Origin of the sequence: Colwellia sp. TT2012, from assembly GCF_001440345.1 — a bacterium.
GTDB lineage: Bacteria > Pseudomonadota > Gammaproteobacteria > Enterobacterales > Alteromonadaceae > Colwellia.
The window spans coordinates 634,383-692,053 of sequence record NZ_LJYX01000021.1; the positions used below are offsets into that span (position 1 = coordinate 634,383).

General features: G+C 39.9%; 42 protein-coding genes, 5 tRNA genes and 1 pseudogene (2 of these 48 cut by a window edge). 16 read left to right on the plus strand and 32 right to left on the minus strand.

The window, feature by feature from the left end; genetic code table 11:
• From rplA to ASU03_RS16730, 3 genes are all read right to left on the minus strand, one after another.
• On the minus strand, nucleotides 1-17 hold the beginning of the coding sequence (gene rplA, locus ASU03_RS16720; RefSeq protein ID WP_057832895.1) for a 50S ribosomal protein L1. It extends 682 nt beyond the left edge of the window; only the first 17 of its 699 coding nucleotides appear in the window; it begins with the start codon at nucleotides 15-17; the stop codon falls past the left edge of the window.
• 3 nt (nucleotides 18-20) lie between these two features.
• A complete protein-coding gene (rplK, locus tag ASU03_RS16725; protein ID WP_057182988.1) occupies nucleotides 21-449 on the minus strand; it encodes a 50S ribosomal protein L11 in 429 nt (142 codons plus the stop codon).
• Between the two features lie 274 nt (nucleotides 450-723).
• Nucleotides 724-1,824: an OmpA family protein gene (locus tag ASU03_RS16730; protein WP_057832896.1), complete on the minus strand. Its 1,101-nt coding sequence runs from the start codon at nucleotides 1,822-1,824 to the stop codon at nucleotides 724-726.
• Nucleotides 1,825-2,289: 465 nt separating this feature from the next.
• Between ASU03_RS16730 and ASU03_RS16735 the strand changes: the two genes are divergently transcribed.
• Nucleotides 2,290-2,577 (plus strand): hypothetical protein, encoded by a 288-nt coding sequence (locus ASU03_RS16735; protein ID WP_057832897.1) that lies wholly within the window; start codon nucleotides 2,290-2,292, stop codon nucleotides 2,575-2,577.
• 131 nt (nucleotides 2,578-2,708) lie between these two features.
• On the opposite strand, the gene nusG is transcribed toward ASU03_RS16735, so the two are convergent.
• The 10 genes from nusG to ASU03_RS16785 all read right to left on the minus strand — a co-directional run bounded on the left by nusG (nucleotide 2,709) and on the right by ASU03_RS16785 (nucleotide 7,855).
• Nucleotides 2,709-3,329: a transcription termination/antitermination protein NusG gene (gene nusG, locus ASU03_RS16740; protein WP_231731618.1), complete on the minus strand. Its 621-nt coding sequence runs from the start codon at nucleotides 3,327-3,329 to the stop codon at nucleotides 2,709-2,711.
• A 2-nt stretch (nucleotides 3,330-3,331) separates the two neighbouring features.
• A complete protein-coding gene (gene secE / locus ASU03_RS16745) occupies nucleotides 3,332-3,712 on the minus strand; it encodes a preprotein translocase subunit SecE (protein WP_057832898.1) in 381 nt (126 codons plus the stop codon).
• 93 nt (nucleotides 3,713-3,805) lie between these two features.
• A tRNA-Trp gene (locus ASU03_RS16750) sits at nucleotides 3,806-3,882 on the minus strand.
• Nucleotides 3,883-4,270: 388 nt separating this feature from the next.
• On the minus strand, nucleotides 4,271-5,458 hold the full coding sequence (tuf, locus tag ASU03_RS16755) for an elongation factor Tu (RefSeq protein ID WP_057832899.1): 1,188 nt from the start codon (nucleotides 5,456-5,458) through the stop codon (nucleotides 4,271-4,273).
• A 76-nt stretch (nucleotides 5,459-5,534) separates the two neighbouring features.
• Nucleotides 5,535-5,610, minus strand: a tRNA-Thr gene (locus ASU03_RS16760).
• 16 nt (nucleotides 5,611-5,626) lie between these two features.
• A tRNA-Gly gene (locus ASU03_RS16765) sits at nucleotides 5,627-5,701 on the minus strand.
• 77 nt (nucleotides 5,702-5,778) lie between these two features.
• A tRNA-Tyr gene (locus ASU03_RS16770) sits at nucleotides 5,779-5,863 on the minus strand.
• A gap of 60 nt (nucleotides 5,864-5,923) precedes the next feature.
• A tRNA-Thr gene (locus ASU03_RS16775) sits at nucleotides 5,924-5,999 on the minus strand.
• 324 nt (nucleotides 6,000-6,323) lie between these two features.
• Complete coding sequence (locus ASU03_RS16780) at nucleotides 6,324-7,007, minus strand: DUF2726 domain-containing protein (protein WP_057832900.1); 684 nt, start codon at nucleotides 7,005-7,007, stop codon at nucleotides 6,324-6,326.
• A gap of 203 nt (nucleotides 7,008-7,210) precedes the next feature.
• Nucleotides 7,211-7,855, minus strand: coding sequence for a dUTP diphosphatase (locus ASU03_RS16785; protein ID WP_057832901.1), 645 nt, complete (start codon nucleotides 7,853-7,855; stop codon nucleotides 7,211-7,213).
• 196 nt (nucleotides 7,856-8,051) lie between these two features.
• Here ASU03_RS16785 and ASU03_RS21590 point away from each other — a divergent pair, with 196 nt between their 5' ends.
• Together ASU03_RS21590 and ASU03_RS21595 are read left to right on the plus strand one after the other, a co-directional pair.
• The gene (locus ASU03_RS21590) at nucleotides 8,052-8,285 is read left to right on the plus strand and encodes a PAS domain-containing protein (protein WP_057832902.1); all 234 of its coding nucleotides are present in this window, start codon (nucleotides 8,052-8,054) and stop codon (nucleotides 8,283-8,285) included.
• Nucleotides 8,286-8,401: 116 nt separating this feature from the next.
• Nucleotides 8,402-8,929, plus strand: a complete 528-nt coding sequence (locus ASU03_RS21595) for a GGDEF domain-containing protein (RefSeq protein WP_231731627.1) — start codon at nucleotides 8,402-8,404, stop codon at nucleotides 8,927-8,929.
• 50 nt (nucleotides 8,930-8,979) lie between these two features.
• On the opposite strand, the gene ASU03_RS16800 is transcribed toward ASU03_RS21595, so the two are convergent.
• On the minus strand, nucleotides 8,980-10,002 hold the full coding sequence (locus ASU03_RS16800; protein ID WP_057832904.1) for a GlxA family transcriptional regulator: 1,023 nt from the start codon (nucleotides 10,000-10,002) through the stop codon (nucleotides 8,980-8,982).
• 171 nt (nucleotides 10,003-10,173) lie between these two features.
• Between ASU03_RS16800 and ASU03_RS16805 the strand changes: the two genes are divergently transcribed.
• The 4 genes from ASU03_RS16805 to ASU03_RS16820 all read left to right on the plus strand — a co-directional run bounded on the left by ASU03_RS16805 (nucleotide 10,174) and on the right by ASU03_RS16820 (nucleotide 18,795).
• Nucleotides 10,174-12,069, plus strand: coding sequence for a beta-ketoacyl synthase (locus ASU03_RS16805; RefSeq protein ID WP_057832905.1), 1,896 nt, complete (start codon nucleotides 10,174-10,176; stop codon nucleotides 12,067-12,069).
• 162 nt (nucleotides 12,070-12,231) lie between these two features.
• A complete protein-coding gene (locus ASU03_RS16810) occupies nucleotides 12,232-13,095 on the plus strand; it encodes a DMT family transporter (protein WP_057832906.1) in 864 nt (287 codons plus the stop codon).
• A gap of 549 nt (nucleotides 13,096-13,644) precedes the next feature.
• Nucleotides 13,645-16,641 carry a TonB-dependent receptor gene (locus tag ASU03_RS16815; RefSeq protein ID WP_057832907.1) on the plus strand — a complete coding sequence of 999 codons (2,997 nt, stop codon included), beginning with the start codon at nucleotides 13,645-13,647 and terminating at the stop codon, nucleotides 16,639-16,641.
• A 198-nt stretch (nucleotides 16,642-16,839) separates the two neighbouring features.
• Nucleotides 16,840-18,795, plus strand: coding sequence for a DNA topoisomerase III (locus tag ASU03_RS16820; RefSeq protein WP_057832908.1), 1,956 nt, complete (start codon nucleotides 16,840-16,842; stop codon nucleotides 18,793-18,795).
• 12 nt (nucleotides 18,796-18,807) lie between these two features.
• Here the strand turns inward: ASU03_RS16820 and ASU03_RS16825 are convergent, their stop codons facing one another.
• Complete coding sequence (locus tag ASU03_RS16825) at nucleotides 18,808-19,230, minus strand: SRPBCC family protein (RefSeq protein ID WP_057832909.1); 423 nt, start codon at nucleotides 19,228-19,230, stop codon at nucleotides 18,808-18,810.
• 215 nt (nucleotides 19,231-19,445) lie between these two features.
• Between ASU03_RS16825 and ASU03_RS16830 the strand changes: the two genes are divergently transcribed.
• The 4 genes from ASU03_RS16830 (at nucleotide 19,446) to ASU03_RS16845 (ending at nucleotide 22,877) form a co-directional block, all read left to right on the plus strand.
• Nucleotides 19,446-19,922, plus strand: a complete 477-nt coding sequence (locus tag ASU03_RS16830; protein WP_057183019.1) for a potassium channel family protein — start codon at nucleotides 19,446-19,448, stop codon at nucleotides 19,920-19,922.
• Between the two features lie 71 nt (nucleotides 19,923-19,993).
• Nucleotides 19,994-20,740: a substrate-binding periplasmic protein gene (locus ASU03_RS16835; RefSeq protein WP_057832910.1), complete on the plus strand. Its 747-nt coding sequence runs from the start codon at nucleotides 19,994-19,996 to the stop codon at nucleotides 20,738-20,740.
• Nucleotides 20,741-20,753: 13 nt separating this feature from the next.
• Nucleotides 20,754-21,917, plus strand: coding sequence for a hypothetical protein (locus ASU03_RS16840; protein WP_057832911.1), 1,164 nt, complete (start codon nucleotides 20,754-20,756; stop codon nucleotides 21,915-21,917).
• 102 nt (nucleotides 21,918-22,019) lie between these two features.
• On the plus strand, nucleotides 22,020-22,877 hold the full coding sequence (locus ASU03_RS16845; RefSeq protein ID WP_057832912.1) for a PA4780 family RIO1-like protein kinase: 858 nt from the start codon (nucleotides 22,020-22,022) through the stop codon (nucleotides 22,875-22,877).
• 120 nt (nucleotides 22,878-22,997) lie between these two features.
• Here the strand turns inward: ASU03_RS16845 and ASU03_RS16850 are convergent, their stop codons facing one another.
• The 3 genes from ASU03_RS16850 to ASU03_RS21155 form a co-directional block, all read right to left on the minus strand.
• Nucleotides 22,998-25,091 (minus strand): S9 family peptidase, encoded by a 2,094-nt coding sequence (locus ASU03_RS16850; protein WP_057832993.1) that lies wholly within the window; start codon nucleotides 25,089-25,091, stop codon nucleotides 22,998-23,000.
• A gap of 228 nt (nucleotides 25,092-25,319) precedes the next feature.
• Nucleotides 25,320-26,351, minus strand: a complete 1,032-nt coding sequence (gene trhO, locus ASU03_RS16855) for an oxygen-dependent tRNA uridine(34) hydroxylase TrhO (RefSeq protein WP_082627318.1) — start codon at nucleotides 26,349-26,351, stop codon at nucleotides 25,320-25,322.
• A gap of 328 nt (nucleotides 26,352-26,679) precedes the next feature.
• On the minus strand, nucleotides 26,680-29,196 hold the full coding sequence (locus tag ASU03_RS21155; RefSeq protein ID WP_057832913.1) for a S8 family serine peptidase: 2,517 nt from the start codon (nucleotides 29,194-29,196) through the stop codon (nucleotides 26,680-26,682).
• A gap of 1,040 nt (nucleotides 29,197-30,236) precedes the next feature.
• Between ASU03_RS21155 and ASU03_RS16870 the strand changes: the two genes are divergently transcribed.
• The gene (locus tag ASU03_RS16870) at nucleotides 30,237-30,656 is read left to right on the plus strand and encodes a hypothetical protein (RefSeq protein ID WP_057832915.1); all 420 of its coding nucleotides are present in this window, start codon (nucleotides 30,237-30,239) and stop codon (nucleotides 30,654-30,656) included.
• 227 nt (nucleotides 30,657-30,883) lie between these two features.
• Here ASU03_RS16870 and ASU03_RS16875 read toward each other — a convergent pair whose 3' ends face one another.
• From ASU03_RS16875 to ASU03_RS21600, 6 genes and pseudogenes are all read right to left on the minus strand, one after another.
• On the minus strand, nucleotides 30,884-32,308 hold the full coding sequence (locus tag ASU03_RS16875; RefSeq protein WP_231731619.1) for a sensor histidine kinase: 1,425 nt from the start codon (nucleotides 32,306-32,308) through the stop codon (nucleotides 30,884-30,886).
• On the minus strand, nucleotides 32,305-33,741 hold the full coding sequence (locus tag ASU03_RS16880) for a sigma-54-dependent transcriptional regulator (RefSeq protein ID WP_057832917.1): 1,437 nt from the start codon (nucleotides 33,739-33,741) through the stop codon (nucleotides 32,305-32,307). Before ASU03_RS16880 ends, ASU03_RS16875 begins: the two co-directional genes overlap by 4 nt.
• A 122-nt stretch (nucleotides 33,742-33,863) precedes the next feature.
• The gene (locus ASU03_RS16885; RefSeq protein WP_057832918.1) at nucleotides 33,864-36,359 is read right to left on the minus strand and encodes an FtsX-like permease family protein; all 2,496 of its coding nucleotides are present in this window, start codon (nucleotides 36,357-36,359) and stop codon (nucleotides 33,864-33,866) included.
• 28 nt (nucleotides 36,360-36,387) lie between these two features.
• The gene (locus tag ASU03_RS16890) at nucleotides 36,388-37,155 is read right to left on the minus strand and encodes an ABC transporter ATP-binding protein (RefSeq protein ID WP_057832919.1); all 768 of its coding nucleotides are present in this window, start codon (nucleotides 37,153-37,155) and stop codon (nucleotides 36,388-36,390) included.
• A gap of 9 nt (nucleotides 37,156-37,164) precedes the next feature.
• Nucleotides 37,165-38,460, minus strand: a complete 1,296-nt coding sequence (locus ASU03_RS16895; RefSeq protein WP_231731620.1) for an efflux RND transporter periplasmic adaptor subunit — start codon at nucleotides 38,458-38,460, stop codon at nucleotides 37,165-37,167.
• Nucleotides 38,461-38,653: 193 nt separating this feature from the next.
• Nucleotides 38,654-38,764 (minus strand): annotated as a pseudogene (locus tag ASU03_RS21600) (fluoroquinolone resistance protein); the annotation flags it as partial.
• A 303-nt stretch (nucleotides 38,765-39,067) separates the two neighbouring features.
• On the opposite strand from ASU03_RS21600, the gene ASU03_RS16900 reads away from it, so the two are divergent.
• Nucleotides 39,068-41,878, plus strand: coding sequence for a bifunctional aconitate hydratase 2/2-methylisocitrate dehydratase (locus ASU03_RS16900; protein ID WP_057832920.1), 2,811 nt, complete (start codon nucleotides 39,068-39,070; stop codon nucleotides 41,876-41,878).
• 120 nt (nucleotides 41,879-41,998) lie between these two features.
• On the opposite strand, the gene ASU03_RS16905 is transcribed toward ASU03_RS16900, so the two are convergent.
• On the minus strand, nucleotides 41,999-42,376 hold the full coding sequence (locus ASU03_RS16905) for a hypothetical protein (protein WP_057832921.1): 378 nt from the start codon (nucleotides 42,374-42,376) through the stop codon (nucleotides 41,999-42,001).
• Between the two features lie 424 nt (nucleotides 42,377-42,800).
• Here ASU03_RS16905 and ASU03_RS16910 point away from each other — a divergent pair, with 424 nt between their 5' ends.
• Both ASU03_RS16910 and ASU03_RS16915 read left to right on the plus strand, forming a co-directional pair.
• Nucleotides 42,801-43,439, plus strand: a complete 639-nt coding sequence (locus ASU03_RS16910) for a DUF1326 domain-containing protein (RefSeq protein WP_057183061.1) — start codon at nucleotides 42,801-42,803, stop codon at nucleotides 43,437-43,439.
• 46 nt (nucleotides 43,440-43,485) lie between these two features.
• Entirely contained in the window at nucleotides 43,486-44,199 is a 714-nt protein-coding gene (locus tag ASU03_RS16915) for a DUF2182 domain-containing protein (protein ID WP_057832922.1), read from the plus strand.
• A gap of 40 nt (nucleotides 44,200-44,239) precedes the next feature.
• On the opposite strand, the gene ASU03_RS16920 is transcribed toward ASU03_RS16915, so the two are convergent.
• Both ASU03_RS16920 and ASU03_RS16925 read right to left on the minus strand, forming a co-directional pair.
• On the minus strand, nucleotides 44,240-45,061 hold the full coding sequence (locus ASU03_RS16920) for a substrate-binding periplasmic protein (protein WP_057832923.1): 822 nt from the start codon (nucleotides 45,059-45,061) through the stop codon (nucleotides 44,240-44,242).
• A 302-nt stretch (nucleotides 45,062-45,363) separates the two neighbouring features.
• The gene (locus ASU03_RS16925; RefSeq protein ID WP_057832924.1) at nucleotides 45,364-48,582 is read right to left on the minus strand and encodes a glycoside hydrolase family 2 TIM barrel-domain containing protein; all 3,219 of its coding nucleotides are present in this window, start codon (nucleotides 48,580-48,582) and stop codon (nucleotides 45,364-45,366) included.
• Between the two features lie 599 nt (nucleotides 48,583-49,181).
• On the opposite strand from ASU03_RS16925, the gene ASU03_RS16930 reads away from it, so the two are divergent.
• The gene (locus ASU03_RS16930; RefSeq protein WP_057832925.1) at nucleotides 49,182-49,793 is read left to right on the plus strand and encodes a hypothetical protein; all 612 of its coding nucleotides are present in this window, start codon (nucleotides 49,182-49,184) and stop codon (nucleotides 49,791-49,793) included.
• A gap of 85 nt (nucleotides 49,794-49,878) precedes the next feature.
• Here ASU03_RS16930 and lpdA read toward each other — a convergent pair whose 3' ends face one another.
• The 5 genes from lpdA to ampE all read right to left on the minus strand — a co-directional run.
• Nucleotides 49,879-51,312, minus strand: coding sequence for a dihydrolipoyl dehydrogenase (gene lpdA / locus ASU03_RS16935; RefSeq protein WP_057832926.1), 1,434 nt, complete (start codon nucleotides 51,310-51,312; stop codon nucleotides 49,879-49,881).
• Between the two features lie 169 nt (nucleotides 51,313-51,481).
• A complete protein-coding gene (gene aceF, locus ASU03_RS16940; RefSeq protein WP_057832927.1) occupies nucleotides 51,482-53,164 on the minus strand; it encodes a dihydrolipoyllysine-residue acetyltransferase in 1,683 nt (560 codons plus the stop codon).
• A 25-nt stretch (nucleotides 53,165-53,189) separates the two neighbouring features.
• On the minus strand, nucleotides 53,190-55,877 hold the full coding sequence (gene aceE, locus ASU03_RS16945; protein WP_057832928.1) for a pyruvate dehydrogenase (acetyl-transferring), homodimeric type: 2,688 nt from the start codon (nucleotides 55,875-55,877) through the stop codon (nucleotides 53,190-53,192).
• Between the two features lie 93 nt (nucleotides 55,878-55,970).
• The gene (gene pdhR, locus ASU03_RS16950; protein ID WP_057183077.1) at nucleotides 55,971-56,732 is read right to left on the minus strand and encodes a pyruvate dehydrogenase complex transcriptional repressor PdhR; all 762 of its coding nucleotides are present in this window, start codon (nucleotides 56,730-56,732) and stop codon (nucleotides 55,971-55,973) included.
• A gap of 291 nt (nucleotides 56,733-57,023) precedes the next feature.
• A protein-coding gene (ampE, locus tag ASU03_RS16955) for a beta-lactamase regulator AmpE (protein WP_057832929.1) crosses the window boundary here: on the minus strand, nucleotides 57,024-57,671 show its 3' portion. It continues 276 nt past the right edge of the window; the window shows 648 of its 924 coding nt (coding positions 277-924); its start codon lies off the right edge, out of view — the gene reads right to left on this strand; its stop codon occupies nucleotides 57,024-57,026.

The window sequence follows — 57,671 nt, forward strand, 5'->3', positions numbered from 1 at the left end:
TTTGATAATTTAGTCATTGATTAGTCCTCTACCACTAAACCCATTGAACGAGCAGAACCCGCAATGGTACGCACTGCAGCTTCCATAGAACCCGCAGTTAGGTCAACTTCTTTCATCTTAACAATTTCTTCAAGTTGAGCTGTAGTTACAGTGCCAACTTTTTCAGTGTTAGGACGACCAGAGCCGCTTTTTATGCCAGCTGCTTTTTTCAATAAGTAAGAAGCAGGTGGAGTTTTTGTTTCGAAAGTAAACGAACGGTCATTATAGACAGTAATTACTACTGGAACCGGAGCGCCTTTTTCTAAAGAATCTGTTTTCGCGTTGAACGCTTTACAGAATTCCATGATGTTAACACCGTGTTGTCCTAATGCAGGACCAACTGGTGGTGACGGGTTAGCTGCACCAGCAGCTACTTGTAGCTTGATTAGAGCTTGGACTTTTTTAGCCATTTTAAAATACCTTTAGTTTGGGTAATTAACGCTATTTATTTAACACTAAGTCGGCATTGGCCAACTCACATGCAAATATTAAGCTTCCCTGTTTACAAAATTCGCTTTATAAAACAGTTACTTTCATAACATTTACCAGCGTATTTAGTGCGCGCTAAAAATAAGCGGCAGCGGATTATATATTAAGCAGTAGTACCATTTCAAGTGCTTTTATTACTAGACCAGTAAAAATGACTATTTACTGGTCTAGGCTAATGTTAATTTCGCCTAATAATTAACGTTTTTCAGCCACTTGCTTGCTAATAGAAATACTTGCTTCAATTCTCCGATTATCATTATGTGCTACTGCCGTATCGGCTGGATTCATCAATTTTGTTTCACCGTAGCCAATAGAGTTTAAGCGACTCATATCAATATCAAAATCATTAATTAACACAGCAACAATTGCTTGTGCGCGTTTTTCTGATAACACTTGATTATATATTTCACTACCTAGTGCTGAAGTATGACCTTCAATGGTTAAATTTACATAAGGATAAGTATTCATAAACTCTGCAGCTTTTGCTACTTCACTTTTATACTCAGGGCGTACTTCACTTTTGTCATTCTCAAAGTTTACTAATAAGCGCATTGACTTTTGCTGCGCAGTAAAGATAGTGCAACCCTTAGCGTTTACTTTATCGATTATGGGTGTATTTGCACAATTATCTTGGTTATCAACTATGCCATCATTATCGCTATCTTTTATGGTACCAGCGGTAATTGCTGGCGCTGCAGGCTTTATTGTCATCACTTTAGTTGGCACCGTGCGCTTTATCTTTTGAGACTCGCGACCAAAGTAATAGATAAAACCGATTTTGCTAGAGAAATCGGTAAAATGCTCATCAAATTGATAGTGGCCTTTTCCTTCAAAATACACCGCCATATCTTTCGACAAATAATGACGGTAACCGGCACCTAAAGCAGCCGATAGATTTGATTTTTCAACCGTTAAAAAGTCAGCACCACCGACAAGATAAAAACTTTCTTTAAAAGGAAAATACAATAAATCTAAGGCAATACTTTTACCCGAAGATAAATCATAATTATGATGTTTAGCAACTGGGTTAAAATGTGTATACGATAGTCTAGTTTCGAAAAACTCAGATAAACGATACCCTGCTTCAACGCCTAAACCCGAGGCATGATCAATTGACGAATTAGCATGGCTATTATATAAACGATCTTCATCCGTTTTTAAATACATAGCGTGACCACCTAAGTATGCATGACCAACAAGTGATTCAGCTGTTGCTTGCTCTGTAGCAGCCAATGAAAATGAAAATACTGATAAAGCAATGAATTGGCATAATTTTGATAGTTTAAATGGGCGCATTGAATAGTTTCCTTATATAAATCGTCTTAAGAAGTATTTCTTGTGCGCATTCTAAACTTTTTGAGTAAATACTCCACACAACTTGTGAAAAAAATGTAAATTATAAGATAATATTGAGTAGTAGCAGCAATTATTACAGAACCAGCATGTAGATAATAAGTAATTCTCCGAGAGTTCAGGTTAACTCACCTTAACAATGGCAATAAATGCATCAGTTACCGCAATTAAGGTATTACCAAACATTCGTTATTAGGCTATGGTGAATGCTATAAAAATATAATTTTACGGAAATAACACCCTATTTACCACAGCCTACACTCATGTTGGCAAACTTATACTGCTGGCGATGTTAGTGCTAGTCTCTGCTTGTAGTAGTCAACCTCAGCCAAGTAACCCACCAAATTTAGCTAAAGCCAATATTTATATCACCAAGTAGCTTTCGATGAGCAAGCACCTAAGCAAGCGGTGGTTGCTTTACCCATAGGTGAAACAGCAAGTCGCTTCATCGTGTATCGAGTTTCAAACATTATTTTTCAAGGCCAACTTACCGCTCAACCAAGCTTTACCGAATGGGGACAAGGCACACACTATTACCTCGCTGACTTTTCTTCGCTAAAACGCCGAGGTAAAATCCATATTGTGGTGAATACCCAAAAACAACAATTGCCTTCCTCAACATTTATCATCAAACCTAATGCCTATTTTGCCCTAACAGCTAAATCAATCATTAACATGCCTATACAGATAACTTAATAACAAATTGTTTGGTAGAGCTTTGTAATTAAAATAAAGCCCTGAAACAAAAAACGCCTGCACAAGGCAAGCGTTTTTATATCAAATACTTTTTATATCAAATACTTTTTATATCAAGTAAGGCTAGCTAACTAGCTGCCCTTTTCAACTTGACCAAATTCTAAATCAACTGGCGTTGAACGACCAAAGATAAGAACTGATACCTTGATACGATTTTTCTCGTAATCAAGCTCTTCAACCACACCATTAAAGTCAGCAAATGGTCCGTCAATAACACGAACAACTTCACCCGGCTCAAATAATGTCTTAGGTTTAGGCTTGTCAGTTTCTGCAAGGCGCTGTAAAATACGATCCGCTTCTTTTTGAGTAATTGCCGCAGGACGTTCTTTAGTACCACCAATGAAACCAAGTACACGCGGTACACTTTTAACTAAATGCCAAGACTCATCATCAAGCTCCATCTGAACTAAAACATAACCTGGGAAGAATTTACGTGAACTTTTACGCTTTTGACCTGCGCGCATTTCAACGATCTGTTCAGTTGGTACTAAAATCTCACCAAACTTTTCTTCTAAGCCGTGAATGCCAATATGCTCAACCAATGTTTTTTGCACTCGACCTTCATAACCTGAAAAGGCTTGTACTACATACCAGCGCAACTTCGGGTTTCTATTTAATTGCTGTTCTGCACTCTCTGCAGCTGAAATTTCCTCTGGGACATTTTCTTCTTCAGACATATTTTCTTCAGTCATAACTAAACCTGCATACCCGTAACTAAACTAACTAACCAGAATAGAACAGAGTCTAATCCCCAAAGTAGTAATGACATCAATAAAGTCACTACTAAAACAATTCCTGTCGTTTGCACGGCTTCTTGACGTGTTGGCCAAACAACTTTACGTACTTCAGTACGCGCTTCTTTTGCAAATATAGCGGCATTACGACCCTTTTCAGTTTGTAATGCAATTAAGCCAGCAACCCCAACCATTACGACAACGGTAACGGCTCTAATCAACGCTGATTCTTCACCGTAAACGTAATTACCTGCAACAGCAGCAGCTAAAAGTAAGAAAATAACCCCCCACTTTAACGTATCGAAAGAACTGCTTGGTTGCTCTTCTGTACTTGCATTCATAATTCTATTCCGTATTTATCTACTTTTTTAATAACACGACTTGCTATCACAAGCCGATAAAACATAGGTAAGTTTACCTATATCTACACAAAGTGGCAGGGGTGGAGAGACTCGAACTCCCAACCATCGGTTTTGGAGACCGCTGTTCTACCAATTGGAACTACACCCCTACAGATCGCTTATAAAGCACTCGTTACACTTACCGGGTAATCTTAGTTTTTGGGAATTAAGAGATACTCAAGAAGTGAGGCGCCATTATACTCAGCCCAGTGTTTTACTCAAGAAGTATTTGTTATATTGAGTAAGATAGCACCTTACTGACCATTGTATCTGCCAATAATTAGTAAGTGATTATTTAAAAACAAGGTTTTGCCAATGAACAAGCCATGAAAGTGAGATATAGCTTTTAAAATGTCGAAGCAGAGCTGACAAAGTTCATCCGTTATAAAGGCTAAACTGTCTCTTATTGGTGAATTTTAGCAAAAAAAAAGGCCACGTTAGCGACCTTTTGAATTTATAGCATAAGCTTGTTATTCAATAAATAACAGCAAATAAATATTACTTGTCTAGGATTTTAGAAACAACACCAGCACCAACAGTACGACCACCTTCACGGATTGCGAAGCGTAAACCTTCGTCCATCGCTACTGGGTTGATTAGCTCAACAACAAACTTCAAGTTGTCACCAGGCATTACCATTTCAACACCTTCAGGAAGCTCTACAGCACCAGTGATATCCGTTGTACGGAAGTAAAACTGTGGACGGTAGCCTTTGAAGAATGGAGTATGACGGCCACCTTCATCTTTGCTTAAGATGTAAACTTCTGATTCGAATTTAGTATGAGGTAAGATTGAACCTGGAGCACAAAGTACTTGACCACGTTCAACGTCTTCACGTTTAAGACCACGAAGAAGAATACCACAGTTCTCGCCAGCACGACCTTCGTCAAGAAGCTTACGGAACATTTCAACACCAGTACACGTAGATTTTTGTGTATCACGGATACCAACAACTTCTACTTCATCACCAATTTTAACGATACCACACTCAACACGACCTGTTACTACAGTACCACGACCTGAGATTGAGAAAACGTCTTCAATTGGCATAATGAATGCAGCATCAATTGCACGCTCTGGCTCTGGAATGTAAGTATCTAAGTGATGAGCTAGCTCAAGTACTTTCTCTACCCATTTCTCTTCGCCGTTCAATGCACCTAAGGCTGAACCTTGAATTACTGGTAAATCATCACCTGGGAAGTCATATTCGCTAAGAAGTTCACGAACTTCCATTTCTACTAACTCTAATAACTCTTCGTCATCAACCATGTCACATTTGTTCATGAACACTATGATGTAAGGAACACCAACTTGACGAGATAATAAGATGTGCTCACGTGTTTGTGGCATAGGACCATCAGTAGCCGCAACTACTAAGATAGCGCCATCCATTTGTGCAGCACCCGTGATCATGTTTTTAATGTAATCAGCATGGCCTGGACAATCTACGTGGGCATAGTGACGAACTTCTGTATCATATTCGATGTGAGAAGTATTGATAGTAATACCACGTTCACGCTCTTCAGGAGCATTATCGATTTGAGCAAAATCTTTAACTTCGCCGCCGTATTTTTTAGCTAATACCGCAGAGATAGCGGCTGTTAATGTTGTTTTACCGTGATCTACGTGACCGATAGTACCAACGTTAACGTGCGGTTTGGTACGTTCAAATTTTTCTTTAGCCATTTTAAAATACCTCTGGGTATAGAATTAAGTTTAATTTTACAAGATTTGAAATATCTGGATAGTATTATCTAAGGAATGGTGCTGATAGGCAGATTCGAACTGCCGACCTCACCCTTACCAAGGGTGTGCTCTACCAACTGAGCCATATCAGCATACATATACAAAGATTGGAGCGGGTGGCGGGAATCGAACCCGCTTCATCAGCTTGGAAGGCTGAGGTAATAGCCAGTATACGACACCCGCTTACTCTATCTGATCATCTCTGTTTTTTGACCTACTCTTATGTTGCAAAATAAGCGCCATAAGCATAAGTCGAAATATGGTGGAGGGAGGTGGATTCGAACCACCGAAGGCTGAGCCGTCAGATTTACAGTCTGATCCCTTTGGCCACTCGGGAACCCCTCCACATTGAGCCGATACCTTTTCACGGGTACCTTATATAAGCAAAGCTTAAATAAGTATTAATGGTGCCGACTGCCGGAATCGAACTGGCGACCTACTGATTACAAGTCAGTTGCTCTACCAACTGAGCTAAGTCGGCACTACATTAAGTGGTGCGAATTCTAGTGTAATGTTTTGCCCCTGGCAATAGCTAAATTGAAATATTTTGAACTTTTTAGCTGTTTATTGTTTGTTTGCTGATTTTTTATTCAAGGTATGGTTACTTTAACGGCTTAGCTGCATATTGCCGATGGCTAAAGTAAAAAATCCGCCATTATATTATCTAACTATATAATGACGGATTTATTATTTTAGTGTGTTTTTCGCAGTTAAGCTATTTTAAGGCCCATTCTTCACTCTATTCTTTACACTATATAGTAGTGCTATTCTCTAATAAAAAAGTATAACTAAAAAGTATCAAAGCTTAATGCGATAATGACGTTGCTGGCATAGCGCCTAATTGTCCTGCAGACATTTGCGGTATCACAGGTGATTTTGGCTCAACTTGTGCTTTAGCCGCCGCTGAAGTTACTGCACCAACTGACTTATTTCTCGCTCTTATCATAGGAGCAGGAATGATACGCCCTTTTATTTTTGGCTGAGGGGCAAAGTTAGCCGCTGATTTACCTAACAAGCGGGTATGAATACATGTTCTAATTTCTTCTAGGGTATAATTCGCTTTTACTTTAATACGCAGATGTGGAATTGAAGCCGCGGCTAAACTACCACTGACAAACCAGTCTTTCTTTATTTTATAACCTCGCCCTTGCGTATCCACTAAATCAATGGCGCCCAGTAATTTCATGGTGCTGCGTTCACAAATGACAAAGTCTAAGTATTTTGCTTCAGCACTTTTAGCCGCACTTTGGCTAGCTCGACTTGAAACACCATTACGAATAGTTACCACATCACTTAATTTCACTCGGTTTAATACCCGGTATTTTGTCCCTAGGGCTTGCTCAACTAAGTTTTGAAAGTTCTTTTCTGCCGGGGTAAATATTGCTTTTTTACTATCAAAAGGAAAAGGAAAGCTATTATCATTTAAACGACTAGCTAACACGGCAACAATGACCACTAAGGTAATCAAGGCAAATAATATCAATTCCATATACTTCTCCGGGATTCAAATTCTTGACGCTTTTCCTGATTCCAGAGGATAAACGCACTACTTAAGCAGAATTAAGCAGAATGTGTGCCAAAGTTAAAGATATTATTATGGGTTGTTCGGGGACGGTTTATTGGCGTGTTGTTGCAGAGCTAGGTGCAGCATAAAATTACTGCACCTATATATAGGTGGATATAGCGAATTACTTAAGCGGGATATTTTTCTTCTAACGCTTTATATAACTGCTGTTGAAAATCATCGGCGCCAGCATCTAAAGTACTAACAAGTTTAGCTAACACCTCATTGTCTTCTTCACCGTGCCATTCTTTAATATAACTACCTTCTTTATAGCCGTGATCTTGACGGAAAAAGTTTAGTGTGTTTTTGCCAACATATTGTTTAAAGAGCTCATCTAAGTCCATATTCATTAAGGACATGCAGTCAGCAAGGGCCTTAGCATCAAAGGTTTTATCGGTCACTGCTGCTGATGCTAAGTTTTCAAGTACAACTTTAAAGTCACTTTCGCCTGTGCCTTGATGTAATTCTTTCGCTAGATCGCGAGCAATAAACTCGGCACTATCGTTTGACATCAAACGTAAACTTAAACCAAAATGAAAGATATCGACCAGCTCTAATTGCACTTGAGCGATATCAATTTTTTGGTGTTTCCACCACTTCCAACCATGATGATCTAACATCTCGGCACATTCCACCCAAATAGCACGATACCACTCGTAGCCATTTTCACGCCAGGTGTCACTAACACGACTGTTCATCGCATCTTGCATAGTTAGCATTTGACTAATTTGCTTCTCAGCTTTAGAAAGTGCGTTTGATAGTTGTTCGCTCATGTTTTTCTCAAGTTTTCTTAAATTATAAATTTAGTCGGCTATTCTGCCGTAGCTGATAGCCCATGACAAGTTTTTGCTCTTTGTTTTGCTTAAAGAGTAACTTTATGACTATATTAATGAGGTAAAAGTAAATTTCACCGGCTGCTATTTTGTGGTACTTTCACCAAAATATAAGCAGGTAGAAATAGGAGGATTTATGAAGTATTTAGAGAGAGACTTACTATTAAACTCCGTCATTAATTTAATTGATGATTTGATTTTCTATAAAGATAAAGACTTCAAATATATTGGCTGCAATACCGCCTTTCTCCACTTTATCAATATATCAGCTGATAAGTTAATCGGTAAAAATGATTTCGAAATATTTGATCATGACCTCGCTAGTCTATTTAGGCATCACGATAAACTCATGTTAGCCGAAGGTAAATAAGAACTAATGAAGAGTGGGTTACTTATCCTGATGGCAGTAGGGTTTACCTATTAACAAAAAAAATACCCTTCGAGTATGCTACTAACCATATTGGTATTTTAGGTATAAGCAGAGACATCACCTCATTAGAAGAAGCGCATCAACAATTAAAAGCGCAAACTTTACTCGATGAACTCACCAAGGTTAACAATAGAAAAGCCTACAATTTAAAGATAAAAGCATTGCTGGCGGGTTTTGAGCGCTATCAAACACCCTTTGCTATTATAAGCATCGATATAGATGATTTCAAAAAAATCAATGATAATTTTGGTCATGATATTGGCGATAAAGTATTACAAAGCTTCAGTGCGCTTATTGAAAATCATATTCGACAAACGGATCATCTATTTAGAGTCGGAGGTGAGGAATTTGTTATTTTATCGGAATCCAAAACAAAAATTGATACGATAAAATTAGCTGAAAAACTTCGTCAAACCGTGGCAAGTAAAACCTTAATGCCAGGTATTAACATCACCATTAGTTTAGGCATTTGTGCCGTGATAAAAGGTGACTGCGTAAACTCTATCGCTAAACGGGTTGATAGCCTACTTTATCAAGCGAAAGCAAATGGCAAGAACAACGTCGTTTTTAGCCCGGTAGAATAAACGTTAAGATAAACACCTGTAATTCATCACTAGTTTTTTACCCTTTCTACTTAACTAAACAACTTCTTCCTTACCATGGCACGATAAACTTTTGGCGTTAAACTTAAATTCTGCTTAAACAAGCGGGTTAAGTGTCCTTGATCTTGATAACCGACCTGATCTGCTATTTCTTGTATGGTTAAGTTACTTGACGCCAGTAACTCTTTTGCCGTTTCTATGCGTAATTGTTGCCAATATTGGGTGGCCCTAACACCCGTTGCAGCTTTGAATCGACGAGTGAATGAGCGTTGACTCATGCCAAATTGCTCTGAAATTTCAGTTAAGGTTAATTCAGTATTTAAATGTGTACGTAACCAAAATTGAATTTCGGCAATCAATTCATCGGCGTGTCTATCACCCGAACCTTCTAAATAACGCTGCTCTTCATAGGGCTTGCGTATTTCATGGGAAAAATTTCGTTCGACATTTTGTGCCGCGGCTTTACCATAATGCTGGGCAATTAAATGCACAATAATATCAGCCAAAGCATTTAAGCTCGCCGCACAATAAATGCCTTCTGACTGGGTAATAAAGAAATCCGGCTTTAAGTCTACTTGCGGATAATCACGTTTAAATTGCTCAACATAATGCCAATGGGTTGTCGCTGAGTGATTATCTAACAAGCCCGATTCTGCCAAAAAACACACACCAGTACCAACGCCAATTAATGTACTGCCCTGCTGCCAACAATGTTTTAGCCAAGCAATAAGTTTTTTATGCTTTTTAAGTACCGGCCGAGGATTACGCCACAAGCTCGGCACAATAATAATATCGGCTGGCACGGTGCTAACATCGGCTTCATGGTCAAGGGTGATATCAGCAATCATACTAATACCAGCACGTGACTTTATTTGTGCTGACGACTCACTCAAAAATTGTGTATTAAGTTTTAAAGCAGACTTATCATAACGTCGGGCAAAGGCCTCACCGGCAAGTAACATTTCAACAGGCAAGGTGACACCTGTCGCTAAAACGTGAGGATAAATCAGCAAATGAACCATAAGATTTTCTGATTTAATGAGTCTATTAGGCATTTTTTATCTCTCAACAACTTAATATGGCCATTATTACATATAATATGGCCATTATTACATATAATATGGCCATTTTAGCTTATTAAATTTTTAAGGAGTCATTAGAATAGTGAAGATATTAGGCATTATTATTCTTTTGCATTTATTCAAATTCTTTAAGTGGGTTATTAGATGGCACGTTTACCTTTAATTATTGGCATGGGCGGTATTAATGCCGCAGGACGCACCTCGTTTCATCAAGGCTTCCGTCGTATCGTCATCGATAAGTTAAATGCCCAAGCACGTCAAGAAACTTTTGTTGGCTTAGCAAGCTTAATGAATATCGTCAGCTATCAACAAGGCACTTTAGTGGATGTTGATGGTAATACAGTCGCTCCTAGTGAGATAGAAGCCAAATTCGGCCAACAAATTCTTGCCGGTACCTTAATTCGTAAAATTGAGAAAAATCATTTTGATCCCGATGCTACTCATTGGCATCAAAAGATGAATATCAGCCCTACTGATAAATATATTTCCTTTGAGTTGCTCAAAAAAGAGTTACCTAAACCCGTACCAAGTTCATGGTTGCTGACTGATATCGGCGAGGCTAGAGTTGCGGTTAAGATTCCTGAGCAATTAACCATTACTCATGATGCCTATCGTGATAACCCCATTAAAGCCGCAGGACAGTTTCCAACAGGCTTTGACCCGGCAAAACTATATAAGAGCCGTTATCAACCGCGTGGTTTACAAGCAACCATCTTCGCTGCTACTGATGCCATTCGTTCAACAGGAATTGAATGGGATGCTATTTTAGACAAGATCAGTCCTGATGAAGTAGGTGTTTATTCGGCCTCGATCGCCGGCCAACTAAATGATGAGGGCTTGGGCGGTTTGATTAAAAGTCGTTTAACCGGCTCTCGCGTCAGTACTAAACAATTAGCCCTAGGGTTAAATACCATGTCTACCGATTTTATTAATGCCTATGTTATTGGTAATATCGGTACCACCTTTACCAGCTCTGGTGCTTGTGCAACCTTTTTATATAACCTACGTGCGGCTGTTCATGACATGGCAGCTGGCCGTATACGCGTCGCTATTGTCGGTAGTAGTGAAGCGGCAATCACGCCAGAAGTCATTGAAGGCTTTGGCAATATGAGCGCACTAGCCAACGAAGAAGGCTTAAAGAGACTAGACGGTACCGACACCGCCGATCATCGCCGCACCAGTCGTCCTTTTGGTAAAAATTGTGGCTTTACTATAGGTGAAGGTGCACAATTTGTGATCTTGATGGATGATGCTCTGGCTTTGGCAATGGGCGCAAAAGTACTGGCCTCCGTTGCCGATGTATTTATTAATGCTGATGGTTATAAAAAATCTATCACGGCGCCAGGTCCAGGTAACTATATAACGATGGCAAAATCGGTTGCTTTAGCCGAGCAAGTTTTAGGTAAAGAAGCACTGCAACAACGTAGCTTTATTCTTGCGCATGGCTCAAGTACGCCACAAAACCGCGTCACTGAATCTTTGATTTACCATAGAGTTGCTGAATGTTTTAATATAGAAAATTGGCCAGTAGCGGCACCCAAAGCCTATGTCGGCCATACACTAGGCCCAGCTAGTGGCGATCAAATGGCCATGGCATTAGGTGTTTTCAGTGATAATATTATGCCTGGCATTACCACCATTGATAAAGTTGCTGACGATGTGCATGACCAACACCTAAATATTGCCACTGAGCATTGGCATTGTCATGACATGGACATCGCTTTTATTAACTCAAAAGGTTTTGGCGGCAATAACGCCACGGCAACCATATTCTCGCCAAAAGTGACCCTAGCCATGATGGAAAAACGCTATGGCGCTGAGGCTATGCAAGAATATCAACAAAAGCTAATTAGCGTCGAACAAGCACAGCAAGTGTATCGAGATAATGCCAATAACGGTCAATTTGATTTGATTTATAAATTTGGCGAAGGCCTGATTAATGAGGATGACATTGAGCTAACGACTGATAAGATAAAATTCGCGGAATTTAAAAACAGTATTGCCTTACCGACTAAAAACCCTTTTGATGATATGGTTTAATAGCCTTAGCGATGCAAGTGTTAGCTTGAAATTTGCTGAGCTAACACCTTAATTTTACTCTTTGCTATCGTGTTAACTATTTACTTAGCATCTAGTTAGAAATCTAGAGCCGAGTCGCTAACGCCTCGCCATCGTTGCCAAAACAAAGACCAGGACAAATATATGACTCGGCTTAAAATCATCCTAATCACCATACTATCACTATTAGCTTTTGCCGCTAATTCACTGATAACACGCTTTGCCTTAGAAAAAACCAGCATAGATGAAGCAAGTTTCATTATGCTTAGAGTCGTTTCTGGCGCACTGTTCTTATGGCTATTTGTCACGATAAAAAATCATAAGGCACCGCTTCAGTCAGGCAGCTGGCTCGCTGCTGCTGCCCTATTCATTTATGCGGTTAGTTTCACTTATGGTTACGGTTTAATCGCCGCGGGTACAGGCGCATTATTACTGTTTGGCTCAGTACAAATAACCATGACACTTGTTGGCTACCGTGAAGGCGAACGACTGAATAGAGTACAATTAATCGGTTTTGTACTCGCGCTTGCTGGCTTAGTGATATTAATGCTACCGGGTATACGGGCCCCTTCATTTATAGGTGCCTTATTAATGTGTATTTCTGGTATTGCTTGGGGTATTTATACACTGCAAGGTCGAGGGGCAAGTGATCCCGCAGCAGCAACTGCAGGCAACTTTATCAAAGCAGCGCCAATGGCGATACTCTTATGGTTTATTGTCAACTTAGTCGATCACGGCTCAATAAACTTAGATAGTACAGGAGCATTTTATGCGCTGTTCTCCGGCATTATTACCTCAGGCATGGGATACATTATTTGGTACAGTATATTGCCTGAGCTTAAGGCGATTCAAGCCGCTGTTGTGCAATTAAGTGTGCCTATATTGGTCACTCTCGCGGGGGCTATGTTACTTAATGAAGCTATTACTCTACGCGTAGTGCTCGCATCCTGCGCTATATTGTCCGGTACCATTTTGGTATTAACTTGCAAAAAATCAAGCACAGCCTAGTCAAAAAGTAACGCCTTTTCAAAATGCAAGTTAAAATTCATCAGAGATAAAATTCGTCTAATCATTATCTATTTAAGCTAATTTTAACGAGAATGAATAGTTGATTCCCCCGTTTTAATAAAGAGGTTACCAAACATCTTTATTAAACATAAGCTAGCCATCATTGCTGTATTAAATTTGGCATTAACCCAATAAACCAGCATTATATTCGAAATAATTCTAAGCTAAGAGTATTTTGTTCTTAGTACACTTTTTACACATGCAATTTATTCTCACCTTCCCTTGAGCAAGCAATTTTACTGAACTTTTGTTAATGCAAAGTAACTGCTAGTCCAATTGTTATGCAACTTGTAATAGTTTGCAATCATATACTTGTGGATAATATACAATATAACATATATAAGTGTAATTGTACTTCTGTGTTGTTCTATTAAAAGCACCTGCTACTGACGAGTAAAAAGTACAACGGGAGTTCGTCAGGTTAAGGACTAAAACAAAAATAATATATAAAAACAAAACAATAGATGAAATTAAAACAGGTATAACAAAATGAATAAATCAAATTTTAAGGCACGTAGAACATTAGCAGCTATCGCTGTTGGTACAGCATTAATGCTATCTATGCCAAGTGCTATGGCAGCAGATACAGGTGTGGTTAAAGGCCATATCATCAGTAATGCAGGCGATATTCTCAGCAATGCTACGATTACACTAAAACATAAAACTAAAGGATTAGTATTCACCGTTCAAACAAATGACAAAGGTAATTACTCATTACGTAATGTACCGGTTGGTCGATATGATATTACTATCACTAAAGATGGTTATACTGCTGCTATAGAATCAAATGTTAGCTTAAGAATCGGCCAACCAGTTATTATTGATAGCCAATTATTATCAGATTCAGCAAGTTCAGAAGAAATTGAACGTATTGCCATTACCGGCAGCAGCATTCGCCGTGTTGATTTATCTTCATCAACTGGTGGAGTCACTTTTAATCAAGAAGATCTGGACAGAATGCCCGTCGATAATGGTTTTGAAAATATTGCTATGCTAGCTCCAGGTACAGCAGCAGCCGGTGGTTCAAACTTTAAAGGTGCCTCAAGTTTTGGTGGTTCATCTTCAGCTGAAAATGCTTATTACTTAAATGGTCTTAATATTACTAATATTAAAACTGGTTTAGGTTCTTTATCAATACCATGGGAAGCGCTTGCTCAAACAGAAGTAAAAACCGGCGGCGTAAGTCCTGAATTTGGCGGCGCGTTAGGCGGCATTGTCAATGCGGTATCAAAGTCTGGTGATAACGAATTTAAATTTGGTGCTCAAGTACGTTATGACCCATCATCTCTGCGTTCAACCCAAGACACTATTTATCTCGCTGGTGGTGAAGTGTCAGATGAAGGTGCTACTCAACAGGATAGCTTAGATTTTACTGAAGCAAGAATTTGGGTAAGTGGTGCCTTAATCGAAGATACATTATTTGCCTATGCTTTATATGAACCACGTAAAGAAAAGCAGAGTTGGGCAGATCAAACCACTACCACAGATCGAGTTAGAGAATCAGATCGTTGGTTTATTAAAGCTGATTGGTTTGCTACTGAAGACCATTCTTTTGGTTTTATGGCAATGAACAACAAGCGTACTTGGACCAACAAAATTTACGCATACGATTCAGCAAATAATGTGGTCGGTGCTCGACGTGGCGTTGATTCACCAGGTGAGGATGGCGGTCAACTATATAGCGTTAACTATAATGGTTACCTTACTGATAACTTCAGTGTTAGTGCTGTAGTAGGTCGCGTAGTGGAAGAAGTGACAACCATCCCAGGTTCAACCGACCCGCTAGTTTGGGACTCAAGAGACGGCTGGAATAAACTAAGTGCTGAGACTGATGCCGAACTCACAGAGGAAGAATATACTCGTGACCAAGTACGTGTTGATTTTAATTTAGATCTAGAAGAACATGCTATTAGCTTTGGTGTTGATTATACCAATGTTGCCGTAGATTATTTAGCCTACCCAAATGGTGAAGGTGATGCTGCCGCTTGGTGGACAGTTCGTGTCGCTGGTGATGGTAGTATTTCAGGTGCGCCAGTAGGTGATGTTTATATTGAAAAACGGGTACGTAATCGCTTTACTGACTCAGATGTAAGTCAATTAGCTTTTTATGTAAATGATTCTTGGCAAGCTACTGATAACTTGGTATTAAATATGGGTGTACGTTATACCCAATCTAAAAATACCATGACCAGTGGCGAAGCGTATGTTGATTTTGATAATCAAATAGCACCACGTTTACAAGCAATATATGATTTAGCAGGTGATGGCACGTCAAAAGTATATGCTACATTCGGTCGTTATTTCCAACCTGTTTCTGCAAACATGAACATTACTCAAGGTGGTTCGGCTACAGATCTTCTTGATTATTATCGTACAGATCAACTAGATGCTGATGGTTATCACCCGGTTTTACTTGCTGATGGCTCACCAAGTCGTGGCGCAACATACCGTGATACCTATACCAGACAAGACAGTAGCAACTTAGCCGCTGGCGGCATTGCTTCTACGACATTAAAACCTATGTACTCTGATGAAATTACTATTGGTTACCAAAAAGAAGTATTTGATACTATGACTTTTGGTACCCGTGTTATCTGGCGTGAGCTAGGTCGCGGTGTAGAAGATAGTGATATCACTTCGCCACTTAATAAAAAGTTAGCTGAACTTGGTTTTGATGATGTTGGTGGTGTTTGGTTCTTACATAACCCTGGTGAGAGTTTAACCATAGAGCAAGACTTTGATGGCAATGCTGACAATGGTGTGGAATCAGTTACTTTATCAGCCGCTGAGATGATGTTACCTAAAATGGAACGTTATTATGGTGCATGGGAATTCACCCTTGATGGTTCAATCACGGATAGCTTCCGTATTAACTCTTCTTATACCTACTCTAAAAACTGGGGTAATACTGAAGGTTTAGTTAAAACAGATAACAACCAAGCTGATCCAGGTTGGACTACTTCATATGATTATGGCGATGTGATGGATCACGGTTATGGTTTATTACCAAATGATCATACTCATGTATTCAAACTAAATGGTAGTTACGATATTACTGAAGACTTAATTTTTGGTTTTGTTTCAAGCATTAGTTCAGGTCGCCCACAAAGTTACCTTGGCCGTCATCCATTAAATGTTGATAGCTGTACTGCAGGTAATGTATGGGACGCCTGTGAAGGTTATTACGGTCACTCAAGCTTTTATGATGAAAATGAACAACCCGCCAAGCGTGGTACAAAAGGTAATTTAGATTGGGTAACTAATATTGATTTATCATTGACTTATATGACTGAACTAATGGGTAGTGATTTATCATTTAAAGCAACTGTTTATAACGTACTTGATAGTGATTCAACAACGAACATTATTGAAACTAGAACACATGACGATGCAGATGGTAATTTTGGTCTTAACCCTGAATATGGTCGTGTTACTGACCGTCAAACAGAGCGTTATGTTTCTTTTGTTGCCCGTTACGAGTTTTAATAGTTAACGTTTAATAAAGATATTAGCTATCGCTAAAATAAAAACCGCTCTTCTGAGCGGTTTTTTTATGACTTAATTTTAATCACATATACTGTATTTTCCTTACCTAGGCAAAGCTCACCGATAAAGCTGTACATAAAACCAGTAAACGAATTATACTTAAGCAATTGTTGTTAATCACTAACTCTTGGATCGGGCTTGAAACTCTACATTGCCGAAAAACCTAGTTTAGGGCGCGCCATTGCCGCCGCCTTACAACTCTCTATTAAGGGAAGACATAAAAATCATAGAACCCATATCGAGCTCGGTAATGGAGATGTGGTTAGTTGGTGTATTGGTCATATTTTGGCGCAAGCCGATCCCGAAGATTATAATGCAGATTTAAAAAAATGGCGCATGGACACCTTGCCGATAGTGCCTGAGCAATGGCAATTAAAACCCATCAGCCGTACTCGCGCGCAACTGACTGTTTTACGTAAATTGGTAAAACAAGCCTCTGAGATTATTCACGCCGGCGATCCTGACCGAGAAGGACAATTACTGGTTGATGAAGTAATTGATTACTTTAAAGTATCAAAAAGCAAAAAGGCTAACATTAAACGCTTACTCATTAGCGATTTAAACTTACCGGCAGTTAAGCGAGCGCTTAACTCACTAAAACCTAACAGTGACTTTATGCCTTTATCTATTTCTGCTTTAGCGCGTTCTCGTGCTGATTGGCTTTATGGTATTAATCTAACGCGTGCTTATACCTTGCAAGGGCAAAAAACTGGTTATAACTCAGTATTGTCAGTGGGTCGTGTGCAAACACCTTTATTAGGTTTAGTGGTCAGGCGTGATCAAGAGATAGCCGCTTTTATTAGCAAACCTTTTTTTCAAGTACAAGCCCACATTGCTTTAGAGGAAAATGAAGCTATTGCTTTTACCGCGAAATGGCAACCCAGTGATAGCTGTCAACCTTATTGCGATGAAGAAGGCCGAGTCTTGGTTAAAACCTTAGCGGAAAATGTTGTTAAGCGTATTGATAACCAACCAGCAAAGGTTAGTAAGCTTGATAGTAATGAAAAACAGCAAGCAGCGCCGTTACCCTTTAATTTGTCACAATTACAAATCAGCGCGGCCAAGCAGTTTTCCATGAATGCTAAATTGGTGCTTGATGTCTGCCAGGCCTTGTATGAAAGACATAAATTGATCACCTACCCGCGCTCTGATTGTCGTTATTTGCCGAAAGAACAACTAAAACAAGCCAGAGGCATTGTTAATACTCTGGCGCAATCATCTTTACCTTGTAATAAACCCGCACAAGGGGCAAACACCGCTTTAGTAAGCAAAGCATGGAACGATAAAAAGATAACCGCCCATCATGCCATTATCCCTACCGAAAAATCACCGGAAAACATTAACTTAAATACCTTTGAAAAAAACATCTATTTGATGATTGTCCGCCAGTATTTAATACAGTTTTATCCTGCGTTTATCTACCAGCAAACCAAAGTTACTTTACTCATCGCTGGTGGAGTTTTTATTAGCCAAGCTAAAATAGAGAAACAACAAGGCTGGCAGGTACTTTTCCCGATAAGTAAAAAATCGCTGACTGCAGATGAACAGGAACAAACGCTGCCACCTTTAACAAAAGGGCAAATATTACATTGCCAACAAGGGGAGCTACTAGAGAAACACACTTCTCCACCACAATCGTTTACCGATGCAACCTTGCTTGCCGCCATGACAGGCATTGCGCGTTATGTCAGTGATCCGGCCATTAAAAAAGTATTAAAAGACACCGATGGCTTAGGTACAGATGCCACTCGCGCCGGCATTATTGATTTACTCTTTAAACGGGGATTTTTACAACGCCACGGCAAAGCTATTACCGCCACAGAAGTGGGCATAGCCTTAATTAACGCGCTACCTGAAATGGCTACCCTGCCCGATATGACAGCGCAATGGGAAGCTACACTCACCGCGATTAGTGAAAAAAATGCCAGCTACCTAAGCTTTATGCAGCCCTTAACCAATACGGTTACCGAGATGGTCTATGGCGCCAGTCAGCAATCTTTTGCCGGTTTACCCAAGGTGGCTTTTAAACCGAAGCGCGGTAAAGGTAACTTTAAGAAGAAAACGGCAAAGAAGCCCGCTAAAAAATCTGGTTAGCACTGAAAGTAACTAACTTAAGTTGCTTTTTAAAGCGCCAAGCAATGCGGTATAAATAGGGTCGCAAAACTCAATGACCTCGCCCTCATTAGATGAAGTAAAACTCGAGCTCCATTCAACTAAGGTACCAGTTGTACTTTCAGATAACTTCACCACACCTAAGTAATTATCTACTGCAGTCTTAGCTAATGGGCCGGGTCCATCATCAACAGAATAAGAAAAAGTATAATTATTGCCATCTAAGCATACTAAGGTTTCATGAAAGGCATCATTGAGAATTCTTTTAGCACCTAAGTCTGTGCCGCTAGTCTGACCCACTTTAACTAAGGAAGTGATCACGCCTTCCGCCCATGTCATATCATGAAAATCACGTATTTTTTGCCACACTGTGGCAACCGGTGTCGCAATTTCTATATTTTTATAACACTTACCCATGAGCCAACTCCTGTTAGTTTACCGCTTTAACGCTAAGTTTATGCGATAACAAAATAGTTGCCAGTAAGGGCAAGATAAAATAGTCAGATGATAGCTTTCATACTATGCACGTCCTTAAATATTACTTTAGCGAACACTAAGCCATAGCCAAGTCTTCTCTATCGTCTCAGATTGTAATATCATCAAAATATTCTGATTAACCCCTAGAGAACAAGATGATCATTTTGCAAAGTGCCATGGAAAAGAGCAACCTTTATAAAGTTGATGAGTTTGGCGTTAAAAACTATAACTATGGCGCCATAGGCATGCTGTCATTAACTTTGTTTGCTTTGCTTAATGCTGGCTTGGGTTATGTGACGTTTCTCGCTGAAACTAGCGTCGCCAACTCACCAGTGAAAAATTATGCGGACGCTCTTTGGTTAATGTTAATGTCATCAACGACCATAGGTTTTGGTGATGTTTATCCAATAACTTTTATTGGTAGAGCAGCTGTTTTTGTGATGTTTATTTTGGGTGTCGGCATTTTAGCTGGCGCTGGTGCAGTATTTGCCAATAAGATTTTTGGCTTTGCTGATACCAATATCAAAAATAGAGAGCTACGAAAGCAAAATGAACAAATTATGCAGCAGAATATGGCGATCCATGCCAAGCTAGAGCAGCTAGAAAAGAAGTTAGAATTTCTTAACAAATAGAGCCGCTGTTAACCCTATTCTATCTCAGCTACTAACATTTAACTATCATCACTTTTTTTGCTGAATTCGTTATGAAATACTATGTCGTTATATTCAGTTTTTTTTGCCCTTTAGTACTTGCCGACGTTAGTGAACTTAGCGGTGAACTCAGAATTGCCACCTACCTCGAACCTCCTTTTGTTGATTTAGTCGATAATCAATTGGTTGGTCCAAACATAGAAATAGTAAAGTTATTAGCCAAGGCTCTCACACTAAAAGCGGTATTCGTACGTTGTCCATTTGCTCGTTGTTTGTCTATGACGAAACGCGGTCAAACGGATATGATATTAGGTTTAAGAAACTTACCTGAACGACAAAAGGACCTAATATTTATTGAACCGCCTTTATTGGTACAACGGCAACCATTGCGTTTTTTTACCTTGGCAACTAAAGAAATCGTAATAAATAATTTCGAGGATTTAAAAGATTTAATTGTCGGTACAATTCGTGGCGCCACCTATTACCCCCAGTTTGATAACAACCAAACAATAAACAAAGTAGAAATAACCTCCAGAGAACAATTAGTCAAGATGCTACTGAAAGGTCACATTGATGTTATTTTAGAGCGAGAAGAGTCAATCGTACCGCTACTCCCTAAAACTGAATATCTACAAAAAATTGCTTTGGCAAATTACCAGTACGATAAAACCGTCAACAGCTATATTGCACTTTCAAGACATTCAGCCAATAGTCGCTATGCGGCTTTATTATCACAACATTTAGCGGTTGCGATAGAAAATGGTACCATTGACAGTATAAGAGCTAAATACTCTCACTAAAAAAGAGTCTAGGATGACACGCACCACTACTTTATTGATCAGCATAATTACCATTATCTGTATTAGCGCAGTGATATTTTTTATCCGCTTAGTACCAAGTGATAAATCATCAGACATAGCGGTTACTCTACCGATTAAGTTAACCAGTGAGTCTAATGAGATTGAACCAGTATCGGCTTACAAAGCTAATAACAAAGAGATAGCCAAAGAGATCAATGAAGTATCTTTGCCGAGTATAAGAGAGGATGAAAATTATATCCTTGCTTGTCAAACCAGCGTTGATTACGAAGAAATATATAAAAACAATATTACAAAAGAAAAGCTCGACTATTATTATGATTATCTTGAAAAATCTAATACACCTGAGCATCAGCTCGCTGCTATTTTATTTACTTCAGATACTCAACAAGATTCAAAGTTAAAATTGCTGCACGATTATCTTGAAGCGTATCCCAATAATAAATTAGCCTTAATCGATTTAATTGGCCTTTGCTCTAACAATGTAGAGCATAGTGTTTGCAGTAACGTCTTATTCAACAGAGCCAGTCAAGTAGACGGTAACAATGGCGCACTTTGGCTACAAATAGCCAACTTTCATGCTGCCAGTGGTAATAAACAAGCAACCTTGAACGCTATCAACAAGGTAAATAAAGCAAGTAACTTTAATGACTATTATTATCAACACCTTGCGCTCTTCATGCGTGCCTCAAAAGGTACTTTAGATATCAGTGATAATTTAAGAGCTATTGCAAGTCTTGGTTATCATGGAGCAATAGCTATACATATTAGCGACATCACAAAGTTCTGTACTTCAACTGATAACTTGGCCAATAACAGAAAACACACATGTTTGGTATTAGGGAAAACATTAGAAGAAAGCGGAACAAATCGAGTTCTCAATACCATAGGTCTAGCGATTCAAGAAGCAATTTATCAAACTGAAGGTAATGATGAGCTATCAACGAAAAGCAAAGCTAGAAAAGCAGCCTTTCATGACCCTATTGAATCAGTGCTTTTTAACAAAGCTGGAGAGTTGATGATTAGAGATCCGAAATTATTTCAATATTGGCTGAGTAATGCCGTTAATTATGGTGAGGTTAAAGCGGCTAATATGCTGATAGAAGAAGCTATTTCACTATCAAAAAATAGACATTATAACCCTTGCTCAATCGAATAAAATATTGTGATAACAACTGCCAAATCTCAGCTAACTTTCAGCATCCAGATCACAAATCAGGTTTTACTATCTTCCTTACACCATCTAAGGTATAACAGCGCAATGAAAATTCCAAAGCGACTATTACCTCTCGTAGAAGAAGGTATAATTGATGAAGTACTCAACCAATTAATGAGCGGTAAAGAAGCAACTGTTTACCGCGTTCGTTGCGGTGATGAAATTCGCTGCGCCAAAGTTTATAAAGAAGCCAACAAACGCAGCTTTAAAAAAGCATCGCAATATACCGAAGGTCGAAAAAGCCGCAGTAGCCGACGTGCTAGAGCCATGGAAAAAGGCTCTAAGTACGGTAAGAGCCAACAAGAAGAAGCTTGGCAAAATGCTGAAGTAGATGCCTTGTATACCCTTGCCGAACACGATGTGCGTGTACCACAACCTTATGGCTGTTTTGATGGTGTGTTATTGATGGAGCTTATCACCGATGAAGAAGGTGATGTCGCACCACGACTAAATGATGTTGTTATGCCCGCTGAGCAAGCCATTGAAGATCATGCACTGATGATGATTTACATCATGCGCATGCTTTGTGCTGGTATAGTGCATGGTGATTTATCAGAATTTAATGTTTTAGTTGATGCTTATGGCCCTGTCATTATCGACTTACCACAAGCGGTTGATGCCTCGGCGAATAACAATGCCAAAGCTATGTTACTGCGTGATGTCAACAATATCACCAGCTATTACGCCGAATTTGCCCCGACTCTAGCCTTAACTAAGTTTGCTGAAGAAATGTGGGCACTCTATGAAGCGGGTGAGTTAACGAATACCACCAAGTTAACCGGACAATTTGCCGAGGATACTCAAAACGCCGATGTTGAAACTGTGCTGGCAGAAATCCAAGCGGCTTTTGAGCAAGAGCAAGACCGACTGGCCTACCTTAAAGAAGCGGCGGAGCAAGAGTAGATAACCCTACCTTTAGCGGTTATCTTTAGAAAACATTAGCTATTTTTTAACTATGACTTCGAATGAAAAAGGCATATTAACCTAGGTTAATATGCCTTTTTTATTATGACTATTCAGCCATTATTTCTTGGTATATTTTTCTAACCAGTTAAATACTTCCTCGTACCAAACCACTAAGTTATCAGGATTACGAATATGATGATCTTCATCGGGGAACATCACTAAACGGCTATCAATACCTTTACGTTGCAAGGTAGTAAATGCCGCTAAACTTTGTGCGTAAGGTACGCGGTAATCTAATTCACCTTGAATGACTAACATAGGTGTTTGCCAGTTATTAACATAAGCAGCAGGATTGAATTTTGCATAATCAGGGCTTACCTTACCTTTATTACTACCCGTTTCTTTACCCCAAGAAGGGCCACCCATATCGTATTCTGGGAACCATAATTCTTCGGTAGTTTGATAAAAACTTGGCATATCGTATAAACCAGCGTGATTGATCAAACATTTAAAACCGGTAGGCCAGTTGCCGGCAATCCAGTTCATCATATAACCACCGTAAGATGCCCCTAACGCACACGCATTATCACCATCTAACCAAGGTTGGTCTTTAACGATAAATTCCAAACCTTTTTGTAAGTCTTCTAATGGCTTACCACCCCAATCACGACTGATTGAATGGGTAAACTCTTGGCCATAACCAGTTGAACCGTGGAAATCGACCATCACTACACCATAACCCTGAGCTGCCCATAATTGCGCATTCCAACGGAAATGGAACATATTACCAAAACTACCTTGTGGGCCGCCGTGGACTAAAAAAGCAATAGGGTATTTTTTACCTGCTTCAAAATTAGCGGGCTTTAACCAGTAACCATAGACAGTTTCATCATGCCAACCTTTAAAGTTAAACTGCTTATAATCAGCAAAATCAACACCAGCGAGTTTATCTTTATTAATAGCAGTGAGTTGTTTTAAATCATCACCATGATTATCAATGGTAAAAATATCTTTTGGTGAGTTTAAGGTATGACGAGTAAAGTAAAGTTTGCTGCCATGGCTCGATATATCACCATTACTGCCGACATTGTAAATTTTGCGCACTTCATCAAATTCAGGGGTAATAGAGAAAATACTCTTTTGACCAACATCCTGGGCCACCACATACAAGGTTTTATTATCGGGAGCAAAAGCTAAGCTACTAATTGAGCGATCCCAATCACTGGCAACAGCACGCGTTTTACCCGTTCTGTTATCACGAAGTTGTAAGGTAAATTTATCCGCTTCATAACCTGGTATTTTCATTGATTTATAAGCTAAGAAGCGGCCATTGGCCGAATAAACCGGATTGGCATCCCACGCTTTGTTTTGTTCAGTAATATTTTTTAAGTTAAAAGCCGCTTGGCCTTTCGATAGTGCCACTTCAAAAATATCAAAGTTAGTGGTCCAAGCATGATCTTTAGCCGCAGCTTTACTGGAAGAATCTTTCGCTGCAAAGGCTAACGAGCTAGCATTTGGGTGAATAGTTACTTGGCTGATACCAGCAAAATCACTTTGCCAGTTTGGCATTATATCTTGAGCGCTGTTAAGTTGACCGTCTTTACTTAGATGAGCAACAAATAAATGCTTTTTATATGCTGTTGTCCAAACATCCCAGTGACGCACCATTAATTGCTCATAGGTGCGGATATTATATTTCTTCTCTTTATCAGCTTTTTTAGCCTCTACTGTACAAACTAAGCTGTCACAACCTGGCTTCACGGTAAATGACAAAGCAAAGACTTGGCCATTTTTAGCTAACTTAAAGCCGTTAATAGCTAATGGAAAGTCAGAAATTTGCTTGGCTTTATTTTCGTTTATGCCCTGTTGCCAAATTTGGCTACTACCACTACGTGCAGAGAGGAAGTACACCGATTGACCGTCCTCAGCCCAAACCACATTACTTTCACTTTTCTCATGGTCGGTAAACTGGCTGACTTTGCCCGTTTTAACATCTTGTCGATAAAGATGATTGTCGCTAGCGCCTTTTTTCAACCCATAAATTAAGATATCTCCTTGAGGAGAAACACTAACATCATGTAATTTATTTAATTGATTTAGCTTTTCAACGGTAAAAACTTCGCTATTAGTGTGTGCAGTAGCGCTTACCGATATTGATAGCGATACAGATGCAGCGAAAGAAATTGCTGCCAGGGTAAAGTGTTTTTTCATTTTTAATCTCATGTAAAACAACCTAGATTGTGAGTGCAGCCAGAATATACAATCTACCTTTGTTAAGCAATATGGTCGGTGACGGTTAGCGGTTTAACTTTGTAAACTAAAACCACCAATGGCTGACACTAATTACAGCGCAGCTAATATTTAGACCATAAAAAACGCCAGCTTGGTAATCAAGCTGGCGTTGCTATTGTTTTGTATCTTTCTGCTGAAAGCTTGTTATTACTTAGCCGCTTGCTGCGCTTTTTTATTGCTTTTCTCTTGGCGACGTTCTTCAATAAGGTTTTGAATATCACCACCTATGTGTGATTCGCCACGTGCCTCAGCTAAAGAAATTTGACGCTGACGTTCCGCATAACGATTACGTTGCTGCTCAGTGACTTTGTCATGACAACGATGACAACTTACCCCTTTAACATAATGCTCACTGGATTTTTCTGCTTCAGTTAACGGAAAGCGACAAGCAAAACATTGGTCATACTGTCCTTGCTCTAGGTCATGATTAACCGCGACCCGACCATCAAAGACAAAACACTCACCTTGCCACAGTGTCTCGGTACTCGGCACTTCTTCAAGATACTTTAAGATGCCGCCTTCAAGATGATATACCTCGGCAAAACCTTGCTCTTTTAGGTAAGCGGTAGATTTCTCACAACGAATACCACCGGTACAATACATGGCTACTTTTTTGTGTTTGTTTTTATCTAAGTTGTTCTTCACATAGTCAGGAAACTCACGGAAAGTTTCGGTATTTGGGTTAATAGCATTTTTAAAAGCACCAATTTCGATTTCATAATCGTTACGGGTATCAACCAACAGCACATCTGGATCAGAAATTAAGGCATTCCAATCTTTTGGTTTTACGTAAGTACCGACCACGTGATTTGGATCAATACCCTCAACCCCCATGGTGACGATTTCTTTTTTCAACTTCACTTTAGTTCGGTGAAATGGGTTTTCTTCACTATACGATTCTTTATGAGAGATATTATCTAAACCTGGCTGCTTGCCTAAAAAATCCAGTACGGTATCAATACCCACTTGAGGGCCAGCAATCGTACCGTTGATGCCTTCGGCTGCTAATAACAAGGTACCTTTGACCTCAACACTGGCCATTTTATTGGCTAATGGTTCACGTAATGCCTCAAAGTCCGCTAAACGCACAAACTTGTATAGTGCACAAATAGTAAAGGCATCACTTTTTTCTGCGGTAGCTGTGGTAGCTGTCGATAAATGGTTTGCTGATGAACTCATGGTTTCTCCATTGAACTAGCTGGAACGTAAATCCAGTGCTGTAGATTAAATTTTTAACTCACTATTTTAAAATACTAATAAACGTAACAATGCTCACGTTTTTAGGGGGCGCATTCTAGCAGAATTCTTTGACAATGAACATAGCTCACTAATTAACCATTGTTATTAAGTGTGTGATCTTGTTGTGCTTAGGGAAAATTTTTTCAGGATATAGGTGCTCGATTGAGCAATAACCAACTATTGGGATTAAGAGCAATATAGTCTTGGCGGTTACCGCTATAAAAAAGCCCGGAAAAACCGGGCTTTCATAAACAACTATATTAAAACATTACTGAAGATCAAGCTGTAATGTTAAACCACTATGACTGCCATTAACCATAATGTAATTCCAACCACTGGTCAGATTGTTTATGGTAATAGTTTCGGTATTACCTGAAGTCGCTGATTTAGACGTGTAATTAGAGGTTGATGGCCAACCAGCATTACTGAAGTAAAGATCTGCATTTCCTGAGCCATGTTCAGTACGAATAGTCGCTGAAGATGAACCATTACTATCAAAGTAGAAATATAATGCACCACCCGTACCAGCACTAACACAAATAGGTGTACCGTTCTCAGCAGTCACGTAGTCTTGTGGTGCTTGAGCAGCACACGCATTTGTTAGTCCACTCGAACTACCACCTTCGATCACGGCAGATGTTGAAGTATAATTACTAGCGCCATCATTATCAGTAACGGTAAGTGTTACGTTATAGCTGCCACCATTAGTATAAGTATGCCTTGGATTTGTTTGACTACTGCTTGAACCATCACCAAAGTTCCAGCTGTGCGTGGTGATTTGACCATCTGGATCGTATGAGTTACTGCCGGTAAAGCTTACGCTAGTACCTGCCGTGCCCGTATAAGGTCCACCGGGATCAGCAACAGGCGTCTCGTTTGGCGTAGTTCCACTACCTGCTTGATAACTAGCCTGTAATGTTAATCCAGAGAAAGACGCATAAGCTTGCACACTTACATACCAAGTACCCGCTTGAGGATTAGTTTCAGTACAGCTTTCACTGTTACCGCCAGCATAGGGACGACAATCATATTGATTAGTCGTCGGTGCAGAAGCGTATCGAGTATATAGATCCGCGTCACCATTACCACCACTGATAGAAATAACTAAATCCGTTGCGTTAGCAGGCACTACAATAGTGTAATCAATGGACTGCCCAACATTTGCCGAAAGGCCATTAACCGCAACACCATTTTTCAGGGTGCCACCACCGCTGCCACCAACTGTGGCAGTAGTATCTACGGTTGTCGACAAACCTTGATTATCGGTAACCATTAAAGACACTGTATAACTCGTTTCAACTGAATAGCTATGTGATGGGTTCGCTTGATTACTGGTATATCCATCACCAAAATCCCAGCTATAGTAGCTAACGCTGCCGTCAGGATCGTAAGTGCCAGCGCTGCTGAAATTTATGGCTGAGTTTACCGAGCCTTGATATGGACCATTAACGTAAACTACTGGTGCCTTATTTTGACCTCCACCGCCGCCACCAACTGCTGCTGCTGCATCAGCAATACCGTAACCACAACCAGAACAACTTCCAGGGAAAGCTCTAGCCGTGTTTTTTAATTTAGTTTCTATAGCCGAAGGACTTGTTGCGGTACCTGATGCATAAATTAACGCGGCAACACCAGCAATGTGCGGAGCTGCCATACTTGTGCCCGACATGTAAGAGTACGAGTCACTGCTCGGAGAATAATAGCCGGTATTATGCGTTGATAAAATGTTAACACCTGGCGCCGCGATATCCACTAAAGCACCATAGTTAGAGAAGTATGCGCGACTACCCGAAGAATTTGTGGCGGCAACCACAATAACATTATTACAGTTTGCCGGGCTAGAACCCGAAACATTAACCGCGGAATTACCCGCAGCCACTACAATCGTGGTGCCTAAATTTACGGCTTGGTTAATTGCGTTTTGATAAGCAAAGCCACAAACACCACTACCACCTAAACTCATATTGATTATTTGTGCAGGATAGCTGTTATTTGGCACACCTGGAACATAGCCACCAGCGGCCCAGACAATCGCATCAGCGATATCAGAAGTATAACCGCCACCAGAGCCCAATACACGTACTGGTAAGATTCTCGCACCATAGGCAACACCGGCTACCCCATAGCTATTATTAGTTACAGCGGCTACTGTGCCAGCAACATGGGTACCATGCCAACTGCTGCCGCCACCATTGTAACTATCACCAGGATCAGAAGCATCTGAATCACGGCCATCACCATCTCGAGCCATTGTAGGGTCAGAAATAAAGTCATAACCGCCCACTAGGTTACCCGCTAAATCACTATGATAGACTACACCAGTATCTAAAACCGCAACAATTACCCCCGAACCGTCGGTAGTGTTCCATGCTTTATCAGCATTAATGCCACCCGTCGCATCAAAATAGTGCCATTGATCTGCATAGCGAGGATCATTGGGGGTAAGCGTTGGATACATCAAACGATCAATTTCCACTTCGTCAATGCCAATACCCAACTCCATTTCATTGATGATTTCTTGGAGTTCAGCTTCGCTAAAATTTTGCCCTAATTCAATAACACTTCGCCCATCCCACATGGTTTTCACTTCTTTTATCGACGTTTTATTCAGTCGGGTGATTGAGCTCATTAGCGTTTTCATAGAAGGTGCATTTGCTGATGCCATCATGACAGGGCTGCTTTTGACAATGAGCCTAGGCATTTCAGCAGAATATACCGTAGAGGCGCTTGCTAGGCAGGTAAGTGCTATCGCCGAATAAAGCAATTTATTTTTAAAACGTTCCATTTTATTTATGTCCTGTAGTTTTGTTTAGTTAAACAAGAAAGCTAATCAGGTTTTATAAAATTAGAGAAACGTGAGTAGCTGCCTTGTTTTATGTTTTTATTTTTATTTTTAACAACTACTATTATGGATTTGCTGTAAACCACTGTGACTCAAAGCACGAATTATTCGATAGCGTTAAGTTATTACAAGCTACTTCAATCTCATTCAGTAATGAATATTAAAAAGTACTGCAAGCATTAGATGCCAAATCCAACCCTAGCAAACCTGTTTGATAAAGTATAGCAAGTACACTCAAATAATTAACACCCCAGTAACCTTTTGTTAAAATCCAATTAACCTTATTGGTATTATCAATGATATTGCTGATAAACGACAAAATGCCTATATATTTAGGCATTTCAATGAGTATAAGTTAGCTAAGTTATACTTGAGGATTAACCTACTTTGCTTTTTGCATATACCCGTCACCATTCAAAGTGCTCGATTTCAGTGGGAATTAAAAGGGCTTTAGGCAAGGAAAATAATTGAAGCATAGTCATTCTATGGTTTAATTATTTAACGCGGTATAAAGTCATTTTAAACCCATCGAAGAAGCGTTTGAGCAACATCACTTCATCGTTGCTGTAACTCATAATGACGCTACATGGATGAAGCTTATTAGAGAATGCAGACGGTACAGGAAGTACCTTATACGGATAATGCAGGAGCAATTATCCTGAGCATATTCTCCTGAACAACCATTATTTCATCACAGCGCCTTGAATTGAAATTGCTCAATCACTCTGAAACATGCATCTTGAATGGTTACGGGTATATATCGCCAACTGAGCCAAAAAGCTATGCATGCTTTTAGACATTTTCATTGACAACAAGGGTTTCATTATCCGACCCATACACCACTAAGAGACATTGATAATTCAGAAGTGACAACCACTTGGTTATCGCTTTTTTGTTCAACCTTAATCGCATTTTGTAGGTTAGATAGAAATCCCGATAGTTTTTACAATGCCTTTAACAATAGGGAGGAACTGTTCGCCGAAGTGTTGGCAAAGTACAGCGAAAATAGTCCACAAAAAATGATGTTTAATCCTGTCAAAGATAAGAGTGTCAAGACAGCTATATCAGTAGAAATGCGTCGAATATGTAACTTAATGTTCAATGAGCAAAACGTTCGGGGTTGCTTAGCGTCTAACTCCATCAGTGAACTGATCAATAAAAACACCACACTCGAACCAGTTATCAAACAATACTTTGTTTCCAACATAGAGTACTTTGAAAATATACTGGCCATTGCCCTTGAGCAGGGCGAAATAGAAAATTGCGACCTACACCTCAAAGCACTAGCATTGCAAAACATGTTGATCGGATTAAGCGGCATGTCAAGAATTATTGACACTGAAGAAATGCTTTGGGATACCGCTAGACAAAGTTTAGTTTCCCTTGGTCTTTATCAGGATTAAGGTTAGCCCACTGAAAAAATTAAGAACTACAAGTAATATTCATGCAGTTAAATGGTAGATAATTCACTTCTACGTCTTTTATGTACGACAACGCCTGCAATGACATTCGCGATTAATGCACCGGGTATAAATGATACGCTGTTAGGCTAACCGTGTTTCACAGCAACTTAAGTTTTGTCGTCGCTTTAAGGCTATGCATCCCCGTCAGGCACAGCCAACGTCACGGTTTATGAAGCGTGAATAGGCAAGACGATATGAGCTACCGCACCTTGGTTATCTTTTCTATTGGCTAAAGTTAAACTACCACCATGGTTAACTAGTATTTGTCTACTAAACACTAGACCTATGCCGCAACCATCAACTTTGGTGGTATAAAAAGGTACAAAGATATTATCGCTATTACTAATACCGGCTCCTTGGTCACAAAGTTTAATCTCGACAATATCATCATTTTGTTGCCAATCAATGGTGATAAGCCCTTTGTTATTACCCAGCATTGCTTGCTGTGAATTTTTAATTAAATTTACCAATACTTGCTTTAGTTGTTTTTCATCGGCGTAAATTACTAACGACGGCCCTGAAAGACTAATTCTGTCGTCATCAAAAAGTAATAACATTGATTTTAACAAGTTAGCTAAATCAAACGGCGTTTTTTCGGGTTTGGGCAAGCAGCTAAACTCTTGATAGCGTAATAAGAACTCATTAAGGGATTGTGCTCGCTCAGCGATAACCGCTAAGCCCTCTTCTAAATCATCAAAGAGCTCAGTGTTGTTTACTGAGGTATTGATTGCTGTACTGTTGTTCTCTGTTACTGCTTGCTCTGTGATCACTTTTTTCTGATTCTCTATCAAACGTATTAGCGTATCGCTTAATGAAGCTATGGGTGTTAACGAGTTATTAATTTCATGACTCAATACCCGTAATAATTTTTGCCAAGCTTGCCGTTCTTCTTCATGTAATAACGTTTGGATATCGGTAATGAAGATGAGTTTGTTTCGCTCGCCTTGCTCTAAGTACTCATCGGTATGAATAAAAACTTTTTTCTTATGTGCTTTAACCTCAAACTCAGTGACTTGACGGCTTTCGTGCGTTAATACGTCTTGTAAACCTAAGGTACTAATAGGCCAACCAGCAACTTCATCAAAACGATAAGAAAAAAGTTTTTCGGCTGCTGGATTCATTAAGATGATATGACTATTTTTGTTCACAGCAATAATGGCAACATCTATTTGCTGGGTAATTTTATCTAATAATATTTGCCTTTCCCTACTGATCAGCTGCTGCTCAGCAAGTGCTAACGATAAACCATTAAAGACCTGATTAAATTCTTTTAACGCACCTTTACTTTCCAGGTGATTTGCTCTGATAGCATGGTCGCCTGCTTGCATCGCGGTAATTAAATTGGCAGAGGTTCTAAATTGAACAATTACTTTTTGCCGAATTAGAAATGCACCATAAAAAACCGTCACAAAGAGTAAAAATAACAGCATTATTTTTAAGAATATAGATAATTCATGGTGATACAAGGCATAAAATAAAAACGCCATAGGTAATAGCCCAATAAGTAAGGCTATACGTAACAGCTGATTTTCAAACGAGATATTAACTCGACCTTGCTTAATTTTCATCCGATAAGACCACCATTCGCTCATAGTTTATGTTTTTCTAAACGGCGATAATAAGAGCTGCGGCTTAACCCTAAAGATTCAGCGGTTTCATGGCCGTTATGATGAAACCGTGCCAGCCTATCGACTATGATTTGCCTTTCTATCACCTCGAGGGTGTCCTTGCTACAATCAAAACCACGGCTATCAATAGCGGCAACATCTCCGGTCGATTGTTGCGGCGCAAGTCCAAGATCTTCAGGGCTGATTAATTGATTCTGACTAAGAAAAATTGCCCGTTCGATCATATGGCTCAATTCTCGAATATTGCCTGGCCACTGATAATGCTCTAGTGCGGCCTCTGCTTCCTGGCAAAGCTGAGGCGTTGCTAGGGCATACTTTTTGGCAAACTGCGCTAAGAAGTACTGCGCTAACGGTAATATATCGGCAATACGTTCTCGTAAGGGTGGTATTTTTATTTCAATGGTATTAATACGATAGAGTAAGTCTTGTCGAAACTTACCTTGCGCGATGAGATCGTCTAATAAGGCATTAGTTGCCGAGACTAAACGCACATCTACTCGTTGGGTTTTAGCACTGCCGACTTTTTCAAATTGCTTTTCTTCCAACACCCTGAGTAATTTAGCTTGTTGAGATAAAGGAATATTGGCAATTTCATCGAGAAATATTGTACCGCCTTCAGCCAGTTCAAAACGACCAATACGGGTTTCTTTGGCATCGGTAAAGGCGCCTTTTACATGACCAAACATTTCACTTTCAAAGAGGTTATCGGTTATAGCGCCCATATTAACTGAGATTAAGCTTTGCTGATGACGCTGCGAACATTGATGCAAATAGCCAGCAAACATACTTTTTCCGGTACCATTTTCACCGGTAAATAGAATATTCATATCACTTTTAGCCAGCTTGGCTAATTGACTAAGCAGCTGTTTCATCACAGTAGATTGCGCCACTATATTTTGGCAATCAGTGCTGCTTTGTGATTTAAGTAAAGCATTTTCTTGTGCTAACTTCTGCCCTGCTTTTGCTATTTGTTGAATATGGACTTGAGCCTGTAAAATATTTAATAGCCGATCATTTTTCCACGGTTTTTGCACAAAATCAGCTGCCCCCTCTTTCATCACGTTCACCGCGATATCAACACTGCTGTACCCTGTCATGACAACAATAGGCATGTGTTCATCAAGGGCTTTCATTTTTGTTATTAATGCCAAACCTTCTTGCCCAGAGGTGGTGTCATTTTGATAATTTAAATCAATTAACGCCACTGAAAAACTACGTCTTGCCAACACGTTAAGTAATTCTGCTGGCGAACTCACCGCAACTACTTGATAGTTTTGTGACTTTAATAGTAGTTTTAAGGTGGTAAGAATACGCGGATCATCATCGGCAATTAATATTGAGGGAATAATTGAAGGTGCAGGTGTACTTGAAGCTGTAGCTGAGGTCATGTTATCCATTTCAGTCACGTGAGGTAAAGGCTTAAATATCAGGTAATACTTGGCAACTTTATCAAAGTATTAGCTGAGTTACTGCTAAAAGTGAATTTTACTTAGCAGTAACTCAATGCAGCCCGATTTAACTAATCATGATGCAGCGCATCACTAGGCTCCATTAGCACAATTTTACGTGTCGGAACATAAGTGGCAACCAGCACCATAATGATGATTAACAAAGGTATGACAATTAAACCGACCATATAACTGCCTTGATTTATTACCATGGTATCTGTCATGCGATTTACCACCCATAAAGACAAAGTAATGCCAATGCTCAAGCCAATAAGCAATTGCCAAACTGCCTTTCTCATAAACAATTGCATAATAATACTATCGCTGGCGCCAAGCGCTCGGCGTACGCCAATTTCTTGCGTACGTTGGCTAATGCTATTGGCGGCAACCGCATAAATACCACTAGCGGCTAAAAATATTGCGATAACACCACATAACAAAAATACTTTTGAAATAGCTGACACTAAAATCATCGGTTGTGAGATTAATTCATCATAACTTTGCATATGATAGGCAGTAGCGTTGCTATTCACTTGATTAATGGCTTGTTGCAGAGATTTTTCCGCTAGCGCTTGTGAACCATTATAATGAATGGCGATATCAATCCAGCTATAGCCAATATTGTCTAACATAAAATAAGAGCTATATTGCTCACTGGAGGTACGCATAGCTGAACCATGATAAGTATCAGAAACCACACCCACTATGGTTTGCCAGCCACCTTCTCTATCGCCATTTCTAAAAGCACGGCGAACACGTTGACCAACAGCATCACCATCAGGGAAAAAGTCATTAGCGATTGATTCATTAATAATAATAGTATCAATTTCTGCACTGATATCACTTTGATTAAAGTCTCGCCCTTGAATAACCCTCATACCTATGGCACTCCATGCATCGCGAGAAACCACCTCATTGTTTGAATAGGGGTTTTCATTGTAAACAGCGGCTACTCGCCCTTCTATTTCAAAAAAGCTTGCCCCTGCACCAGTGCCCGGAAAGTGACTCATAAAGGCCACGCCTTCAATGTTAGGCATCTGCTCTAAAGTATCTTTTAGATCATAATAAAAGGCGGTGCGTTTGAGGGTATCTGCTAATTCAAACTCTTCCTCTTGCCTAATGGGATAACTACCTTCAGGTAACTCTATTGTTGCAGTAATTCTATTGTTAGTCTCAACACCATAATCGGCTTGTCCGGCAAAATAGCTGCTTGATAATAAAATAGTGGCGATAACCAATACCACGCACGAGAGAAGTATTTCACTGATCACTAATAGTTGGCTTGCTCTGGCGAATTTTTTACCTTGTGAGCCACGAGTACCATCTCGAAGTACCGCATTAAAATCTCCAGAAAGTGCTCGCCACGCGGGTATAAAACCGGTAATGGCAATCATAGCGATAACAGACAAAATCAATAAAATAATAGCATCAGTGTCTAAACTCACCTGCCACCAAAATGGTTTATTTTCAGTAACCCTATACATTTGTTCAAAGACAGTATTACTTAACTCTAAACCCCAACCAGCAAAGAGTACCGCCAAGAAACCACCGACGGTGCAAATAAAAATACTTTCAAGCAACATTTGTAATATCAAACGCTTACGTGGCACACCCAAAGCAACACGTATGGCGACTTCTTTAAACCTTTCATTCACTCGGGCCAGTAATAAATTACCGACATTAATGCAGGCCAATAATAAAATAAGTACTACCACGACCGCCATGGTGATAAAAAGGGAGTAATAATGGGTGATATTGGCTATTTTATAAGGCACTGCTCTTAAATATCCTCCCTTTTCATTTATTCTCCAGCGCATATTATCGGGTATGTTATTAGCTATTCTTTTATTTAAAGCAGAAAGTTCTTGTTTAAAAATATTAAAAGACTGATCTTTTTTTAGCCTAGCATAAGCAAATAACCAACTGCGACTTCTCTCTGTGGGTGTTAACATGTTTTGTTCTATCGGCTTCCACAGCTGGGCGACTGTCGGAAAAGAAAAACCGGCCGGCATAATACCAACAACTCGGGTAGCAATGGCATTAACTAAGATAATGCTATCAACAATATCATCTTGTGCTAAAAAGTAATGCTGCCATATGTCGTAACCTAGTACGACCACAGGCTCAGCTCCGTCAAAATGATCTTCCGCCTTTAAAGCCCGGCCCATGATAGGTTTTACGCCAGAAAAATCAAAAACATTCCACTCAACGCGTACCGAATTATATTTACGGGTGCCTGAGTTTTGCTGAGATTTCCCAACCAGTGCTATACCCTCTTCATAAACGCCAAATTCATCAATGGAGTCCATTTCATTTCTTATCGTTAAAAAATCAAAAGCATCAACACTCCTTCGAGATAAATGACTATGATTAAATTCCGCTTCTATAGAAATTATTGGCGTGTCTTTATTCAGTAACAGTGGCTTAAACACCAAATTGCTCAGTAACGAGTAGGTATATAAAGTAAGCCCTAAACCAATGGCAACAATGAATACGGTAAGGGCAGTAAAAATTGGTTTTTTATAGAGCAGTCTAGCTGCATATTTTATATCAAGAGTTATAGACACCTGAAAATCCTCGTTTTATGTTAGCGATTTATACCGCAATGGCTGTAGGTGTTTCGGTGAGTTGATCAGCGACTATCTTGCCATCAAATACCTCGATCATACGTTCAGCTCTTGCTGCAGAACGCGGATCATGAGTAACCATGCATATCGTTGCCCCTTCTTGATGTAATTGATCCAATAACGCCATCACTATTTGGGCATTTTTCGAGTCTAAATTACCCGTTGGCTCATCGGCAAGAATAATAGAGGGTTTGGCAGAGATAGCGCGGGCGACAGCAACACGCTGCTGTTGACCTCCAGAAAGCTGTGAGGGGAAGTGATGGGCACGATGTAACATATCCACTTTCGCTAAGGCGGTATTCACCATAGCGGCACGCTGTTTGGTATTAATATCACTACGGTAAGTCAGCGGTAATTCAACATTTTCTGCCACGGTTAAATCACTAATTAAATTAAAGGCTTGAAAGATAAATCCTATTTCTTTATTTCTAATCGCTGCTCGTTCATCTCGATTTAAATCAGAGACATTATGCCCAGCTAAGGTATAACTACCGCTGCTGGAAGTATCTAATAAGCCTAATAGCGATAACAAGGTCGACTTACCACAGCCTGAAGGGCCGGTAATAGATAAGTATTCACCTTTATTGATCGTTAAATTGATATTATTGAGTGCGTGTGTTTCAACATCATCGGTATAAAAAATTTTCTTAATATCATGCAGCTTCACTAAAACTTGTGTCGCCTTTTCTGCATTACTTATATCCGTTGTGTTGTTGCTATTATTGTTGCTTTTCATCACCTGCTCCTAATTTACGCTAATAGTTTGTTGTTTTTCCCAAGCTGAAACATCAGAAATAATAATATTATCTCCGACCGCTAAGCCTGATGTTATTTGAATATATTGTGTAGATGTCTGGCCAAAGTGAATGCGTACTTTATCTGCTTGGCTACCGTCTTCTCTCAGTACATAAGCAAAATTCTCGCTATGCTCCTGAGCAAACATTGGCCGCTTAACAAAAAGCGTGTCTGCTATATTGGCAATGGTGATAACACCATTGACGGTCAAATCTGGACGAGCATCTTTTGGCATCTCACCAATAAGTTCTATGTCAACTTGCACTGAGCCATTATTAACAATGGGATCTATGCGTTGCACAATACCCACGATCTTACTATTGCGGGTATCGACTATGACTGCTTGACCAAGTTCGACATCTTTAATTTGTTTTTCTGGGATACGCAGCTCAGCAATAAATTCTTCGCTGCGTGCCAACCGAGCAAGGTTACTGCCCATTAAGACTCGCTGCCCTAATTCCATTGGCATCGCTTGCACAATACTGTCCATGGTCGCATGTACTTTTAAAGACTCAACTTGTTGCTGCGCTCTTTGATAAATTTTATGCATGCGGTTAAGTCTGGCTTGATAAGCCTTGGCTTGTGCCACTAAGCTTTCTTGCTTTTTATTTAGACGTTTTATTTCTAGCTGCCAGCGCTCCTTGTACTGAGCAACATCTATTTTTACTTCTTCATGAGCTATGTGTGAGACGGCGACTGTGCCTTGGTCTAACAATTTTTTCTGGGCGGTATAGGTAAGTAACGCTCGTTGATGATTCAATTTTTCATTAATGACCGCGGCTTCTTGATCTAATAACTCTGAGGCTAACGAGGCGTTGAGTGCATTCGTTTCGGCGACCATCTCTTCTAATTGCCACTTGGTTTCTTCTAGTTGCTGTACTAATTGTGGATTAGATAACTCCAGTAATAAATCACCTTTTTTTACCTTAGCGCCAGCCTTAATTAGAATGCGCTCAACCCGGCCATCAACATTGGTAGCCACCCAACGAATATCTTTCGGCACTAGCACGCCAACACCTCGGACGCTTATATTGAGTTGACCACGTTGTACTTGAGCAAGCAATAATTCCGATTTATCAACATGGTATGCCGATGAGTTTCCTGAGAGATTAACTATCAAGACGAAAGCAACAACGCAGATAGCAGTAATAGCGAGCCATTGTTTGTAGTTAATTTTTTTCTTCTGCTTCGAGCGAACAATATCCATAACTAAGCCAATTAATAATTCATGACTGTAATAGAGCAATCGTCATACCAATAATAACTTAGCTTTTAAATACAAACAGTTAATTACATTTCAGTTACAATTTCGTGTGTTTAATCTCGATATCGAGACGATTTTATTGACAGATAATTTCGATTTCGAAACTATTACTAAAAAAAATCAAATTAAATTAAATTAACTAGTGGTATTAATCAGGTAAAACAATAAGTCCAAGTTACTCAAGTGATTCGTCTTGCTGCCAGCTACTTATTTTCACGCCAGTTAAGTTCACTTTACCTGGATCTAGGATATTTATTTCAGCATGGCTCAAGTTACTGCCGAATAACAGAAAGTAATACCTGACTGCATTTCACCTTTAAAACGAACCAATGTTGATTCAGTTGCATAACACCTGTTGCTGCGACAAAAGCCACTATACTCGCACCTGCCAGAAAAAATATTTACTAGCAAAGTGGTATAACCACTATAACTATATCCACTACCAACTATAACCAACATGAATAGTGCTTATTTAAGCAAATGATTAGTAGTACATAGAAAATCAGGTAAAATAGAGATAAAATTTGTCCCTGCTAGTTACTATTAATTAGCAAATATTATTAGCATCTATTGCCTGAGAGAGTAGCGAATGAGTTTGTATATAGAGTACCTTAAAGAAATTGACAGTCGTAAAAAAGATCTAGCATTGGCTCCTTTGCCAATTGATGGCGCGGAGTTATTATCTGAGATTATTGCTCAAATTAAAGATTCAGCCAATGAGCATCGTGAAGATTCACTTAACTTCTTCATCTATAACACTTTACCAGGCACAACAAGTGCTGCAGGGGTAAAAGCGACTTTCCTAAAAGAAATCATCTTAGCTGAATTCGACCTAGCAGAAATTACCCCTACCTATGCTTTTGAATTGTTGTCTCACATGAAAGGCGGCCCTTCAATTGATGTACTTCTTGATTTAGCCTTATCTGATGACGCAGCAGTAGCAGCACCAGCAGCAGAAGTATTAAAAACTCAAGTATTTCTCTACGACGCTGATACCGCTCGTCTGGCAACAGCGTTTAAAGCAGGCAATGTTATTGCCAAAGATATTCTTGAAAGCTACGCGCAAGCTGAGTTTTTCACTAAGCTACCAGAAATAGCAGAAAAGATTGAAATCGTTACTTATATTGCCGGTGAAGGTGACATATCAACTGACTTACTTTCTCCTGGTCATCAAGCTCACTCTCGTGCTGACCGTGAATTACACGGCCAGTGTTTGATCACGCCAGAAGCGCAAGCAGAAATACAAGCATTACAAGTTAAGCACCCTAACGCTAAAGTGATGCTTATTGCAGAAAAAGGCACTATGGGTGTTGGTTCTTCTCGTATGTCTGGTGTTAACAACGTGGCACTGATCGCGGGTAAAAAAGCAAGCCCATACGTACCATTTATTAACATTGCCCCGGTTGTTGCAGGTACTAACGGCATCGCTCCTATCTTCCTGACTACTGTTGATGTAACTGGTGGTATTGGTCTTGACCTTAAAAACTGGGTTAAGAAAGTAGATGCCACTGGCAACAATGTTGTTGACGATAATGGCGATGCAGTGCTAGAAGAAGCTTACTCGGTAGCTACGGGTACTGTATTAACTATCGATACTAAAGCACAGAAGTTATATAACGGTGATAAAGAATTAGTTGACGTATCTTCAGCATTCACTCCACAAAAAGTGGAATTCATGAAAGCAGGTGGTTCTTACGCGGTTACATTCGGTAAGAAATTACAAACATTCTCGGCAGAAACTTTGGGCGTTGAAGCACCTGCTGTTTACGCAGCATCTAAAGAGATCTCACATGAAGGTCAAGGTTTAACTGCTGTTGAAAAAATATTTAACCGTAACGCAGTTGGTGTTGCTTCAGAAACTCCATTACATGCAGGCTCGAATGTTCGCGTGACAGTAAACATTATTGGCTCTCAAGATACTACCGGTCCAATGACATGCCAAGAGTTAGAAGCGATGGCTGCTTCTACTATTTCTCCACTCGTTGACGGTGCTTACCAGTCTGGTTGTCACACCGCATCGGTATGGGATGACAAAGCAAAAGCGAACATTCCTAAGCTTATGAGCTTTATGAATAAGTTTGGTCTTGTCACGGCTCGTGATCCTAAAGGCGCTTACCTGCCGATGACAGATGTTATTCATAAAGTATTGAATGATATTACTGTCGACGACCGCGCTATCATCATCGGTGGTGATTCGCATACTCGTATGTCTAAAGGCGTCGCGTTTGGTGCCGACTCAGGTACAGTGGCTATCGCATTAGCAACGGGTGAAGCGGCTATGCCAATCCCTGAATCAGTTAAAGTTACTTTTAAAGGTCACATGCAAGACCATGTCGATTTCCGTGATGTCGTGCACGCGACACAAATGCAAATGCTTAAGCAATTTGGTGGCGAGAATGTCTTCCAAGGTCGGGTGATTGAAGTACACATTGGTACTTTATTAGCTGACCAAGCATTCACTTTTACCGATTGGTCGGCAGAGATGAAAGCAAAAGCCTCTATCTGTATTTCTGAAGATGACACCTTAGTGCAATCACTTGAACTCGCTAAGAATCGTATTCAGATTATGATCAATAAAGGTATGGATAACCAAGCGAAAACACTTAACGGTTTAATTGCTATAGCTGACAAACGTATCGATGGCATCAAATCAGGCACTACTCCTGCATTAGCACCAGATGATACCGCTAAGTATTACGCAGAAGTGGTGGTTGATTTAGATGCTATTGACGAGCCTATGATTGCTGATCCTGACGTAAACAATGAAGATGTTTCAAAACGTTATACCCATGATGCCATTAGACCTGTTTCATACTATAAAGGCAGCAAAAAAGTAGATTTAGGTTTTGTTGGTTCTTGCATGGTTCATAAAGGTGACATGCAAATCATTGCCCAAATGTTGCGCAACATGGAGGCACAAGGTCAGAAGATTGAATTTAAAGCCCCCTTAGTGGTCGCGCCACCAACATACAACATTGTTGATGAACTCAAAGCTGAAGGTGACTGGGAAATTTTACAAAAGTATTCCGGTTTTGAATTCGATGATGCACATCCAAAAGGTGCGGCTCGTACTAAGTACGAAAACATCATGTACCTTGAACGCCCAGGTTGTAACTTATGTATGGGTAACCAAGAGAAAGCTGAACCAGGCGATACAGTAATTGCTACGTCGACACGTTTATTCCAAGGTCGTGTGGTAGCAGATACTGCAGAGAAAAAAGGTGAATCATTATTGGGTTCAACACCTCTCGTTGTGCTTGCAACTATGCTGGGTCGCTTCCCTACCCTTGCAGAGTATAAAAGTGCGGTAGAAGGTATTAACTTAACTAAGTTCACGCCACCGACACATGAGATGACCACTAAGTTCACCGGTGAAGCTGTGCCAATTAAACTAGTCTAGTTCCTTACTAGGAGCTAGCTAGCCGCTCTATTTTAATAGCTCAAAAGAATAAAGCAGGAGGGTTACTTATAGTAAGTAACCCTCCTTTTTTTGCCTAGATATTATTACCGCTTGGACGCATTAATTACTTAATGGACACTCAAGCTTAGCGGTTAAGTTAGGCATAATTAAATTGGGCGAAGCGCGCGAATAATCAAAGCTTTCCACCCCGGTAATTAACTCCAACTTGTAACCATAAGTACCACAAATTAAGTAACTACGGCGTAATAAAAAAGCAGATAAACGTTCAAAATTGCCTTTATTATTAGAAATCACCTCAAGCTGATAATTATTATCATCAAATTGAGTTTTTTTAAATTGTAGCTGGTGATCAAAATCCCACTGTGATTCGACTTGAGCTAAAACCGTTGTACTTGGGCCAGCGCAAGCCGATAAAAACAGTACAGATAGCAGCAGTAGCACACTTTTCCTGCTCAGTGTTATCGTTATAATTATCATAGTCATTCTCCTTATAACTCTTAGATTATAAGTTTAGCAAAGCTAAAGGGTATATATAGAACACTGTTGTCTATAATGTAACACACTGATTTAAAGGAAGGTGTTGCTGATGTGATAAGATCGAGCTTCACAAGCATGACGGTATATGGATATACCCTTATTAGACAGTGCAGGAGCACACTGTCCTGATGCTTATGTGGAGCCCCATGGAGGGGTATGCGTCTCGCTCGTTTACTCAACAACACCAAGCTACAACAGAGCCATATATATACCCATCACTAGCAATAGACCCCTTTATCATCCGACAGCTCTTTATGCTCCGTTCAGTGTGCTTGGTCACCTAGTTATTAGCGCTAATCTGCTTCAGTGGACAAAAAACAACCTATAATAACAACTTGTCTATTAACTTTTTACGGTGGTTCTCATGTCCAGTGAAAAATCTAATGAAAACGTTTGGTCGCTCGCTATGCACCAAATTGAATGCTGTAATTGTAGTCACGGCTGTGGTTGTCAGTTCTCCGGTTTTCCTGATAGTGAGTCCGGCAGTTGTGAAGCATTACTTGGTTTTTATGTTAAAAACGGTCATTTAGACAGTTTAGATCTGAGCGGAATAAAAGTTGTTTTTGCTGCGGCTTGGCCAAAAGCGATTCATCAAGGTGATGGTAAAGCTTTGTTATTTATCGACTCTGCCGCATCTACTGAACAAGTTGCGGCTATTGGTGGCATTTTTTCCGGTCAGTTTGGCGGCATGCCCTTTGAAGCGTTAGCGGGGACATTCTCGGAGATGGAAGGACCCATAGTAGTAAAAATCGACATGAAAACGGATGATAAACACGCCAGTTTTAGCATTGCTGACGTGCTTGCAGTAGAACAAACACCCTTGATAAATCCAATGAATGGCGAAGATCAAAATGTCCATATAACTTACCCTGATGGTGGTTTCTTTTGGAATGATGGCATCATAGGCACCAGTAAAACCATGTCAATCAAACATAATATGCTGTCGTTTGAGCATGTCGGTGGCTTTGCCGCCAAAGCCGAAGTGAATTGGGCTAATAGCTAGTATCGTGATAAGGGCAAGCTTGCACAGGTTCCGAGCCACTCATTTGATGAAACACTGGCCACTGTACACGGCTTTAAGCATTATTTTGGCGGCTTGGTATTACCTATTTTTTCTAATGACGATGAACATGACTCCTGTTGCCCAATGGAGTTACCTCGATATCATTGTGCTGTTTAGTATGTGGGCCATCATGATGGCGGGTATGATGTTACCTTCGGCCTTGCCCATAATGCATTTAATTGACAAAATTAATAATCAACGTAAGGCGCGCAATGCCCCTTACGCGGCAAGTTTTTATTTTATTGTTGGCTACTTACTCGCTTGGTTTGGCTATAGTTTAGCGATTACCTTGCTGCAATGGTGGTTACATCATCTAGCCTTATTAACTCCGATGATGAACAGCGCACAGCTTGAGTTTACCTGCTTAATACTCTTAATTACTGGAGTGTATCAATGGTTACCTATTAAACAGCGCTGCTTACATCATTGTCGCTCACCGTTGGGATTTTTAACCTCCTCTTGGCAAGAAGGAATTTATGGCGCCATTAACATGGGTTTTAGCCATGGTCAATACTGTCTTGGCTGTTGCTGGCTGTTAATGGCCTTGCTCTTGGTTTTTGGCGTGATGAGTTTACCCTGGATCATTGCCTTAACGCTGATAGTGGCCTTGGAAAAACTATTTTCATATGGCCTATTATTTAGCAAAATACTAGGCGCATTATTAGTGTTTTTGGCCTGCTATATGTGGCTTATGACTTAAATGTTGATAGTGATCTGGCACATGAAAGCTAAACTGACAACTAAGGACTCTCTTGCCAATCACTTAAACCATATTTAGCCAATATACGTGCTAACTCACCATTAGTGCGTAGTCGAACAATGCCCTTAGATAAGATATCTGCATACTCTGTTGATGCTTCAATAGCAGGAGAAAAAGCAATATAAGCAGGTTTAGCCGGAGCAAGAAGGCCAGCCATATTAAATTTTTCCTGCCGATTAGATTGCTTACTGGTATACCAAAATACGGCTTCTGTTTCGACCAGAACATCTATTAAGCCCTGTTCCAGTAGCGTTATGTTTTCAATTAATGGCTTATTGCCATAAGCGCTATAAATGCGCGTAGCATCGGCTTGATGTAATTTTATATAGCTATCTAGGCTTTCGGTATAGGCATAGCCATTGGCAACTGCTAGCAGCTGGTTATCCAAGGATGCCGGCCCTTGATAGCGCCAATGGCCTGGCTTTAAGCTAAAGAAACTAAAAGCAATCAAGCCCTGCTCATTCAATGGATAAATAAAATCTGGCGCATCGGATATATAACCACCAACCACTGCTGATATGATTCCTGCACGACAAAGTTGTAAGGCTCTTGACCAGGGAATGATTTGATAGTTAATTTTGATATTATGCTCAGCAAACACTTGCTGAGCAATTTCAATCATATAACCTGGATAATCTGAATTTGGCTGGCAATTAAATGGACACCAATTATCCGCAGCAATAGTAAGAGTTACCTTGCTTTGACTTGCGTTATCTTGGCCATTTGCTGCTATTGAATGGTTAGGTTTTATAGCAGCATAAAAAGTAACAACAATGATAAAAATAATGGCATATTTGTTCATGTAAAAACTAAAAAATAGCGTCACCTAATAGTTAGTTAAGCACAAATAATTTTAGAGTGTTAATGCTTTAACATTACTCGGCATAAAGCACAGCTAACCGCTTTAGCTAGCGAGTTTATGGCAAGTAAAGTTAAGACCAAAGTAAATAAGACCTAGTGGCGATAAACAAGGCTACTGACAAAATCGGTCAATAGCGATAAGTTTTTTTGTTAACGTTTTACCCTATACACCATCAAATACACCATCAAAAAATTTAGTGGTGACTACGGTGTTTTCTTAACTTTCTGCGGTTGCTTGCCGCATTATTTTTTTTCTACGCTACGAGCAAGCTTGGCTAAATCATTTTCATCAATAAAAGGCACTAGGGTAAAACCATACTGATAGCTTTTTGCAGGAATACGGTAGGCTGCATGTACTAGTCGCCCCCAAGAAGTATCACCTCCGACGCCCATTTGTTTATCATCAATATTGACAGTCACCAAGTCACGCATTATTAATTCTGCACCATGTTTACTGGTCACTGGCACTAGACCTGAAGCGGAAGCGCTGCCGTCCCTTCCGTCAACAAAGTCAATATCTTGTTGTAAATAAGGCCAAGCACTTACGCTCAGTGGCTTGTCACCTACCGCTAATAAACCAGCACCAGTAGGGCTTATCATTGCCAACCAACGTACGTCTGTTTTATTAGCATTTTCTTGGGGTCTAGCGTAATGGTGAATTTGCTCTTTCACTGCCGCTTGATATAAACCAATAGCGGCAGAGGTTTTTCTGTCAGCGTAGTTTTCGTGTGGCCCACGTCCAAACCAGCTAATAAATTGAAACTCCCCCGGCATAACCAACTGCATTCCCATGCGTGGTATATCAGCTAACTCTTGCTCATCGGCCAAATTTAGCTTGCTGGACACATGTATTCGTCCATTAGTTGATATTTGATAATTTACTTGGTAGCTACCAACAAATAAGTCACTCGAGTATATCGCTTTAACCAAGATACTTGCATTCTCTGTCATACTAGAAAGCTTAACTAACTGTAAACTATGCGCAGCCTGTTGCCATATTTTTGCTCTTTTTTGGAGACCATTACCTAGATCATTATCGGTTGGTGCCCGCCAAAAATTTACCATTAACGGTTGCTTAACCAATGGCGATATTAATGACTTTCCTTGATAGGTAAACGTGGTTAACCAGCCCGTTTTCTGACTGAATGCTACCGCTACGTTATCATTAAATAGTGTTAACTGACCGTTAGCCTCAATACGCTGTAATGCTTTATCTGCTCCGATCTGTACCTTATCTGCCTGATATTTCACTGGCATTTTAAATTGCTCAAAGGCAACTTCATGACCGCTATCTAATAATGGTTGCGGCTTATTTACCACCATTTTAACCGTTAAAAAGTACTCTTTATTACTACTCATAGGTAAATGGTTCAATACTTTTTTAAGCGTAATGACTTTAGTCTTACCGGCAGCAATATCAGCCATAGCGCGCTGACCTTGAGCAACCAATTCACCATCTGCCGTTAACAACCATTGCAAGTCATATTGGCTTAGGTTACTAAAAGCAAATTTGTTAGTGATAGTAAAGCTAGCTTTAGTTAAATCTTGGGCAGTAAATTTAACCGGCTGATAGACTTTCTTCACCTCGAATAAATGTGGATGTGGCTCTCTGTTAGGATTCACTAAGCCATTATTAAGAAAATTACCATCACTGGGTAAATTAGGATGAAAATCTTTACCGTAGGCCCAGTATTTCACGCCATTACTATTGGTGTATTCTAAAGATTGATCAACCCAGTCCCAAATAAAGCCACCTTGCAATACATCATACTTTTCAATAACATCCCAATAATCTTGTAAATTACCCACTGAATTACCCATGGCATGAGCATATTCAATCATTATGGCTGGACGATGGGGTTTTGATTTTGCGTATTTTTCTAAGCGCTCAATTGATGGATACATAGGCGCAAAAATATCGGTGTAGTGCTCTTCACCTGCTGGTTCATATTGCACCAGTCGGCTATCATCATGCTCTTTTAGCCACTGATAGGTCGCTGCAAAAACTTTACCCTCCCCCGCTTCATTACCCAAAGACCAGATAATAATAGACGGATGGTTTTTATCACGTTCAAACATGCGCTTGGTACGATCTAAATGGGCCGGTAACCAACTCATTTCATTACCCAGTTGCGTCTTTTCATTAATGGCTAATGGATGCGATTCTATATTGGCTTCATCGATAACATACAGGCCATATTTGTCGGTTAAATCATACCAATACGGGTCATTCGGATAGTGACTTGAACGGACAGCATTGATATTAAATTGCTTCATCAATTTAATATCCTGCTCCATTAAGGCTTTAGTTACCACATGACCATGTTTGGGTGAGGTCTCATGTCTATCAACACCACGAATATAAATAGCCTTGCCATTAACCGTTAGCTGACTATTTATAATTTCAATATGACGAAAGCCAATATCATCTTTAATCGCGGTGAGCACCCGACCATTTTCATCGGTTAAGGTGATTAATAAAGTATATAAATTAGGTGTTTCCGCATTCCATAACCTTGGCTTGGCAAAGGAGCCCGAAAAACTCACTTGTTGTTTACCCTCGCTGTTAATGTTAATTATTTTTTCCGCAGAAATAACTGCCTTTAAGTGATTACTGGGATCTAGCAATTGATAAGCCACCGTTAATTTTCCGCTGTTACTTTTCGCCAGGTTGTTAACATCGACAGTGACACTAAATTCTGCTTGGCTAAAATTTTTACTTAACTTGGGCTTGGCATAAAAATCAACAATATGCTGTTGCTCTCGGGCATACAGGTAAACATCACGTTCGATTCCTGATATACGCAACATATCTTGGCTTTCTAGGTAGCTGGCATCAGTCCAACGGCGTATTTGTAAGGCTAATACGTTTTCTCCCTCATCAAGATACGGTGTTAAATCAAATTCTGCTGGTGTTTTTGAGCCTTGACTAAAACCGACTTTTTTACCATTTAACCAGACATCTAAGGATGATTTAGCGGCACCTATATGTAAAATGACCTGCTTATTTTGCCAACTTTTAGGTAAGGTGAATGGTTTTCGGTAGGAACCAATAGGATTATAATCCTTTGGCACATCTGGCCATGTGGTGCTAAAAGGGAAACGTTCATCTAAATAGATCGGATAGCCAAAGCCTTCAACTTCCCAATTACCCGGCACAGGAATTTGTGACCAGTTAGCATCGTCAAAAACCTTTTGCTCGAAGCCCTGCGGTTTATCTTTAGGGGAGCGTTGCCAGTCAAATTGCCACAGGCCATTGAGTAGAATAAAGTTATCACTGTGCTCTTTATTGTCATCAAGTGCTGCATTGACTGTGCTAAAGGGGAAAAAGCTCGCATGAGGTGCCAACTTATTGATGGCAAATACTTGATGGTCTTGCCAAGGTTCGCGCACCTGTTTGGCGAAAACACTGGATGTAAAAAAAGTGACGCCAAGGATAACAAACAACAAACTAGCTTTCATTTAAAATACCATATTGTATACAATGTACTTGTATAATACGAATGACCTTAAACTAGTTCAAGTATTTTACCGTTATTTTCTCGTTAAAAATGACTTTATCGCGCTGGCAACTAAGGACGCTCACCGTAATAAGCCATGGATTCCGTTTTAGCTCAAATATATACCCGTTACCATTCAAAGTGCTCGATTTCAGTGGGAATTAAAATAGCTTTAGGCAAGGGAAACAATGGAAGCATAGTCATTCTATGGTTTAATTATTTAACGCGGTATAAAGTCATTTTAAACCCATCGAAGAAGGGTTTGAGCAACATCACTTCATCGTTGCTGTAACTCATAATGACGCTACATGGATGGAGCTGATTAGAGAATGCAGGAGCAATTATCCTGAGCATATTCTCCTGAACAACCATTATTTCATCACAGCGCCTTGAATTGAAATTGCTCAAGCACTCTGAAACATGCTTCTTGAATGGTAACGGGTATATGCCCTACCATGTTCTTTTAGCATGTGATCGAAGCTGTCATAATAAAAAGTAGGATAATCATTTAAAATAAATTAAGCTGTTGCTGGTAAACCAAACAATAAGAAGAAAAATAGTATGCAAACAAATAAAAATATTTACTGTCAGTATCTTCGCGCTTTAACGTTCACTGGAGTGAGCCTAGTAGCACTTTTTAGTTTTATGGCAAACGCTATGGCAATAACCACTGACATGAGTGCGGAAGTGGCCACTGAATTTAACAAACAGTTAAATTTACAGACCTGGCCAAAGATGCACACTAAATTAGCTTTAATGGATAACCCCTACTCGATATTTTACCAGGCCATCAAAAAGAACCTTACCGAAGAAGCAACGACTGGTCATCCGCGACGCTTAATGACACCTGAAGAAAGCCTATTAGCGGCTAAAAAGAAGCGTTTTGATTACTGCCAAGCATCCGTCAGCTTTTTTGTCGATTTTGCGCAAAGGGCAGATAATTTATCTACACTAGAGCGCAATCCGCTCACTAAAGATAAGCTTATGCAAGGCAATGGCGTTAAGTACCCCTTTACTGAAGAGCAAAGCAATAATGGCAATTTTAGACCCACGCAAATAGCGCTAACGCTAGGTTGGCAATACCAAGGTAAAGGAGAAACATATGCAGAAGAATTTCTTACCAGTTGTTTAGCTATACCTGTTAACTTGTATTATAAAGAAGATAAGTTTTAATAATAATTTAACCTAAAAAAAACCAGTTACTTTAGATAAGGAACTGGTTTTTTTAATCATTTATATCTTTATAAGCTAAACAATATTACTTTTTCTTTTTAGCTGCTTTAGCATTGGGTAAATCAGTGATTGAGCCTTCAAAGATTTCTGCCGCTAAGCCAATGGATTCATTTAACGTTGGGTGAGCATGGATAGTTAAGGCAAGATCTTCAGCATCAGCGCCCATTTCAATAGCTAAACAAATTTCACCAAGCATTTCGCCAGCATTGATACCAACAATAGCACCACCAAGAACACGACCAGTTTCTTTTTCAAAGATCATCTTAGTTTTACCTTCAGTACGTGCAGAAGCAATAGCACGACCAGAAGCAGCCCATGGGAAGTTAGCCACTTCGATGTTCAAACCTTGCTCTTTTGCTTCAGCTTCAGTAACGCCAACCCAAGCCATTTCTGGATCAGTATAAGCAATTGAAGGAATGCAACGTGGGTCAAATTCATGTTTCTTACCAGAAATAACTTCTGCAGCACAATGTGCTTCATGAACCGCTTTATGCGCAAGCATAGGTTGACCAACAACATCACCAATAGCGAAGATGTGCGGTACGTTAGTACGTAATTCTTTAGTAACGTTAATGAAACCACGTTCATCAACATTTACGCCAGCTTTGTCAGCAGCAACTAAGTGACCGTTTGGCTTACGGCCAACAGCAACTAAAATTTTGTCGTAACGTACTGGGTCGCTTGGTGCTTTTTTACCTTCAAAAGTAACGTATAAACCGTCATCTTTTGCTTCAACTGCGACAACTTTAGTAGACAACATAATGTTGAATTTTTTCTTGTTGTAGTTGGTATAAACTCGAACAATATCTTTATCAGCCGCTGGCACTAATTGGTCAGCAAACTCAACAACAGATACATTAGAACCTAAGGCCTTATATACAGTACCCATTTCTAGGCCAATGATTCCGCCACCCAATACTAACATTTCAGCTGGTACGTCTTTAAGCTCTAACGCGCCGGTAGAATCAATAACACGCGGGTCATCGGTTGGAATGAATGGTAAGTTAACCACTGATGAACCTGCCGCAATAATGGCATTATCAAAAGTAATAGTCGTTGTTTCGCCGTCATTACCTGCAACTTCGATAGTTTTATCAGAAGTAAATTTACCGTAACCATAAACTGTGGTTACTTTACGGCTTTTTGCCATACCCGATAAACCACCAGTAAGCTGTGCAGTTACACTATCTTTCCAGCTACGAATTTTGTCTAAATCGATTTCAGGCTTACCAAAAGTAACACCGTGAGATGCCATTGCTGCTGCATCATCAATAACTTTAGCTACGTGAAGTAAGGCTTTAGATGGGATACAACCCACATTTAAACAAACGCCACCTAATGTTTTACGGCTTTCTACTAGTACTACATCTAAGCCTAGATCTGCTGCGCGAAATGCTGCTGAATAGCCGCCTGGGCCCGCACCTAAGATTACTACTTGAGTTTTGATATCGTTACTCATAATTTTCCTCATTATTAGTTAAGAAAAACCCAATACTTTGTATTGAGGTTTTCTTGAATAGCTATTTTAAATTTTTATGGCGAAATTCTACGCTTATCCGTTGAATTTCGCTAATATTAATTGCTTTATATCGACTAAAGGATATATAGCCGCGCGAATAAATTCCCGCCTACAGTATCAATTTACGAATGTCAGACATTACAGCAGCAAGGTGTACTGTGAAGCGTGCGGCTAAGGCACCATCAATGACACGATGATCGTAAGACATTGATAGTGGTAGCATTAGCTTAGGTTCAAACTCTTTACCATTCCACTTAGGTTTCATTTCTGATTTAGAAACACCTAAAATAGCCACCTCTGGGGCATTAACAATTGGCGTAAACGCTGTACCACCAATACCGCCAAGACTAGAAATAGTAAAACAACCACCTTGCATATCAGTTGCCTTTAATTTTCCATCACGTGCTTTCATGCTGATTTCAAGTAATTCACGCGATAACTGGTGAATACCTTTTTGATCAACATCGCGCACTACCGGCACAACTAAACCGTTTGGTGTATCAACGGCAATACCAATGTGGATGTACTTTTTCAAAATTAAGCTTTCACCATCTTCACTCAAGCTTGAGTTAAACGTCGGGAAAGCGCGCAACGCATTTGCCGCCGCTTTTAAAACAAATACCAATGGCGTAATTTTAAAACCAAGCTTTTGTTTTTCACAAAGTACGTTTTGCTCTTTACGGAAAGCTTCAACGTTAGTGATATCTGCTTCATCAAATTGAGTAACATGTGGAATAGTTACCCAGTTACGATGTAAGAAGGGTCCAGAAATCTTCTGAATGCGTGATAATGGCTTAGTTTCAATGTTACCAAATTTAGAAAAATCTATCGTTCTGGCACTAACCACTTGCAAACCACCTTCACCAGCAGCAACTGAGCTACCCGCATTGGCTTTAGGACGAGATAATTCATATTTAACGTATGATTGCACATCGTCTTTTAAGATGCGGTTTTTACGACCTGTGCCTTTAACTAAGGTTAAATCTACGCCAAATTCGCGCGCCAAGCGGCGAATTGACGGTGAGGTGTAAATACTGCCTTTACTAACAGTACCTAGTTGTGGGTGATGTGGTACTGGCGCAGCCTTAGGCGCGGTTGTTGGGGTAACAGTTGGCGCGGCTACTGCTACTGCAGGTGCCGGAGCAGCTGCAACAGCGGGAGCCACAATAGCGGCGGCTTCACTGCCAGCAGTTTCAAGCTTGATTATTAATGAACCTTGCTTAACCTTGTCACCGTTACTAATAAATACTTCTTTAACCGTACCGGCATGGGTTGATGGCACATCCATAGTGGCTTTATCGGTTTCTAGCGTGATTAAGCCATCTTCTTCTTCAATGACATCACCAACGCTAACAAGTACATCGATAACTTCAACTTCACCGTCTTCACCAATATCAGGCACCGAAATTTCAATGATTTCAGCGGCGCTAGCAACTGCTGTAGCGACCGGTGCTGCTTCAACAACAGCTGCAGCGGGAGTTTCAACAACCGCAGGGGCTGCAACCGTTACTGGCGTAGCAGCGGGAGTCGCTTCAGGTTCAGCTGATGACTCAGCACCTGCAGCTTCCATCTCAGCAATAAGATCACCTTCTTTGATTTTATCACCAACACTTACCGATAAGCTCACTAGCTTACCGGTAAATGGTGCTGGAATATCCATAGAAGCCTTGTCAGTTTCTACGGTTATAATACCTTCATCGGCTTCTAAGCTATCACCAACAGCAAAACAAATTTCAATAATTTCAACTTCATCGCCACCAACATCAGGGACTAGGATTTTTTCAATAGACATTATATTTTCCTTATCTAGATGCTAATTATGCGTAAAGTGGGTTAAGTTTTTCAGTATCGATATTGAAGCGCTTAATTGCTTCAGTAACGACTGTACGTTTAATATCACCACGATTAGCCAATTCAAATAATGACGCCACAACAATATAGGCGGCATTCACTTCAAAGTGAGTACGTAAGTTAGCGCGACTATCACTACGACCAAAACCATCGGTACCTAAACAACGATATTCAGTGTTGATATATGCACGAACTTGCTCTGAATAGTTTTTGATGTAATCCGTAGCAGCAATCGCAGGACCTGCGTCTTTAGTAATAATTTTAGAGATATAAGCTACACGTTGCTCACTTTCTGGGTGCAGCATATTCCAACGCGATACATCTTGACCATCACGAGTCAGCTCATTAAATGAAGTTACTGAGTAAACATCACTAGACACATTATAATCGTTCGCTAAAATTTGCGCCGCTTCACGTACTTTTTCTAAAATGGTACCTGAACCCATCAACTGTACATTTGCTATAGCTTTACTCTTACCTTTGCTAGGTGCAACTTGCTCAAGTTGGTAAATACCTTTAATGATTTGATCAGTAACTTCTTTATTTTCTGGCAAGGCCGGATGTTTATAGTTTTCATTCATTAAAGTTAAGTAGAAGAAGATGTTTTCATTTTCTTCGTACATACGACGTAAACCTTCACGAATGATTACCGCAATTTCATAACCATAGGTTGGATCATAAGTGACACAGTTAGGAATTAAACCCGCTTGCACATGTGAATGACCATCTTGATGTTGGAGACCTTCACCGTTAAGTGTGGTACGACCCGCAGTAGCACCTAATAAGAAACCACGTGTTTGGCTATCGCCTGCGGCCCAGGCTAAATCACCAACACGTTGAAAACCAAACATTGAGTAGTAGATGTAGAACGGAATAGTGACGACATTACAAGTAGAATAAGAAGTACCTGCAGCGATCCAAGATGCCATAGCACCTAACTCGTTAATACCTTCTTGTAATACTTGGCCTTTTTTATCTTCACGATAATAAGCAACTTGATCCGCATCTTGAGGAATATATTTTTGCCCTTCGTTAGCGTAAATACCCACTTGACGGAATAGGCCTTCCATACCAAAGGTACGTGCTTCATCAGGAATGATTGGTACGATACGTTTACCAATTTTCTTATCTTTTAATAAGGCATTCAATACTCGCACAAAAGTCATAGTTGAAGAGACTTCACGCTCACCTGAGCCTTTTAAAATTGCATCAAATACTTTAAGCGATGGAATTTCTAAACTTTCTTCCGCTTGCTTACGACGCACTGGTAATGAACCACCTAAGGCTTCACGACGGGCTTTCATGTATTTATATTCTTCACTGTCTTCAGAAAATTTAAAGAACGGTAAATCGGCAATCTCTTCATCACTAACCGGAATATTAAAACGATCGCGATAATGTTTAATAGACTCTAGATCCATTTTCTTAACATTATGAGCGATATTTAATGCTTCACCCGAAGCGCCCAGACCAAAACCCTTCACCGTTTTCGCCAGAATAACCGTTGGACGACCTTTAGTGTCCATGGCTTTTTGATAAGCCGCATAAACTTTCACTGGGTCATGACCACCACGGTTTAAACGCCAGATATCGTCATCAGACATATTAGCAACCATAGCTTTAGTTTCAGGGTACTTATTAAAGAAATTTTCGCGGGTGTACTTACCACCTTTCGCTTTACAGTTTTGGTATTCACCATCAACGGTTTCGTTCATTAACTGCAATAATTTACCCGAAGTATCACGAGCAATAAGTGGATCCCAATATGAACCCCAAATAACTTTTATTACTTCCCAGCCTGCGCCACGGAATGTACCTTCAAGTTCTTGGATAATTTTACCATTACCACGTACCGGACCATCTAAACGCTGTAAGTTACAATTAACGATAAAGGTTAGGTTATCTAAACCTTCGCGCGATGCTAAACCAATAGCACCTAATGATTCTGGTTCATCTGTTTCTCCATCACCGAGGAAACAGTAAACACGTTGACCTGAACAATCTTTAATACCACGATCGGTTAAGTATTTTAAGAAACGAGCGGTGTAAATAGCTTGTAATGGACCTAAGCCCATAGAAACCGTTGGGAACTGCCAGAAGTCATCCATTAAATGCGGATGTGGATAAGAAGGTAAACCTTTACCATCACATTCTTGACGGAAATTGTTCATTTGCTCTTCAGTTAAACGGCCTTCCATAAAGGCACGTGCATAGATGCCGGGAGAAATATGACCTTGGGCAAAAATAAAATCACCGCCATCTTTTTCTGAGGCTGCTTTAAAGAAGTGGTTAAAACCTACATCGTATAACGTTGAAGCAGAAGCAAAACTACCAATGTGACCGCCCAGCTCTAAATCTTTTTTAGAGGCACGTAATACTAAGACTAATGCGTTCCAACGAATAGCGGCACGGATACGTGATTCAATAGTTTGATCCGCCGGCATATGTGGTTCTTGCCCAGGTGGAATAGTATTAACATAAGCGGTAGTCGCATCAAATGGTAAGTGAGTACCACCACGACGAGCGCGGTCAATTAAAGCTTCTAATAACTGATGAGCACGTTCTGGCCCTTCATTTTCTAATACAGACTCCATTGACTCTAACCACTCTTGGGTTTCTTCTGAATCAATATCGATATTTGGTAGATCTGACATATTGTTTAGTCTCCAATACTTTCTTATTTTATAAAAGTTTAAAATTAAATTTTCTAATTATTCATAGTACAAATACGTAATTTATTCTAGCGACTACATTCTGCGCATAGAGCGTTCCATGCGGCTGTTTTCCTGGCTAAGTTTTAACAGGATTTCTTCAATAAAAGCTAAGTGTCTATGACTTGCACCCCAAGCTTTTTTTGGCTGACCACTGACAATAGCATTGAGCAAACGTTTTCTATAATCGGTTATCTTGCTAAAGATATCCGGACGTTTTGCCAATACTGTTAAATTTTGTGCAATATTATCAGCAAGTAATGCAGACATACTGCGAGCAAGTTGAAATATCACCGCATTATGTGAAGCGGCACAAATAGCTAAATGAAATTCAACGACCGCTTCTGCTTCCACGCGAAAATCATTTTCTAATTGGCTAGTACCAATGTCATCGTGCTTAATTTGAATTTGCTCAAAATCTGCTGGCGTGCCACGCATGGCAGCATAATACGAAGCCATACCTTCAATACCATGACGAAATTCTAATAAATCAAATTGTGATTCATTATCATTAGACATTAATTCAAACAAGGGATCTGAAAAACCGCTGAGTAAATTTTTACAGACAAAGGTGCCACCACCTTGTTTGCGAGTCACTAAACCTTTGCTCTCTAATTTCTGTATTGCTTCACGTAATGATGGCCTTGAAACTTCAAACTGCAAAGCCAGTTCACGTTCAGGTAATAATTTTTCACCCGGCTTTAAACTGCCTTCAATAATCATGGCTTCAAGCTGGGCTAAGATAATGTCAGCCAACTTCTGCGGCTTCACTCGGCCAGTTTTTTTTGATGCTAGCATTGATTTCTTTTCGTTAGGTTGGCATTCATAAAAGTTAATTAACTCATTATTTCCACGAGACTAAAGAGAAATGTCTAGGTAAAAGCCCCTAAAAAACCCTTGGTAAATTGGTAAGACCAATTAATTTATGAGTAATAAAATAGCAAATATAGCTACTTTTTACAAGTCAATTTAGTTTATGGCTAGGATTTAAGCAAGATTTTAATGCGCTAAAGTAATAAATTACTGTCTAATTTTAGCGCGTTAAAGCAAGAGAAACGATTGGTCTGACCATTGGTTTTGGCTGTTTACTTAGTTTAGTAAGCCAGCTAAGGTCAATATTGAAATAACGGCAAGGACCAGTAAGACATTACGTTTTGCTAGTCTGACTAATAAACAAGGCTCAGCTGTGCAGTCGTCCTTATTCACCATAATGTCTTCCGATTTTTGCGCAACATCAATTAAAATTTGATGAGTAGGTTTTTGGCTATCAAATAAACTGTCTAACCAAACGGGCATAGCTTTAGAGAAGTGACCAACAAACATATAACCAAAAGAGGCAACTCGCACAGGTAACCAATCTAGCCAATAAAGTACATCGTGATGGTTTTGACAGCCATTGATAATAGTAGGGGCTACATTTCCTTCATGCTGAACCTCATGCTCAGTGTCGCTTTCAGCTACCGAGTTGGCCTCTGCTTGTGCTTTACTTTCATTTTCACTGGCAATACATTGAGATTTTTTATGCTCTATAACGCTAGTCAACAAACGGTAAAATACCGCACCTGCAGCACCAAACACGGTAAAATACAGCATAATAGCAATGTAATAACGGTAGTTTAACCAAATGAGTGCTGGACCAAAGCCCATATTAGGTAAGTTTTTGTCCGATAATAACTGCTGATGGTGCATTGCCGTGGTCGTTTCTTCACCGCGAAAAGCTGAGTGCAGGTAGCTTTT

Excerpts from the sequence above, each read along its gene's own strand:
- rplK (WP_057182988.1), bottom strand. The coding sequence starts at position 449 with ATGGCTAAAAAAGTCCAAGCTCTAATCAAGCTACAAGTAGCTGCTGGT.
- ASU03_RS16730 (WP_057832896.1), bottom strand. The coding sequence starts at position 1,824 with ATGCGCCCATTTAAACTATCAAAATTATGCCAATTCATTGCTTTATCA.
- nusG (WP_231731618.1), bottom strand. The coding sequence starts at position 3,329 with ATGACTGAAGAAAATATGTCTGAAGAAGAAAATGTCCCAGAGGAAATT.
- secE (WP_057832898.1), bottom strand. The coding sequence starts at position 3,712 with ATGAATGCAAGTACAGAAGAGCAACCAAGCAGTTCTTTCGATACGTTA.
- tuf (WP_057832899.1), bottom strand. The coding sequence starts at position 5,458 with ATGGCTAAAGAAAAATTTGAACGTACCAAACCGCACGTTAACGTTGGT.
- ASU03_RS16780 (WP_057832900.1), bottom strand. The coding sequence starts at position 7,007 with ATGGAATTGATATTATTTGCCTTGATTACCTTAGTGGTCATTGTTGCC.
- ASU03_RS16785 (WP_057832901.1), bottom strand. The coding sequence starts at position 7,855 with ATGAGCGAACAACTATCAAACGCACTTTCTAAAGCTGAGAAGCAAATT.
- ASU03_RS21590 (WP_057832902.1), top strand. The coding sequence starts at position 8,052 with ATGAAGTATTTAGAGAGAGACTTACTATTAAACTCCGTCATTAATTTA.
- ASU03_RS16800 (WP_057832904.1), bottom strand. The coding sequence starts at position 10,002 with ATGCCTAATAGACTCATTAAATCAGAAAATCTTATGGTTCATTTGCTG.
- ASU03_RS16805 (WP_057832905.1), top strand. The coding sequence starts at position 10,174 with ATGGCACGTTTACCTTTAATTATTGGCATGGGCGGTATTAATGCCGCA.
- ASU03_RS16810 (WP_057832906.1), top strand. The coding sequence starts at position 12,232 with ATGACTCGGCTTAAAATCATCCTAATCACCATACTATCACTATTAGCT.
- ASU03_RS16815 (WP_057832907.1), top strand. The coding sequence starts at position 13,645 with ATGAATAAATCAAATTTTAAGGCACGTAGAACATTAGCAGCTATCGCT.
- ASU03_RS16825 (WP_057832909.1), bottom strand. The coding sequence starts at position 19,230 with ATGGGTAAGTGTTATAAAAATATAGAAATTGCGACACCGGTTGCCACA.
- ASU03_RS16830 (WP_057183019.1), top strand. The coding sequence starts at position 19,446 with ATGATCATTTTGCAAAGTGCCATGGAAAAGAGCAACCTTTATAAAGTT.
- ASU03_RS16835 (WP_057832910.1), top strand. The coding sequence starts at position 19,994 with ATGAAATACTATGTCGTTATATTCAGTTTTTTTTGCCCTTTAGTACTT.
- ASU03_RS16840 (WP_057832911.1), top strand. The coding sequence starts at position 20,754 with ATGACACGCACCACTACTTTATTGATCAGCATAATTACCATTATCTGT.
- ASU03_RS16845 (WP_057832912.1), top strand. The coding sequence starts at position 22,020 with ATGAAAATTCCAAAGCGACTATTACCTCTCGTAGAAGAAGGTATAATT.
- ASU03_RS16850 (WP_057832993.1), bottom strand. The coding sequence starts at position 25,091 with ATGAAAAAACACTTTACCCTGGCAGCAATTTCTTTCGCTGCATCTGTA.
- trhO (WP_082627318.1), bottom strand. The coding sequence starts at position 26,351 with ATGAGTTCATCAGCAAACCATTTATCGACAGCTACCACAGCTACCGCA.
- ASU03_RS21155 (WP_057832913.1), bottom strand. The coding sequence starts at position 29,196 with ATGGAACGTTTTAAAAATAAATTGCTTTATTCGGCGATAGCACTTACC.
- ASU03_RS16875 (WP_231731619.1), bottom strand. The coding sequence starts at position 32,308 with ATGAGCGAATGGTGGTCTTATCGGATGAAAATTAAGCAAGGTCGAGTT.
- ASU03_RS16880 (WP_057832917.1), bottom strand. The coding sequence starts at position 33,741 with ATGGATAACATGACCTCAGCTACAGCTTCAAGTACACCTGCACCTTCA.
- ASU03_RS16890 (WP_057832919.1), bottom strand. The coding sequence starts at position 37,155 with ATGAAAAGCAACAATAATAGCAACAACACAACGGATATAAGTAATGCA.
- ASU03_RS16900 (WP_057832920.1), top strand. The coding sequence starts at position 39,068 with ATGAGTTTGTATATAGAGTACCTTAAAGAAATTGACAGTCGTAAAAAA.
- ASU03_RS16905 (WP_057832921.1), bottom strand. The coding sequence starts at position 42,376 with ATGATAATTATAACGATAACACTGAGCAGGAAAAGTGTGCTACTGCTG.
- ASU03_RS16910 (WP_057183061.1), top strand. The coding sequence starts at position 42,801 with ATGTCCAGTGAAAAATCTAATGAAAACGTTTGGTCGCTCGCTATGCAC.
- ASU03_RS16915 (WP_057832922.1), top strand. The coding sequence starts at position 43,486 with ATGAAACACTGGCCACTGTACACGGCTTTAAGCATTATTTTGGCGGCT.
- ASU03_RS16920 (WP_057832923.1), bottom strand. The coding sequence starts at position 45,061 with ATGAACAAATATGCCATTATTTTTATCATTGTTGTTACTTTTTATGCT.
- ASU03_RS16925 (WP_057832924.1), bottom strand. The coding sequence starts at position 48,582 with ATGAAAGCTAGTTTGTTGTTTGTTATCCTTGGCGTCACTTTTTTTACA.
- ASU03_RS16930 (WP_057832925.1), top strand. The coding sequence starts at position 49,182 with ATGCAAACAAATAAAAATATTTACTGTCAGTATCTTCGCGCTTTAACG.
- lpdA (WP_057832926.1), bottom strand. The coding sequence starts at position 51,312 with ATGAGTAACGATATCAAAACTCAAGTAGTAATCTTAGGTGCGGGCCCA.
- aceF (WP_057832927.1), bottom strand. The coding sequence starts at position 53,164 with ATGTCTATTGAAAAAATCCTAGTCCCTGATGTTGGTGGCGATGAAGTT.
- aceE (WP_057832928.1), bottom strand. The coding sequence starts at position 55,877 with ATGTCAGATCTACCAAATATCGATATTGATTCAGAAGAAACCCAAGAG.
- pdhR (WP_057183077.1), bottom strand. The coding sequence starts at position 56,732 with ATGCTAGCATCAAAAAAAACTGGCCGAGTGAAGCCGCAGAAGTTGGCT.